The organism is Arthrobacter sp. UYEF36 (assembly GCF_040547025.1).
In the GTDB taxonomy this organism is placed as follows: domain Bacteria; phylum Actinomycetota; class Actinomycetes; order Actinomycetales; family Micrococcaceae; genus Arthrobacter.
On the sequence record NZ_JBEPOX010000009.1, the window covers coordinates 173,014 to 218,116 of the forward strand.

Sequence of the window (45,103 nt, forward strand, 5' to 3'; positions counted from 1 at the left end):
ACGTCGTAGGCGCCGAAGCCGATGCCGCTCGCCGTGGTGGTCACTGCGGTCATGGCGCCCGCGCACATCCGGTCGATGGCGAAGCCCGGCACGGTCCGCGGCAGTCCGGCCAGCAGGGCGGCGGTGCGGCCGATGGTCAGGCCCTGGTCGCCGGTCTGTGTGGTCGCCGCGATGGCCACTTCGTCGATCCGCCCGGCCGGCAGGGACGGGTTGCGGCGCATCAGTTCGCGGATGCATTTGACCACCAGGTCGTCGGCGCGCGTTCCGGCGTAGATGCCCTTCTCTCCGGCGCGGCCGAACGGGGTGCGGACGCCGTCGACAAAGACGACGTCGCGGACGGCGCGGGGATTCACGGCGCGGGGATTCGCGCTGCTGTTTCGTCCGCTGCTGTGATTTCCACTGCTGGGGGGCTGGCTCACGTGTTACTCCTCATCGAGACATGGGTGCCGGCTCCGTGCCCCGGGCGCAAAAGCAGGGGCAGCAGGGACCGGCCGACATCAAACAACATGTTACTCGTCAGTAACATAGCTGGCAAGGAGCCCGGTGGCGCGCCGCCGGGGAGGAGTTCCGTGAGCCGGAGCAGCCGTGCCTAGTGCGCTGTGTCCGGTGCTGCGGCGGCTGCCGTGCCGGAAGATGTGGCTGCGGCAGTTGTTGACGCCACGGATTTGGCTTCCTTGGCGGGCAGCGGCTGCGGGTTCTGGAAGGCCTCGGCGATCAGGGGAGCGACGAGTTCGATCTGCCACTGGCGGGCCCCCAGGTTCGCCAGTTCCTCGGCGATGCCTTCCTCGCTGCACTCGACCGGCGGACGCCAGGAGACGCGGCGGAGGTAATCCGGCGTCAACAGGTTCTCCACCGGCATGTTCAGCTCCTCGGCCCTGGCCTGCAGCAGCGGCCGGGCGGTGGCGAGCCGGGCGGCGGCCTCCGGGTCCCGGTCGGCCCAGACCCGAGGCGGCGGGGGAGCATTGGTGGGCAGGTGCAGGGGAGGCAGATCCTCCAGGGCGCGGGCGGTGCTGATGCAGCGCAGCCACCGCGGCGCCTCGCGCTGGGCCGCGCGGCCGTGGAAGCCCTTGGTGCCCAGCAGCTGGGGCACGGTGCCGGGCATGGCCTTGGCGGCGGCGACGAGGGCGGAATCGGGGATGAGCCGGCCGGGAGCGACGTCGCGCTTCTGCGCCAGCGAGTCGCGCTCGAGCCACAGTTCGCGGACCGCGGCGAGCTGGCGCCGGTCGCGGATCTGGTGCAGTCCGGAAGTCTTGCGCCACGGGTCGACGCGGGGCGGTGCCTGTCCAACCTCGAGGATGGCGGCGAATTCCTGTTCGGCGAAGTCCAGCTTGCCGTCGGCGACGAGGAGCTCAATGAGTTCCTCGCGCAGTTCGGTGAGGACCTCGACGTCGAGCGCGGCGTAGCGCAGCCAGGGTTCCGGCAGCGGCCGGGTGGACCAGTCGGCTGCGGAGTGTTCCTTCGCGAGGCCAAAGCCGAGGAGCTGTTCGATCACGGCGGCGAGTCCCACGCGGGGAAGCCCGGCGAGCCGGGCGGCGAGTTCGGTGTCAAAGAGTTTGTCCGGCCACATGCCGAGTTCGGACAGGCAGGGCAGGTCCTGGCTGGCCGCGTGCAGGATCCATTCGACGCCGCGCAGGGCGTCGTTGACGATGCCCAGGTCCCCGAAGGGTTCGGGATCGATCAGCCAGGTGCCGGACCCTTCCCGGCGGATCTGGACCAGGAAGGCGCGCTGGCCGTACCGGAAGCCGGAAGCACGCTCGGCGTCCACGCCCGCGGGACCGTGGCCTGCGGCGAGTGCCGCGGCGCAGCGTTCCAGGCCGGACTGCGTTTCAATGACGAGCGGCACGCCGTCGCGGGGGGCATCGAGGTCGATGATCTCGGGGACCAGGCTGTCGAAGCCGTCCACCGCGATGTGGGCTGTGGTGTCAGCCGCCTCTGTTGTGCTTTGAACTGTGTTGGCGGCCGCGCCCGCCGTGGTGATTTCCGGAATATGAGGGGTCATGATGACTTCAGTTTACCGACAACACGGTGTTGTAGGCCGCGCCTGCGCCAAAACGAGGCGGGTTCCCCGGGTGTGCGGGTCCCAACTCAGGCCTGTCCGCGGCGCCAGCGCGGCAGCGGCGTGACGCCTTCGGGCAGCGGGGGAAGACCGGCGAAGGTGCAGACCATGTCCGACCAGGCCTCGAGGTGGGAGGTGATGTCGGGCGTGGCCGGAGTCCAGGATGCCCGCAGCTCGATGTCGATCGAATTGGGCCGGTCCGCGAGGGTCCCGAAGCTTTCGGAAAGCACCCGCGTCGCGGTGCCGCCGGCCGAGCGGTACGGTGCCGCGTGGTTTTCGAGGGCTTCGACGAGCCAGGTCCAGGCGACGGAGCCAAGCATTTCGTCGTTGCCCATTTCCGGCTCCAGCTGGGCGCGGATGTAGGTGACGACCCGGAACTCGCCCTCCCAGACCGCGGAGCCGTCGGGATCGTGCAGCAGGATGAAGCGGCCGGTGGCCAGTTCGACGTCGTCACTTCCGGAGGCACGTGCCAGGGCCGCGGCTGCGGGGCCGTGGACGGCGCCGGAGGGTGTCGCTTCACCGGGGGCGACAACTTCGGCCCCGAGGGCGACGGCGAACGGTGCCAGCCGCGCGGGCGCCGGGATTTCCTCCAGGCGCAGCTCACTGCGGGTTCGTGCCTGCCGAAGGGTTCCCAAGGCAAAGCGAAAATCTGCCGGAACCTGGTCGAGTGCGTTCACAATGGAAGATTATGCAAGGGGTGCGCCCAAGCCCGGCAGGCTCGCCGCCGCTGCCCGGTCCGGCTTGCGCCGGGTCGGGCAGCGGCGGCTGTCCTGCCTCGAGGGTCAGCCGGCAGCGAGCTCGCGCCTGATGGCGGCGATGAAGGAATCAACGTCGTCCTCGGTGGTGTCGAAGGAGCACATCCAGCGGACCTCGCGGGCCGCTTCGTTCCAGTCGTAGAAACGGAAGGACTCGCGCAGCCGGTCCGCAACACCGGCCGGCAGGATCGCGAACACACCGTTGGACTCGGTCTTCTGGCTCAGTTCGACGCCGGGGATGGACTCGACGCCGGCCCGCAGCCGGGACGCCATCGCGTTGGCGTGCGAGGCGGAGCGCAGCCACAGGTCGCCCTCGAGCAGGGCAATGAACTGGGCGGACATGAACCGCATCTTGGAGGCCAGCTGCATGTTCATCTTGCGCAGGTAGATCAGCCCCTGGGCTGCGGCCGGGTTCAGTGCCACCACGACCTCGCCGAAAAGCAGGCCGTTCTTGGTGCCGCCGAAGGAGAGGATGTCCACGCCGGCGTCGCGGGTGAAGGCCCGCAGCGGCACGTTCAGGTGGGCGGCGGCGTTGGCAAGCCGGGCGCCGTCCATGTGCAGCGTCATTCCTTTGGAATGGACATGCTCCGCGATGGCGCGGACTTCGTCGGGGGTGTAGCAGGTGCCCAGCTCGGTGGTCTGGGTGATGGACACCGCCAGCGGCTGGGCGCGGTGTTCGTCGCCCCAGCCCCAGGCTTCCTTGTCGATCAGCTCGGGGGTGAGCTTGCCGTCAACGGTGGGGACCTGGAGCAGTTTGATGCCGCCGATCCGCTCCGGGGCGCCGTTCTCGTCCATGTTGATGTGGGCGGTCGACGCGCAGACAACGGCGCCCCAGCGCGGCAGCAAAGACTGCAGCGACAACACGTTGGCGCCGGTGCCGTTGAACACCGGGAAGCATTCGATCCCTTCGCCGAAGTGCTCTTCCATCAGCTGCTGCAGCCGGGCGGTGTAGTCGTCCTCGCCGTAGGAGACCTGGTGGCCCTCGTTGGCGGCGGCCAGGGCCGCCAGCACCTCGGGGTGGACGCCTGAGTAGTTGTCCGAGGCAAAGCCCCGGACCGAGGGATCGTGGAGCCGCACAGCAGTGCTGGCAGGGGCAGTTTCAATTGTGCTTGTCATCTCTTTGCTCACGCTTTCAGTCTAAGGAGGTCCGGACCCCAGGGCTAAGCACAGGGTTCAGGCTCAGGGCCTGGACTCCGGGCTGAGCAGCAGCCGCCGGCCGTTCAGGTCCGCCGCGGGGGAAGTGAAGAGCCCGACGGCGGCAGCCGCCAGTTCCTCCACATCGGTGAATCCGGGAAAGTTGCGTTCCGGGGACTTCGCCCGCATGGCCGCGTCCACGAGGGCCTTCACCACGAAGACCACCGCGGCGCTGCGCTGTTCCACGGGGTCTTGCTTAAGGCCCGCCTGACCGCGGTGGAAGCCGTCGGCGACGGCCAGGGTCCAGGCTTCGGCGGCGGCCTTGGCGGCCGCGTAGCTGGCTCCGCCCGCCGTCGGCGTGCCCGCGGCGGTGGAGGAGACCATGGCGAACCGCCCGGCGGCCGAGGCGGCGAGGTCGTCGTAGAAGACCCGCGTGACGTTCCGCAGCGTCGTGATGGCGCCGCGTTCCAGGAATTCCCAGTCCTCGTCGCTCTGGTCCGTGATGCCCTTGGCGCCGCGCCAGCCGCCGACCAGATGGATGACGCCGTCGACGGAGCCGCCCGTTTCGCCCAGCCGGGCCTGCACGTTGGTGTACAGCGACCGGACCGCCGCGAGGTCCGCAAGGTCGCACACCAGCGGCGTGACGCCGCTGCCGGCTTCCGCGGCGGCCCCCTCAATCCGGGGTTGGTCGGAGCCCACGGTGAAGACCGTGTGCCCGGCGTTGCGCAGGGCGCGGGCGGCGGCGATCCCCGAAGGGCCGCTGCCGCCCGTGACCACAACGTTCAGGGGGCGTCCGGTGCTCATCCGGCGTTCATGACGGTCATTGCCGCGTCGGCTGCTGTGCCGGCTGTGTTTGCCGTGCCGGCGGAACCCGTGTCGGATGTGCCGGTGATGCCGGCCGTGGACTCGATAACGGGGCGCATCTTCTTCTCGAGTGCCTCGTAGAACATCGAGAGCGGGAACTCGTCGTCGAGCACCTGGTCGGTGAGGCCGCGCGGCGGACCTGCCAGCGGCAGCGCGTCCGGACCCTTGGCCCAGACGGAGGCCGGGTTGGGCGTAACGGTGCCGGAGATCAGCTCGTAGGCGGCCAGCCAGTGCGCCATCTTGGGCCGATCGATCGAGCGCCAGTAGAGTTCCTCGATCCTGGCACCGAGTTCAACCACGACGTCGGCGGCCCCGTCCCAGTCGATGCTGAGTTTGCTGTCGGTCCAGTGCAGGACGTGGTGCTGGTGCATCCAGGCGAAGAGCAGCTGGCCGCCGAGGCCGTCGTAGTTGCGGACCCGGCTGCCGGTGATGGCGAAGCGGAAGATCCGGTCGAAGATGACGGCGTACTGGACCAGCTTGGCGTGCCGGCGGGCCTCGGGGTCGGCGTCCTCGTCCTTTTCGATCTTTACGGACTCGCGGAAGGCGGTCAGGTCGCAGCGCAGTTCCTCGAGGGAGTAGAGGAAGTACGGCATGCGCTGCTTGATCATGAACGGATCGAAGGGCAGGTCGCCGCGCATGTGGGTGCGGTCGTGGATGAGGTCCCACATAACGAAGGTTTCCTGGGTCAGCTCCTGGTCCTCGAGCAGGCTGGCGGCGTCTGCCGGCAGCTGCAGCGAGGTGATGTCCGCTGCGGCGCGGAGCACACGGCGGAATCGGGCGGCCTCGCGGTCGGCGAAGATGGCGCCCCAGGTGAAGGTGGGGGTTTCCCGGACGGCGACGGTTTCCGGGAACAGCACCGCGGAGTTGGTGTTGTAGCCGGGGGTGAAGTCGAGGAAGCGGATCGGGACGAAGAGCTTGTTGGAGTATTCGCCCTCCTCCAGGCCGGCGATGAACTCGGGCCAGATGACCTCGATCAGCACGGCCTCGACCAGGCGGTTGCTGCTGCCGTTCTGGGTGTACATCGGGAAGACCACGAGGTGCCGCAGGCCGTTCACCCGGTGCTGCTGCGGCTGGAACGCCTGCAGGGAGTCCCGGAAGTCGGGAACGCCGAAGCCGCCGTCGGCCCAGCGGCTGAAATCCGCCACGAGCAGGGTGAGGTACGCGGCGTCGTGCGGGAAAGCCGGGGCCAGGGCCTCGATGGACGCCGAGATCGTGCGGACATACCCGGCGGCCGCCTCGTGGTTGGCGGTCTCCGGAACGGAGCCGTCCTGAACCTGGAGTGCCTGCAATGCGGTGGCGGCAGCCTTGAGCTGCAGCCATTCCGGGGAGCTGGCCGAGATCGGGGCAGTGGTGGTGATAGCGGTGGTGGTCATCAGCGGGCGCCTTTCTGTGTGCTGGGAGCGTCGCTCGTCAGTGATTAAAACGAGCGTAGCAAGCAAACAGGAACCCTAATGCAAAATCAGCCTGAGCATAAGAAAGTCTGTGGCAAGTGGACTGCGCGGCCCGGGCCAGCTCCAGCGCCGGCAGGGCTGGCCCCCGCAAAGGCAGAGGACCCCCGCCGGCGCCGCTGTTGCGGCTCCAGACGGGGGTCCTCGGGGTCATCCGGCCCGGCGCCGGGCTACTGGCCGGCGTCGTCCGTCGAGACCAGCTTCAGTGAGACGGAATTGATGCAGTAGCGCTGGTCAGTCGGGGTTCCGTAGCCCTCGCCCTCGAAGATGTGGCCCAGATGCGAATCGCAGTTGCCGCAACGGACTTCCACGCGTTCCATCCCCAGGGTGCGGTCGTGGATGTACTTGACCGTGCCTTCCGCGAGCGGGGCCCAGAAGGAGGGCCACCCGCAGTGCGAGTCGAACTTTTCCTGGCTGGTGAACAGCTCCGTGCCGCAGGCGCGGCACTGGTAGACCCCCGCGGTGTGGGTATCCCAGTACTCGCCGGTGTAGGGCCGCTCGGTGCCGGCCTGGCGGAGCACACGGTACTCCTCCGGGGTCAGTTCCTGGCGCCACTGCTCGTCGGTCCTTTCCGCCGGCGAGGTGCCAAGCGGTGCGGTCTGGCGTTCTGTGGCGCCTTCGGCATCGGACCCGGCGGGGGCGGTGACGGGCGTGACTTTTGGCCTGTTACTAAAGATGCTCATAGCCTCAACAACGCTCAGGAGTCCCCGATAAATCCCGATCCGGCGTACAGATGCAGGACCGGCAGGCCCAGCTTGTCCTGGGCCTTGGTGGCCCAGTCAGTATGGAAGGTATCCGCGACGGCATGCGGGCGGGTGATCACCACGGCCTGCCCGGCGCCGAGTTCCTTCACCTTGGCGACCATGCCGTCCACGGCCTTGCCGTCGACGATTTCGCCGGTCACGCCGCCGCCGAGGCCGGCCAGGGCCGCCAGGGAAGCGGCCAGGGTTTCAGCGGCTTCGGCGCGTTCCCCGGCAGGGTCGGAGTGTGACGTCAGTTCACGGAAGGCCTTGGAGATTTCCAGCAGGGACAGGTTCTCCAGGAAATCCACCAGGAGGTGCCGCTCCGTGCTGGCCGGAACCAGGACCACCAGCGGTGCATCACCCCCGGCGAGCAGGGTTTCGATGTTGACGCGGTCGTCCGCGCCCAGGGGCTCTTCTGTCAAGATGACGATTGGATCACTCATGCCCCCAGCCTAGTCGCGCGCCGGTGGGCCCGCACGGATTGGAGCCCGTGTGCCCGCCGCCGGGAGCCCCTGAGGCCCACGGATGCCACTCTGGGCGGTGAGTTCGGTAAGAATGGTGCCATGGCTTCTTCCTCACGCCTCCTGCCGGACCCGCAGCTGATCCCCACCGTCCGTGGAAAAGCTGCCCGCGCCGTCGCGGACTCCACCAGCGAAGTTTCGGTCCCGGGCAGTGCCAAGTGGGCCCTGGGCGGCATCATCGGCGGCAGCGCCGCGGCCGGGCTGCTCGCCGCCGGTTCCTCCGCCCTTGCCCTCTATTTCGCCCGACGCGTGATCACGCCCGCCCGGGTTCGCGAAGAGGACCAGGAGATTCTCGCAGTGATCCGGGGCGGGCACCGGCTGCAGGTCATCCTCGCCGCCACGCCCGAGGCGACGGTCGAGGGCGTCTACGGATTGTTCTTTGACGGCGGCCGGGGACACGCCAGGATCGGCCGGATCGTCTCCTATTCACCGGCAGAGCGCACCGTGCAGCGCGAAGTCGAGGCCGTCTACAGCGGCGACCTCAGCAAGACGCGCCGCGGATACTGGAGCGGAGCCGCCCACCCGGACCCCGCCAGCATCGGCATGCCGTCGGAGGACGTGGACATCGAGGTCGACGGCGGGACCGCCCCGGCGTGGCTGGTCCGGGCACCGCAGGAATCCGGTATCTGGGCGATCATGGTGCACGGCCGCGGCGCGAGCCGGCAGGAATGCCTGCGGGCGGTCCGGACGGCGCGGGAACTGGGCATGTCCAGCCTGCTGATCAGCTACCGCAATGACGGCCTGGCGCCCTCGGCGCAGGATGGACGCTACGGACTGGGCTCCACCGAGTGGCGCGACGTTGAGGCAGCCATCGGCTTTGCCCTGGATCAGGGCGCCCGTGAAGTGGTGCTCTTTGGCTGGTCCATGGGCGGCGCCATCTGCCTCCAGACCGCCGACTTGTCGCGGTATCACCACCTGATCCGGGCCATGGTGCTCGACGCCCCGGTCATCAACTGGGTGAACGTGCTGGCACACCACGCCGAGCTCAACCGGATCCCGTCCGCGGTGGGCCGGTACGGGCAGCTCATGATGAGCCACAGGCTGGGCCGGCGGCTGACCGGCCTCGCCGCCCCGGTGGACCTCAAGGCAATGGACTGGGTGTCCCGTGCGGTGGAACTGCGGACGCCCACGCTGATCATCCACAGCGTGGACGACGAATACGTGCCCTATGGCCCGTCCGCTGCCCTGGCCGAGAAGAACCCCGAGATGGTCACCTTTGAGAGGTTCGACCGCGCAAGGCATACCAAGGAATGGAACGTGGATCCGGAGCGCTGGGAGCGGCTGGTCGCGGCCTGGCTGGGGCAGCAGATTGCGCCCCGCCCGAATCCAGGCCAGCAGGATCCGGAGGCACCTGCCCCGGAGGCGTCTGTCCTCGAGGAACCGGCCCCCGAGGCGCCTGTCCCTCCGAGCTGACACCCCGCGGCAGCGTTCATCGATAGCGTTGCTGTGCGGCATTTCCCGGTGTGTCGGGGACCCGGTTAGTTCCTCACGGTGCCGATCCGCGCCGTGTGCGCCCCGGTGAGCCGGATCAGTTCGGCCGGGCTCAGCTCGATTTCCAGTCCGCGCCGCCCGCCCGACACCAGGATGGTGTCCAGGCCCAGGGCGCTGTCATCCACAACCGTGGGGGAGGGCTGCCGCTGCCCCAGCGGCGAGATGCCGCCCAGCACGTAGCCGGTGCGGCGCTCCGCGGCGGCCGGGTCGGCCATGGTGGCCTTTTTGCCGCCCAGTGCGGCGGCCATCGCCTTGAGGTCAAGGTTCCCGCTCACGGGCACGACGCCGACGGCAAGCCGGCCGTCGACGTCGACCATCAGGGTTTTGAACACCCGGGCCGGATCGACGCCGAGCACCTCTGCGGCTTCCAGTCCGTAGCTGGCGGCCGCGGGGTCATGGCTGTAGGGGTGGGCAACGAAAGGAACCCCGGCGGCCGCCAGTGCTGCGGTGGCCGGGGTTCCCTGTGAAGCTTGTTTGCGTGCCATTCTGCCTGAGTGCCCGGGTGGCTGAGTGCCTGTCAGGGCTGCTGCGGGAGGGCAGCAACCTGGCGCTTGATCCGCCCCAGCATGGCGGTCATCCCGCGCATCCGCAGCGGAGTGATGGCCCGCGTGAGGCCCAGCAGCTCCGGCATGTCGTCCGGAACGGCCAGGATCTCTGCCGGGCTCAGTCCGTCCAGGCCCTCGTGCAGCACGCTCGCGAAGCCGCGCGTGGTGGGAGCTTCGGGCGGTGCCTTGAAATAGAGCCGGACGCTATCGGCAGCGCCGCCGTCGGACTGTTCCGTTTCGATGGTCAGGAACAGCGGCGACTGGCACTCGACCACCTGCTCCATCAGCTCCGGGTGGTCCTTGAGCCGGTCCGGGAGCTCCGGGAGCTCACGGGAGAACTCCAGCAGCAGCTGGAGCCGTTCGGGTTCGGTGACGGCCTGGAAGTCGTCAACAATTTCCGCCAGTGCGGTGGGGAGGGCAGCAGTATTCATCTCTTCCAGCTTACGCACGCGCGGCGATTGTGTCCCGCCCGGGGCCTGGTGGTGGCCGGCGGCCAGGTGTCGAAGGGCCTGGAGGCGGCGGGGCTTACCTGGCGGCCGGGACCGTGCCGCGTTCGGTGCCCTTGACGATCGGTACGCGGACGGCGTTGCCCCATTCGGTCCAGGAGCCGTCGTAGTTGCGGACCGAGTCGAAGCCCAGCAGGTACTTGAGGGCGAACCAGGTGTGGCTGGAACGCTCGCCGATGCGGCAGTAGGCGACGACGTCGTCGCCTGCCTTCAGCCCGGCCTCGCCCAGGTACAGCGCCTCGAGTTCGGGGCGGGTCCGGTAGGTACCGTCCTCGGCGGCCGCCCGGGCCCACGGGATGGAGGCCGCGGTGGGGATGTGTCCGCCGCGCAGGGCGCCTTCCTCGGGGTAGGCGGGCATGTGGGTGCGCTGGCCGGTGTACTCCTCGGTGGAGCGGACATCGATGAGCGGCTTGCCGAAGTGGGCCAGTACGTCTTCCTTGAAGGCGCGGATCGGGGCGTCGTCGCGCTCGACGACGGGGTACTCGCCGGGGCTGACCACGGGCTTGTCCGTGGTGAGGGCGCGGCCTTCCGCGATCCACTTGTCCCGGCCGCCGTCGAGCAGCCGGACGTCCTCATGGCCGAACAGCTCGAAAACCCACAGGGCGTAGGCCGCCCACCAGTTGGATTTGTCACCATAGATGACGACGGTGCTGTCGCGGGAGATCCCCTTGGCCGCGGCGAGGGCGGCAAACGCTGCGCCGTCGACGTAGTCGCGGGTGACCTCGTCATTCAGGTCCGTGTGCCAGTCGATTTTCACGGCGCCCGGGATGTGGCCGATCTCGTAGAGCAGCACGTCCTCGTCGGACTCCACCACCACGAGCTTGCCGTCGGAGAGGGCGCCGGAGTCGATCGCGGCGGCCAGCCAGTCGGTGGACACCAGACGTTCGGGGTGGGCGTAGGTGGCGAACTTCTCGTTCTGCTCAACGGGGTAGGGCATTGTGATGGCCTTTCACTGAAACGGTCAGGAGTCCGGGCCATGGAAGGATCGAGCGCGGCGCCGGGCCTTCTCCAACACTAGCCACGCACCGCCGGGATTGCCCCTCCCGGTTCACACTCGGAAATATGGTCTTCGTCACGTGATGTCCACCCGTCCCACGTGTGCCGACGGGTGGCCCCGCGCATTGCCGGTATTCTTTCTGGGGACAAGAGACCAGCAGAACGGACCACCTTGGTACAGATCGAACAGCTCGCCGCCCGCACCCCGGCAGTTTCAGTGGATGAACTCCTCAACGGGTTTTATCCATCGCCGCGCTTCGGTGAGGTTTCGTTTTCCAGCTACCGGCCGGATCCGGCGCAACCCAGCCAGGCCACTGCGGTCAGGGCGCTGGAGGGATTTGCGGCCAACGTCGGTGCGCGCGACGGCGATGGGCTCTTCAAGCGCCTCTTCGGCAAGAAGGACATGTCCCGCGCCGGGATCTACCTCGACGGCGGCTTCGGCGTCGGCAAGACCCACCTGCTCGCCTCGCTGTGGCACGCCGCCCCCGGGCCCAAGGCATTTGGCACTTTCGTCGAATACACCAACCTTGTCGGGGCGCTGTCCTTCCGCAAGACGGTCGAGGCGCTGAGCCACTACAAGCTGGTCTGCATCGACGAATTCGAGCTCGATGATCCGGGCGACACGGTGCTGATGTCGCGCCTCATGCGCGAACTGGCCGACGCCGGCGTCAAGCTCGCGGCCACCTCCAACACCTTGCCGGGTTCCCTGGGTGATGGCCGCTTTGCCGCCGTCGACTTCGCCCGGGAGATCCAGGTGCTGGCGGACCAGTTCGACGTGGTCCGGATCGACGGCGAGGACTTCCGCCACCGCGGCCTGCCCGCCGCGCCGCAACCGCTGCCGAACGAGCAGCTGACGCACCACATGCAGAACGAGTTCCATGGCAAGACGGTGGCCCGCGACGAGTTCAGTACCCTGATCGACCACCTGGCCGGGGTCCACCCGAGCCGTTACCGCCAGATGCTTGACGGGATCGAGGGTGTGGTCTGGAAGAACGTCCACACCATCACCGAACAGGCCGTGGCGCTGCGTTTCGTGGTGCTCGCGGACCGGCTTTACGACAAAGACGTGCCCATCCTGGCCAGCGGCGTGCCGTTCGACCAGCTCTTCACCGAGGAAATGATGACGGGCGGGTACATGAAGAAGTACTTCCGCGCCGTCTCCAGGCTCACCGCACTGGCCCGCGAAGGCCAGAACCACGAACCTTCCTGACGCCCAACGCAACGCGGGGTCACTCCTGGCCTATCCTGACGTTCCGGATGGACCACGAGTGACCCCGCGTTGCTTCGTTAAGCGCCGTTAAACGCCGGAGGTGCCGGCGCCACCTCTCGGCGGGACCGGCACCTCGCTGACGTATCTGGGTCAGAGGCCAGGCTGGCGGGGTTCCCCGGGAACGGGGGGCTCTCCGGCAACGGGATTCTGCTGGGCAACCGGCGGCGTATTCGGCCGGTCGTTCGCCTTGTCCACGAAGTCGGAAGCGCCTCGCTGCGCGGCATCGATCTTGTCGGCGTGCTTTCCGCCGGTCTTGGAGTCGACGAAATCGCCGGCCTTTACGATGCCGTTCTTGATGGCTTGTTCGTTGCCACCAATCACTTTCTGAGCCTTGCCCTTTAGATCGTCAAGTAAACCCACGGGCACCTCCCTTCGGTCGCGGAGCCAGATCGCTCCTTGCGCTTACTACCCTAGCGGGAGGTACCGGGGGTGCCAAGGGTGTCCGCCCACAGGGTAAAAGATGCCGGGTCAGGTGCACAGGGTATAACGGCTCACAGGGCCGAGGGAGCAGAGCAGGGGTTTGGGGTCCGGGGGCGCAGTGCCTGGCACCAGAGCACAGAAAGAGCAGCCCCGGGGGAGCTGCTCTTGTGGTGGGCGATACTGGGATCGAACCAGTGACCTCTTCCGTGTCAGGGAAGCGCGCTACCGCTGCGCCAATCGCCCGCAACCGGAAGAATCCGGAGTGGAGTTTTTATGAAGAGAGCGGACGACGAGATTCGAACTCGCGACATCCACCTTGGCAAGGTGGTGCTCTACCAGCTGAGCTACGTCCGCATTTTAGTCCATGCCGGCGGGGCCGGTGGTACTGCATCAAGCAAGTTGCCTTGCTCTGGTGGGCGATACTGGGATCGAACCAGTGACCTCTTCCGTGTCAGGGAAGCGCGCTACCGCTGCGCCAATCGCCCCTTGCATCCGACCGAAACCGGAAACCAGGGTTTTCACCGAGGTGGGTACGGGATTCGAACCCGTGTATACGGCTTTGCAGGCCGCTGCCTCGCCTCTCGGCCAACCCACCGTGTAGATAGGATTCCGAAGAACCTTACCGTGACAGTGTCCTGCGAGCGGACGACGAGATTCGAACTCGCGACATCCACCTTGGCAAGGTGGTGCTCTACCAGCTGAGCTACGTCCGCATTATTGTCTGCAATTCCCCGCCGCAATCGGCATTTCCTCGCGTTCCAACGAGTAAGAACTCTATAGGAGGTTCAGGGAACTTACAAATCGAGACGACGACGACGGACGCCGGGACCGCTGCATCCTTGAGTTCTAGCGGATCTTGTGAATTACAGCCCTGTAATTCGTCCGGATTTTCGGGACTCCGTCCGGACGGCCCCGGGCGCCCGCCGCGGCTCCCCGGCGCCTCGGTGGGGGACGCATTCGGTGACATACGCAGACTGCAGGGCTCCGATTTCTGAATTCCGCCGGGGTGGGCTAGCATTCAATGGCATTGGGGCGATTGGCGCAGTGGTAGCGCGCTTCGTTCACACCGAAGAGGTCACTGGTTCGAACCCAGTATCGCCCACCCAAGAAATGGTCCGTTCCGCTCACCGAGCGGGGCGGACCATTGTTGTTAGTGCAGTCGGGCCCGCTGTTTGCCCCACTGTCAGAGCCCCGTGAAAGAGTCTTGTCATGACCGCCCCACTTCTTGCCCACGCCACGGATTATGGCCGGATGTATGCCCGCTCCACCTCGGAGCAGTTCTCCGTACCGTCCATCACCACCGTGATCGGCCAGCAGCCCCACGGCCTGGACGGCTGGTTTGGGTACATGGGCGCCAACAGCCTCGCCCAGGATCCAACACTGCCAGGCATTCTCGGCAGCCCGGCCAAGGTGCGCCAGGCGGTGAGCCGCGCGGCCAAGGCCGCGGAGACCTACCGCGACGACGCCGCGAAGCGCGGGGACCGGGTGCACAACTACTGCGAGCAGGTGGCCCTGCGTGCCCTGGGCCGTCCGCACCAGATGAAGGAAACCCGCGAAGCCCTCGCCGCTAACGGCGAGGAAGCCTTCGCGGCCCGCTTCGACGAGTGGTGGGAACTGTTCCAGGTGGAGCCGATCGCCCCGGAAATTACTGTCTGGAACAAGACCGTCGGCTATGCCGGAACCCTGGACCTTGTTGCCAAGATCAACGGCCGGACCTGCCTCATTGACTACAAGACCAAGGGCACCAGCCGTGACGGCACCGTCAAACCGCTGGATGACAAGGTGGTCATGCAGCTCGTGGCCGGCATGAAGGCCGAGGAAAGCCTCGTGGACCCGGTGGCGGGGGAGTGGGAAGCCTGGCAGCACGGTGAATCGCCGATCCTGCTGGCGGTTGCGATCGGTGAGACGGAAGTCCGCCCCTTGCGTGCCAACCCGGAGGTCTTGAAGCACCACTGGTGGAAGTTCTGCGCCCTGCGGCGCGTCTGGGAAATGTCCGCCGACACCTCTGCTGCCGGAACGGCACTGCTCCCACTCGCACCGCCGCCTGTTACCCGGTAGTCCCGACTGTTACCCGGTAGTCCCGACACAGCGATCCTGCCAGCTGCACACGTCGTGCCGGTGGCGGCGTCAGCGAGTATTTGTGCCGGTGCCAGCATCGGCCAATAGTTGCGCCTTAGTGCAGGCGCTCCATTGGCGGCGTCACTCGCCACCGCAGTTTTGCGGCCGGGCTGGACCCATCAGGCGGCGGTGCCGAGCTCTGCGGGGTGGAAGTAGTAGTTGCGTCGGGGTTTTTGGTGTGGGTCGATGTGGGGTGGCGGGATGAACCAGGGGATGCCGGTACGCATCTGGATGGTCCAGTGTTCTTTGTGGATCAGATGGTGGTGGTGGGAGCAGAGCAGGGTGCCATTCTCGGTGCCGGTGGTTCCGCCGTGGGACCAGTAGCTGATGTGGTGGGCTTCGCACCAGGGCGCCGGGATGGTGCAGCCGGGGAACGCGCAGCCCTGGTCGCGGGCGGTGAGGGCTTTGCGGATGTGCGGCGGGAAGACCCGGGAGGCCCGGCCGATGTCCAGGATCCGGCCTTCGCTGCCGAGGAGGACCGGGATGATGTCCGCATCGCAGGCGATCTTCCGGACGGTGGACGCAGTGACGGGTCCGGTGAACAGCAACGTTCCGGTCTGCCCCATTGCCTGGCCGCTGTCGCCGCTTCCGAGCCGGGCAAGGAGGTCGCGGTAGTCGATGGTGACCATGACCTGAGGGCGGAGCCCTCCCGCGGCGGGGAGAGTGCCGGCGGCGAGGGCGGCCTTGCAGGCGCCGACGAGGCCGTCGAGGTGTTTCTGCGGGCGCGAACGAAGATCCAGCGGGACGTCCACCCCAGCACTTCCGCCGTCATTCCCGCCGTCATTCCCGGCGTCGGCCCAGGGGCTGGCTTCGGTGGAGGCTCCGGCGGAGAGGGTGGCCGCCGCTGCGGCAGGCCCGCCCGCGGACCCCTCACCGGCGGCCGCGGTCCCCGGTGCCTCCGGGGTTCCGGGTGTCTGGGGTGCGCCCGTGCGCGGGTTGGTCGCGGTGTTCATGACGGTGAGGAGGTGTTCGAACTGTTCGGCGGTCGCGAAGATCTCCAGGTGCTGGAGTCCGTGGCGGGGCTTGCGGATGAAGGCGCCCTGGAGCTGGCGCAGGAGTTCCTCGGAGGGCTCGGCGCCGTCCTGGTCCAGCGCATCGGTCCAGCTCCGGGCCACCCGGGCCAGGAAGTCCGGATCGTTCTCGGCCGCGGTCCGGGTCAGGGCGTGCTCCATCCGGGCGGACGCCTCGGCGTCGCAGACGTGCCGGACACGGTCCAGCGCCAGCGTGACGAGGGTCGCGGCCCGGGACGCGACCTCCCCGGCGGCGACGGCGGCACTGAGTTCCCCGTGCACGGGCGGGAGGGGTTCGCCGGTGAATCCCTCCCGCGGCAGGAGGCTCCCGGCCAAGGCGAGCCGGCGGCGGGCCTCGGCGGCGCTGATCCGCAACCGCGCCCGCAGGAACTCCGTGGTGTTCCGGTACCCGTCATCCACAGCCACACGGGAATCAGCGGCGTCCGGGGCACCCGCCGCTCCCGCGGTGACAGCCACCGCACAGGGCGCATCGTCCGGCCCGGGGGCGCCGACATGGGATTCGTCGCGCCAGCCCGTGGCGGATACCGTCTTGCCCTGCACAGCCACCGCACAGGGCGCATCGTCCGGCCCGGCCGTGCCGGGGCCGGAGCTCTCACGCCAACCGGTGGTCCACGAGGTGCTGGCCTTCGAGGGGGCGGCCGTGGCCTGTTTCCGGGTCCGGTCCACGGCTCCGGCCGCCACGAGCTGCAGATACCCCACGACCCGCGCGGCCTCCTCCACCGTGCCGGCAAAATCCGACGCGGCCTGGAAGCCCAGCAGCGCCGCGTCGTCGACCGCCGTCAACCCCACGTTCCGGAGTATGGTGAGGGCCTCTTCCATACCGTCCATGCCGGGCTGTCCGGCCCGGGAGGTACCGCGGCCGGTGCTGTGTTCAGCGTCCCGCGCCGTGTCCTCGTAAGCAATGAAATCCCTGACGGTTTCCATGCATCAAAATTTACCGCCGAGCTCCGACATTTTTGGCAAGACCGGGCAAGGTGCCGCAGATCGGCGGACAGACTTCTTCCTGACACCCGTGCCGCGCCCAACCCGTCGCGGTTTGCCCGCGACTCCGCGCCCACACCCGCCAGCCGGGGCGCTGATCCGCCCCGCCCAGGCCGATTCCTCGAACCCGTCCGGGTCCGGGTCCGGTGTGCAACTAAACTGGACTGGATCCCGTCGCCGCCCACTGTTAGGACAGATTGCACATGGCCATTTTGAATATCCGCATCATCGGGGATCCTGTGCTGCGCACAGTTGCCGATCCTGTGACGGAATTCGGGCCTGAGCTGGCGAAGCTTGTTGCCGACATGACCGAAACCATGGAGGACGTGGACGGGGCGGGCCTGGCCGCACCCCAGGTCGGCGTCAGCCAACGCGTCTTCACCTACCGCATCGGCGGCATCGAGGGACACATCATCAACCCTGTGCTGGAAAACAGTGACGACTTCCAGCCCGACGAGGTCGAGGGTTGCCTTTCCATCCCCGGCCTCGGCTTCCCGGTCCGCCGGCACCGGCACACCCGCGTCACCGGCGTCGACCTGCACGGCAACCCCGTCACGGTGGAGGGCGAAGGCATGCTGGCGCGAGCCTTCCAGCACGAAACCGACCACCTCGACGGCATCCTCTTCACGGACCGGCTGGAAGGTGAGGACCGGAAGACCGCGCTGCGCGCCATCCGGAACGCCAACTACGACTCCATCACCGAACAGACGACGGCGAAGCGCGCCCGGACGGTCGGCACCAGCTTCGGTTCCGGCAGCGCAGGTTCGGGCAGCTTCGGCTCCTTCGGTAACTCCCAGTGAGGGTTCTCTTCGCCGGGACCCCGGCCGTGGCCGTGCCGTCCCTCGACGCGCTCGTCGCGGCAGGATTCGACGTCGTGGCCGTCCTCACCCGCCCGGACGCGCCGCTCGGACGCAAACGCGTGCTGACGCCGTCGCCCGTTGCTGCCCGGGCTGCGGAACTGGGCCTCAAGGTCATCCACGCCTCCAAGGTTGACGCAGCGGTGACGGAGCAGATCGCGGCTGCCGCCCCCGACGTCGCCGCCATCGTGGCCTACGGCGGGCTCATTCCCCGGCCGGCCCTGGACATTCCCCGGCATGGCTGGATCAACCTGCATTTCTCCCTGTTGCCGGCCTGGCGCGGTGCGGCGCCCGTGCAGCGCTCCCTGATCGCCGGGGATGACGTGACCGGGGCCGTCACCTTCCTGCTGGAGGAAGGGCTGGATACCGGCCCGGTGTTCGGCACCCTCACCGAAGCCGTGCGGCCCGATGACACCGCCGGGGCGCTGCTTGAGCGGCTGTCCCATAGCGGCGCCGTGCTGCTGACCCAGACGCTGTCCGCCGTCGACGCCGGCCAGGCCGCCGCGGTGCCGCAGCAGGGCGACGTCAGCCTCGCCCCCAAACTCACCCTCGAGGACGGCCGGCTCGACTGGCAGCAGCCCGCCCTGGCGATCGGACGGCGGGCCCGCGGGGCCACCCCTGAACCCGGCGCGTGGACCACCCTCGGCGGCCAGCGGATCAAGCTGGAACCGGTGATTCTGCGGCCGGGCGATCCGGCGTTGGAACCGGGACACCTGGCCCTGGAAGGCAAGATCGTTCTGGTGGGCACCGGCTCACACCCGGTGGAACTGACCCGGGTCCAGCCGTCGGGCAAGAAAATGATGACCGCCGCTGACTGGGCGCGCGGACAGGCAACACTTGAAAGCGTGGTATTCGAATGAGCGAGTCCGGGACGAGCGGCAGCGGCCGCGGCAACGGCCCCCAGCGTGGCGGATCAGGCGGCCAGCGCGGCACCGGTCAAAGCGGCCAGGGCGGCCAGAGCGGCCGCGGCCGGGACGGCAGCCAGCGGAACGCGCAGGGACGGGAACGCAACCGTGGACCGCAGCGCGGCTTCACCGAGAACGCGCCGTCCCAGCGCACCCGCCGGGCGGACCCGGCCCGGCTCGTGGCCTTCGAAGTACTGCGCGCCGTCGCTGCCGAGGACGCCTACGCCAACCTCGTGCTGCCCGCCCGGATCCGGCACCATGGCCTGGACAAGCGCGACGCAGGCTTCGCCACGGAGCTGAGCTATGGGGCACTGCGCGGCCAGGGCACCTATGACGCGATCCTGGCCCGCTGCGTAGACCGGCCGCTGGACCAGCTGGATCCGGCCATCCTCGATGCGCTCCGGATCGGCGCCCACCAGCTGCTGGCCATGCGCGTCCCGGCCCACGCCGCCCTGGACCAGACCGTGGGCCTGGCCCGCGCCGTCATTGGCGCCGGGCCCTCGGCGCTCATCAACGCCGTGCTGCGCAAGGTATCCGCCCGCACGCTCGAGGAGTGGCTGGACCTGCTGCTCAGCGACGAGACGGACGAAACCAAAAAAGCCGCCATCCGCTACGCCCACCCGGAGTGGATTGTCCGGGCCCTCCGGCAGTCCCTGGTGGCCCACGGGCGTCCGGTCAGCGAAATCAGTGACCTCCTTGAGGCGGACAACGCCGCTCCGGTGGTCAACCTCGTGGCACTGCCCGGGCTCGGCAGCCTGGACGAGGCTCTCGAAGGCGGCGCCACGCCCGGCGAACTCGTCGAAGGCTCGGCACTCTCCAGCGGCGGAGACCTCGGCCGGCTCGCCTCCGTCCGCGAAGGCACCACCCGTGTTCAGGATGTCGGCTCCCAGCTCGTGGCCCGCGCCATGGCCGCCGTCAACCTTGGCGCCAGGGGGACTGCCGGCAACGCCGGCCCCGGCACGGAAAGGACAGCTGAACGCTGGCTGGACATGTGCGCCGGCCCCGGCGGCAAGGCGGCCCTGCTCGGCGCCCTCGCCCGGGAGCAGGGCGCCACCCTGCTCGCCAACGAACCCGCAGCCCACCGCGCCAAACTGGTCCGCCAGGCCCTCGCCGCCGTGCCACATGAGGTCTGGCATGTGCGGACCGGCGACGGCCGCGAGGTGGGCACGGAAATGCCGGAGAGCTTTGACCGGGTACTCGTCGACGCGCCCTGCACTGGACTCGGCGCCCTGCGCCGCCGCCCGGAATCCCGCTGGCGCCGGACGCCCAAGGACCTGACCGACCTCGGCCCGCTGCAGCGCGAGCTGCTCACGTCCGCGCTGGCAGCCGTGAAGCCCGGGGGCGTGGTGGCCTACGTGACATGCTCACCGCACCCGGCCGAGACAACCGCCGTCGTGAGCGATGTGCTGCGCAAACGTGACGACCTTGAACTGCTCGACGCCGGTGCGGTGCTGGACAGCGTCAGCCTGACCGGCCACCTCGACGCCGGCCACGAGCTCACCGCCCAGCTCTGGCCGCATGTGCACCGGACCGACGCCATGTTCCTGGCGCTCATCCACAAAAAGGCCTGACCAACAGGGAATACTGGGGCATTGGAGCCCGCGCCTTCCACAGGACATCTCAGCAGAACGACAAGGAATTCCACATGGCCAAGTGCTGTATCAATCCGAGTATTCTCTCCGCCGACTTCGCCAACCTCGAAGCCGAACTGCGCAAAATCAGCACCGCAGATGCGGTGCACGTGGATGTCATGGACAACCACTTTGTCCCCAACCTCTCGCTGGGGCTGCCGGTGGTGGCACGCCTGCAGGAGGTCAGCCCGGTGCCGCTGGATGCCCACCTGATGATCGAGCACGCGGACCGCTGGGCTCCGGCCTACGCCGACGCGGGAGTCGCCTCCGTGACGTTCCACGCCGAGGCATCGATTGCGCCGATCAAACTGGCGCGGGAGCTGCGGGCCCGCGGGGCCAAGGCAGGGCTGGCGCTCCGGCCGGGCAGCGGTGTGGAACCCTTCCTGGACCTGCTCGGTGAGATCGACGTGCTGCTGATCATGACCGTGGAACCGGGCTTTGGCGGCCAGGAATTCCTCGACCTCACGCTGCCGAAGATCCGCCGGGCCCGCGCGGCGATTGACGCCTCGGGGCTGGACGTGGCGCTGCAGGTCGACGGCGGCATCACCGAGGACACCATCTGGCGTGCTGCGGACGCCGGCGCCAACGTCTTCGTGGCCGGTTCCGCCGTCTACGGTGCCGATGATCCTGCCGAGGCCATCAAACGGCTCCGCGCCTCCGGCCAGCGCTAGCGGCGCCTCCGGCCAGTTTCAGCCCGCCCAGCTCCAGCCAATCCGCCGGCCCGGCCAGCTCCAGCCAAGCCGCCGGCCCGGCCGCCGGTGGCCCGCAGGACGGCCCGCAGGACGGGGCGAAAATGACGCACCCCGTAACATCCTGCGGGCGGGAATAGCTAAAGCTACCCGGCGGTTGTGCCAGAATAGCAAGACACATACGTGCTCCGGGGTCGGTGTAAGTCCGAACCGGCGGTTATAGTCCGCGACCCGCGAGCCGGCGCTTCCTTCGGGAAGGCTGCCGGCAGACGGTTGAACCGGTGGAACTCCGGTACCGACAGTTAAAGTCTGGATGAGAGAAGCACGTACAGCTGTTACTGCGGTGCCCTCGTGGCGCCGTGGAAGTTCGCTGTCGTATACCCCCGGAGCCATCGCGGCTTTTGAGGGAAGGAACGACACACATGCACTCTCTGCGATGGCTCTTCACCACCACTCCGGTCTTCGAAAGCCCGGTGGCAGGATGATGAGCGTCCAACACTTCACACCCGGGACGGCGGACGACTCCGCGGCCCTGGACGTTGCCGGGTTCAGCGCGGCCGAGGTCGCCGCCATGGATGCCGCCCTCGAAGCAGCCCGGCAGGGGCCCCGGGGCGCGAACCCGCTGGTCGGCGCCGTCGTGATCAACGCTGACGGGGCCCGGATAGTCACGGGCTACCACCGCGGAGCCGGCACCGCCCACGCGGAAGCCGACGCGATCGACCAGGCGAAGGCCGCGGGCCTGGACCTCAGCGGCACCACGATGGTGGTCACGCTGGAGCCCTGCAACCACAGCGGACGCACGGGGCCCTGCGCCCAGGCGATCATCGGGGCCGGCATCGCGGACGTCGTCTATGCGATCGACGATCCGCACGACCCCGCCGCCGGCGGCGCAACTACCCTGCGCGCCGCGGGGGTCCGAGTCCGCTCCGGGCTCGGTGCCGAGGCCGCATTGGAGCTGAACCGGCGATGGTTCGACGCCGTGGCCGCCATGCGCCCCTTCGTCACCCTGCACATCGCGCAGACCCTCGACAGCCGCATCGCGGCCAGCGACGGCACCAGCCAGTGGATTTCCAGCCCGGAATCGCTCGCCGACAACCACTCCCTGCGTGGCCGGATCGACGCGATCCTGGTCGGAACCCAGACGGTGCTGGTCGACAACCCTCGGCTCACCGCCCGCGGTGCCGACGGCGAACCGGCCGGCCGCCAGCCGCTGCGGGTCGTGATGGGCTACCGGAGGATTCCCGAGGGCGCCGCAATCAACGGCGACGACGGCAAAGTCCTCCACCTGCCCACCCGTGATCCGCGGGAGGCGCTGGATGAGCTGTTCGCCGCCGGAGTCCGCCACCTCATGGTGGAAGGCGGCTCCCGGATCCTGAGTGCCTTCCTCGCCGCCGGGCTCGTGGACGAACTCATCGTCTACCTGGCCCCGACGCTCCTCGGCTCCGGAACCCCGGCACTGGAGGACCTCGGCATTACCACCCTGGCCGACGCCCAGCAGTGGGAATGGGATCCCGCGTCCGGCGGGGCGGTCCAGCCGCTCGGCCGTGACCTTCGGCTGCACCTGAGGCCAGCCCGCACAATCAGCGCCGGTAAAAACAGTGCCCGCACCAACAACGCGCTGGCGCCCGTGCCGGCCGCCACCAACACTTCAGCCGATTCAACCCCGCTCCGCACAGGCGCGGACACCGCCGCAGGAGGCAACTGATGTTCACCGGAATTATTGCCGAGCAGGGGAAGGTGTTGTCCGTCGACCGCAACGGCGACATCAGCGCCACCGTCCGGCTCCACGCGCCCGGCAGCACCGAGGGACTCGCGCTCGGCGGCTCCATCGCCGTCAACGGCGTCTGCCTCACGGCCACGGAGATCGACGGCAAGGAGTTCAGCGTTGACGTGATGGGCGAAACCCTGACGCGCAGCACCATCGGCGAACTCGCCGCGGGGGACCCCGTCAACCTGGAGCGCTGCGTCCCGGCCGGCGGCCGGCTCGACGGGCACGTCGTCCAGGGCCACGTAGACGGCGTCGGGCAGCTGCTGGAGCGTGAGGCGCTGGGCAACTGGGACCGGCTCCGCTTCGGCGTTCCCGCCGGGCTGGCGCGCTACGTCGCCGAGAAGGGGTCCATCGCCGTCGACGGCGTTTCGCTGACGGTGACCGCCGTGAGCCCGGCCGCTGACTCGGCGCCGTGGTTCGAGGTGGGGCTGATCCCCACCACGCTGGCGGACACCGGACTGGGCGCGAAAGCCCCCGGCAGCCACGTGAACCTCGAAGTGGACGTGCTGGCGAAGTACACTGAGCGTCTGCTCGCCTTTTCAGGTGCGGCAGCCGGGGGAGCAGCAGCACGCGCGGATGGGGGAACACCGTGAACAACGTCAAGGACATCACTGCCCGGCAGCCTCTTCTCACTGAGCCCGCCGACGCCGCCCTTCATGCGGAGCTTGCACCCGTTATCCCGCCGGCCGGACTGGACCTGATCGAGGATGCCATCCGCGCGATGGCCGCCGGACGCCCTGTCCTGGTGGTCGACAATGAGGACCGGGAAAACGAAGGCGACATCATCTTCGCCGCGCAGCACGCCACGCCGGCCCTGATGGGCTGGACCATCCGGTACAGCTCCGGCGTGATTTGCGTACCGCTCGACGCCGGCCGTGCCGACGCACTCGCGCTGCCGCCCATGGTCGAAATCAACGAAGATGCCAAGGGCACCGCCTATACGGTGTCCTGCGACGCGGCCGTGGGCGTCAGCACCGGAATCTCTGCCACGGACCGGGCCCTGACCGCCCGGATCCTGGCCGATCCCGGGAGCCAGCCGGCGGCGCTGACCCGGCCCGGGCATGTTTTTCCGCTCCGAGCCGTTAAGGGGGGAGTGCGGGAGCGTCCCGGTCATACCGAAGCGGCCGTGGAACTGTGCCAGCTGGCCGGACTCGAGCCGGTGGGTGTGATTGCAGAAGTGGTGTACGACAACGGAGAAATGATGAGGCTGGACGGACTTCGGGGCTTCGCCCTTGAGCACGGCTGCCCGCTGGTCTCGATTGCGGACCTGGTGGCTTACCTTGAGGCCCGGCAGCCTGCCGGCCACGCGACGGACCCGGTTTGATGGAGGAGAAACGATGACGACGTCGGAAGCTCAGGAACAGCGGGAAACCGGACGCCAGCCGCATCCGGTCAGCGCCGGTCCGGTCGTCCAGCTGCCCACGGCGTTCGGTGACTTCGTGGCGCAGGCCTGGACCGACCTGGTCACCGGCGCCGAGCACCTGGCGGTCAGCTCGCCGCTGCCGCCGGTCGACGGCACAGCCCCGCTGGTCCGGCTGCATTCGGAGTGCCTCACCGGAGACGTGTTTGGCTCCTACCGCTGCGACTGCGGGGAACAGCTGGCCTATGCCCTGGAGATGATCAACGAGTTCGGCGGAACCCTGCTGTACCTGCGCGGCCAGGAGGGCCGGGGGATCGGCCTCGCGAACAAGATGAAGGCCTACGCCCTGCAGGAAGCCGGCTTCGACACCGTCGAGGCCAACGAACAGCTGGGCCTCCCCGTGGATGCCCGCTGCTACAAGGCCGCGGCCCAGATCCTCGCGAATATGGGCCTGCACGAGGTCCGGCTGCTGAGCAACAACCCGGACAAACAGGACCGGCTGGCCCAGGCCGGCGTCCGCGTCGTGGAGATGGTGCCCACCGAGGTTCCCTCCCGCGAGCAGAACATCCGGTACCTGCAGACCAAGAAGGACCGGATGGACCACCGGCTGGTCCTGGACATGGAGCCGGCCGCGCCGGTTGCCGGTCCGCGCGGCTTCGAGCACGACCAGGACTGAAAGACGCTGCGGCCAGCCCCACTTGCGGCCGCACGACGTTTCGACACGCACACCACCACTGAGCAGAACAAGGATTCCCAGATGAGCGGACACGGCGCACCACAGATTGACCTCAGCACCTTCAAACCGGAGGAAACCTCGCAGTTGAAGCTGGCCATCGTGGCCGCGAGCTGGCACACCCAGATCATGGACGGGTTGCTGGACGGAGCCCTGCGCGCGGCGAAGGACGCCGGCATCGGCGAACCGACCGTGCTCCGCGTCCCCGGCACCTTCGAGCTTCCCGTCGCCGCTGCCAGGCTGGCACCGCACTTCGACGCCGTCGTGGCGCTCGGCGTCGTGATCCGCGGCGGAACCCCGCACTTCGAGTACGTCTGCGAGGCGGCCACGCTCGGCCTGACCGAGGTCTCGGTACGCACCGGCGTCCCGGTTGGCTTCGGCGTGCTGACCTGCGACACGGAACAGCAGGGGATCGACCGGGCCGGGCTGCCGGGCTCCACCGAGGACAAGGGCCACGAGGCCGTCACCGCCGCCCTGGCCACCGCGGTGACCCTCAAGCAGTTCAGCTGATCCGGCAGGCACACGGTCCGGCCGGACCCCGCACGGGGTACGGCCGGACCCAGACAACTGTGTAATCGCTCACATCCCCGCCGTCACGCAAGGGCCCGGCAGGCGCCCCCCGCCCGCGAGCAAGTAGGCTGGAGGGTGTGAAGAATTTCGAATCGCTGTTCGCAGAACTGAGTGAGAAGGCAGCCGCCCGTCCGGAGGGCTCCCGCACCGTCGCCGAACTGGATTCCGGAGTCCACGGCATCGGCAAGAAAGTCGTGGAGGAAGCAGCCGAGGTCTGGATGGCTGCCGAGTACGAATCCGATGAAGCCGCCGCCGAAGAAATCTCGCAGCTGCTCTATCACCTGCAGGTTCTGATGCTCGCCAAAGGACTCAGCCTGGAAGACGTCTACAAGCATCTCTAGCCACGTCCGCTCCGGAAACCGCCAGGCCCCCTGCGATTCCGGCGTCCCGCGTGGCCCGCTGTGCCTGTACTGACTGACCCCGTCCTCACCAAGAAAGACCTCCCCAATGCTGAGAGTTGCCGTCCCGAACAAGGGATCCCTGTCCGAAGCCGCCTCCGCCATGCTCGCCGAGGCCGGCTACCGCCAGCGCCGCGACACCCGCGAGCTGGTCATGGTTGACCCGGACAACGACATTGAATTCTTCTTCCTCCGCCCGCGCGACATCGCCGTCTACGTCGGCCAGGGCACGCTCGACGTCGGCATCACCGGCCGCGATCTCCTCCTCGACGCTGAGGTTGAAGCCGAAGAACTGCTCCCGCTGGGCTTCGCCGCCTCCACCTTCCGCTTCGCTGGCCCGGTCGGCGACTTCGCCACGGTCGAACAGCTCGAAGGAAAGCGCCTCGCCACCAGCTACGACGGACTGCTCCGCGGCTACCTCGCCGAGCGCGGCATCAAGGCCAAGGTTGTCCGCCTCGACGGCGCCGTCGAATCCTCCGTGCGCCTCGGGGTCGCGGACGCCATTGCCGACGTCGTCGAAACCGGCAACACCCTCAAGGCAGCCGGCATGGAGATCTTCGGCCTGCCCATCCTGCACTCCGAAGCCGTCCTGATCGGCCGCAAGGGCGAGCAGAACCCGGCTGCCGACGTGCTCATCCGCCGGTTGCAGGGCGTCCTCGTGGCGCGGCAGTACGTCATGATGGACTACGACATCCGCAAGGAGCTCGTGGAAGAAGCCGCGGCCCTCACGCCCGGCCTGGAATCCCCCACGGTCTCGCCGCTGCGCGATTCGGACTGGGTTGCCGTCCGCTCGATGGTGCCGAAGAAGCAGACCAACCGGATCATGGACGAGCTCTACGACCTGGGCGCCCGCGCCATCCTGGTCAGCACGATCCACGCCTGCCGCATCTGACCCGGCGCCAGCACAACCGTTCGTAAGCGAATACCAGGAGAAGTTATGGCTGTAGCCGTCCGCGTTATCCCGTGCCTGGACGTTGACGCCGGCCGCGTCGTCAAGGGCATCAACTTCGAAGGCCTGCGCGACGCCGGAGACCCGGTGGAGCTGGCGCACCGCTACGACAATGGCGGCGCCGACGAGTTGACGTTCCTTGACGTCACGGCGTCCTCGGGTAACCGGGAGACCACCTTCGACGTCGTGCGGCGCACCGCCGAGGAAGTTTTCATCCCGTTGACCGTCGGCGGCGGCGTGCGGGGCGTGGCCGAAGTGGACAAGCTCCTGCGCTACGGTGCGGACAAAGCGGCGATCAACACCGCCGCCGTCGCCCGTCCCGACGTGATCGACGAGATCACCCGGCACTTCGGGTCCCAGGTCCTGGTGCTGTCCCTCGATGCACGGCGCACCCGTCCGGGGTCGCAGCCCACCGCCTCCGGCTTCGAGGTCACCACGCACGGCGGCCGCCAGGGTACCGGCATCGACGCCATCGCCTGGGCCCGTGAAGCGGCCGACCGCGGGGTAGGGGAAATCCTGCTGAACTCGATCGACGCCGACGGCACCAAGGACGGCTTCGACCTGGAACTGATCCGCCTCGCGCGGGCCGGGGTCAAGGTCCCGCTCATCGCTTCCGGCGGTGCCGGCAAACCGGAGCACTTCCCGCCGGCGGTGGCGGCCGGCGCCGACGCGGTGCTCGCCGCGTCCGTTTTCCACTTCGGCCCGCTGGACATGATCGCCCAGGTCAAGGCCGCGATCCGCGACGCAGGCTTCGAAGTCCGCTAACCGCACCGCTTAAAGCAACGCGGGGTCACTTACCGCCCATCCCGGAGGGGATTATGGGCGGTAAGTGACCCCGCATTGCTTGGCGGTGGGGGCTGTGTTGTGGGGGAGGGTGCTTAGAGCCCGACTTCGGCGGACTGCAGGAGCGCGACGGCGTCCGGCTGGCCTTCGAAGGTGACGAGCGCGTGGCGGGTGCGCCCGTGCGCGTGCATCAGGAGTTCGCCGGGTTCGCCGACGATCGCCACGGACACCGGAGCGCGCTTGGCGACGTGCCGGGGGCCGGAGGGGCGCACCAGCACGATTCCGAGGTCCACACCGCGGTAGAGGATGGCCGCGCGCTTCACCAGCTCGTCCCAGAGGGCGTCCGAATACTCCCCGTCGAGGGCGCGGGGCGCCCAGCGGTCCACGGCGCGGCGGACATCCTCGGTGTGCACGAAGTATTCGATCAGGTTGGCGCTTTCGTCCAGCGCCTTGATCTTCATCGGCGAAAAAGCGGACGGTCCGGCCCGGAAGGAGTTGACCAGCTTGTTGTACTCCTCCGGCGTCGTGAGCTTGGCCGCCAGCGCGGCCGTAGCATGGTCCGACGCCTTGGCCAGGCGTTTGAACAGCAGGCCGAGCCCGACGGCGGCTTTTCGCTCGCGCAGGTACAGGTGGGCAGCGAGGTCCCTGGTGCGCCAGCCCTTACAGAGCGTGGGGGAGTCAGGACCGGCCGCCAGTAAGGTTTCGGCCAGAACTTCTCGGGAGGGATCGACGAAATGCATCACTTGTGAAACTAGCACGAGACGGCGGCGCGTGTGCACCTGCACCGCCGTCGTTTTGGCCGCCCGAAAGCCATTCACACCCTGGTGACGCCGATGTTAAGCACGGCGCCGGGCAACTGGGCGGCGCCCCGCGCCAAGGCACTAGACTTGAGCTGATGTCTGAGCAGCCCGCCCCCGCCCCCGCCACTGGAAATACTGCCAGTGGAAGCGCCGTCACCGGAAGCACCGCCCCCGGCCCGCCCGCGCCCATAAGCCCCCTCCCGGCGGGCCTCGCTGAAGCCCTGAAACGGGACAGTGCCGGGCTCGTCGCAGCGATCGTGCAGCAATACGACACCAACGAGGTGCTGATGCTGGGCTGGATGGACGATGAGGCCCTGCGCCGCACCATGACCAGCGGACGGGTGACGTTTTACTCCCGCTCCCGCCAGGAGTACTGGCGCAAGGGGGACACCTCCGGCCATGTGCAGTGGGTCAAATCCCTCGCCATGGACTGCGACGGCGACGCGTTGCTGGTCCGTGTGGACCAGATCGGCGCGGCCTGCCACACCGGGACCCGGACCTGCTTCGACGGCCGCGGACTCGACGTCGTCACCGGCGACGCCGGCTGACCCAAGCAGCTGACCGCGGCGCACAGCCAAACAGGGCAGCCAAACAGGGCAGCCGCATCGGGGGAACACCCCACACACCCAACCTTCAGGACCACTGAAAGAACAGGCGGAAACCACAGCCATGCAGGACCTAGGAATCATCAGCCCGGGCCTGGAGGAGTTCCGTGAACTCGCAGGCCACAGCCGTGTCATCCCCGTCCGGCTCAAGGTGCTGGCTGACGCCGAAACCCCGATCGGGCTGTACCGCAAACTCGCCCAGGGCCAGCCCGGCACGTTCCTGATGGAATCCGCGGCCGTCGGGGGCTCCTGGTCCCGCTACTCCTTCATCGGTGCCCGCTCCCGGGCCACCCTGACCACCAAGGACGGCCAGGCGCACTGGCTTGGCGAACCGCCCGTCGGCGTTCCGCTGGCCGGCAGCCCGGTGGACGCCATCCGCGACACCGTCGAGGCCCTCCGCACCGACCGTTTCGAGGGCCTGCCGCCGTTCACCTCCGGGCTGGTGGGTTTCCTCGGCTGGGAAACCGTCCGGCACTGGGAAAAGCTCACCAGCCCGCCCGAGGACGACCTGGAACTGCCGGAAATGGCGCTGAACCTCGTCACCGACATGGCGGTCCACGACAACATGGACGGCACCGTGCTGCTGATCGCCAACGCGATCAACTTCGACAACAGCAGCGAGCGGGTCGACGAGGCCTGGCATGACGCCGTCGCGCGGGTCAAGGCCCTGCTGGCGCAGGTCAGCGCCCCCGTCCAGCAGCCGGTCTCCGTCCTCGACCCCGCAGCCCTGGACTTCGCCTCCAGCGTGCAGGAACGCTGGGACGAGACGGACTACCTCGCCGCCCTGGACCGCAGCAAGGAAGCAATAGTCGACGGCGAAGTCTTCCAGGTGGTCATCTCGCGCCGCTTCGAAATGGAATGCGGTGCCGACCCGCTGGACGTTTACCGGGTGCTCCGGAACACCAACCCCAGCCCGTACATGTACATCTTCAGCCTCGAGGACGCCAACGGCCGGCAGTACTCGATCGTCGGTTCCTCCCCGGAAGCGCTCGTGACCGTGACCGGCGAGGAAGTCATCACCCACCCCATCGCCGGTTCCCGGCCGCGCGGCAAGACCGTGGAGGCTGACAAGGCCCTGGCCGAGGAGCTCCTCGCGGACGAAAAGGAACGCGCCGAACACCTGATGCTGGTCGATCTCTCCCGCAACGACCTGTCCAAGGTCTGCGTGGCCGGCACCGTCGACGTCACCCAGTTCATGGAAGTCGAGCGCTTCAGCCACATCATGCACCTGGTCTCCACCGTGGTCGGCAAACTCGCGCCCACCGCCAAGGCCTACGACGTGCTGAAGGCGACCTTTCCGGCCGGAACTCTCTCCGGCGCCCCCAAACCCCGCGCGCTGCGCCTGCTCGACGAACTGGAACCGCACCGCCGCGGGATCTATGGGGGTGTGGTGGGCTACCTCGACTTCGCCGGTGACATGGACATGGCCATCGCCATCCGCTCGGCCCTGCTGCGGGAAGGCCGCGCCTACGTGCAGGCCGGCGGCGGCATTGTGGCCGACTCCGTGAACGCCACCGAAGCCCTCGAAACCGTCAACAAGGCCGCCGCGCCGATGCGTGCGGTCCACACGGCCCGGTCGCTGCGCAACATCACGGCCGACTCCATTCCCGACGCCGGGACGCAGGCATGAGCGGCAGCACGGTCACGAGCACCAGCCCCGTCGTTCCCCGCTGGGCCCGGAAATCCACCCTCGTGCTGGCCATCGCCGCCCTGGCGCTGGCCGTCTTCGGCACCACCACGCAGACCTGGCTCACCGTCCACCTCGACCCGGCCCAGCTCGGCCAGGCCGTCGACAGCCAGGCCGGCCTGCAGGTGCAGGGCAGCAAAGCCGCGACCACGGTGACGGCCCTGGCGCTGGTGGCACTCGCCGGCGGACTCGCCGCGTCGATCGCCGGCCGGATTGCGCGCTGGATCATTACGGCGCTCATCCTGCTCGCCGCCACCGGCATCGTCGGCGCCGCAGCGATCGTCATCGCGGACCCGCTGGCCGCCGCCCAGGGCTCCATCGCCGCCGCCACCGGGATCACCGGCAGCAACGTGCAGGTGGACGTCACGGCGTTCCCGGCCCTCGCCGTCGTCGCCGGCACCCTGCTGGGGCTCAGCGCCCTGCTGGTCATCCCTGCGGGCCGCTACTGGAAGTCACGCACGAAATACGACACCGCAGCAACGGGTGCGGCCGCCGGCGGGTCCGCGGCGCCGGCCGGTCCGGCGGATGAGATCGACAGCTGGGACCGGTTGTCACGCGGCGACGATCCCACCTGAGCCGACGCCGCGGGCGCGCCGAGTAACGCAGCCAGTAACCCGGCCAGTGACGCAGCCAGTAACCCGGCCAACGACACGGCCAAAAAATGGCAGAATGTAAGCAGTATTCACCCTGAGGAGATTTCAATGAGCAAAGCACCAGTTTCCGCCCCCAAGCCCGCCGCCGGAACCGGCTACTCCTACGACGATATCGATCACCGCGAACCGACCGGCCACGGCAACAGCCCGGCAGCCTGGACCACCGTCCTGGTCATGCTCGTCGGAGCCCTCATCATGTCGATCGCCTTTGTCATTGCCAACACCACGATCTTCATCGCGGGCGGCGTTGTGATGCTGCTGGGCCTGGTCATCGGCCTGGTCATGCGCAAGGCCGGTTACGGCGTGGGCGGCAGCAAGCTGAAGAACTCCGGCCACTAAGGGTGACTGTTCTCGATGACATCAACGCCGGTGTCAGGGAGGATATGGAGGCCCGTCAGCGCCTCGTCACGCTCGCCGAACTGAAGGAGCGCGCTGCCGCGGCCGCGCCTGCGCGCGACGCCTGGACCGCCCTGGGCGGTCCCTCGGCCACCCGCGGGCAGCTGAAGGTCATCGCCGAAATCAAGCGCCGCAGCCCCTCCAAGGGTGATCTCGCCAGCATCGCGGACCCCGCCTCGCTCGCCGTTCAGTACGCCGACGGCGGCGCGGCCGCGATCAGCGTGCTGACCGAACAGCGCCGTTTCAACGGCTCGCTCGCCGACTTCGACGCCGTCCGGGCAGCCGTGGACACCCCGCTGCTGCGCAAGGACTTCATGGTCGACGAGTACCAGATCTGGGAGGCCCGGGCACACGGGGCCGACCTGATCCTGCTGATCGTGGCGTCGCTGTCCGATGCGCAGCTGCGCGAGTTCAGCGCCCTCAGCCGCGAACTCGGCATGAACGTGCTCGTCGAGACGCACACGGCCGAGGAAATCGAGCGGGCGGTTGCCGCCGAGGCGCGGATCATCGGCGTCAACGTGCGGAACCTCAAGACGCTCGACGTCGACCGTTCCGTTTTCGCCGGACTCGCCGGAAGTATTCCCGCCGGCGCGCTCGTCATCGCGGAATCGGGCGTGCGCGGCGTCGACGACGTCCGGCACTACGCCGCGAACGGCGCCAACGCGGTCCTCGTCGGCGAGGCCTTGGTCAGCGACGCGACGCCGCGGGAGCGGATCGCGGAATTCATGGCAGCCGGAGCCGAAGCAATCGCCGCACGTTCCTGACCGGGCTCCGGCCGGGCAACGCCTGGCCGGATGCCGTCAGCTCCTCCGTGCAGCACCCCAGATCTAATTAACAGTGGAACAGGATGGTGAGACTGATGGTCGATGCGCCAGCAACCGGCTCAGACGAAAGCGCCGTGGACGCGTTCCTGCAGGGTGGAGAATCCCTGCGGCACGCTCCCGGACCCTACTTCGGCTCCTACGGCGGCCGATGGATGCCCGAGTCACTCATCGCAGCCCTGGATGAGCTTGAGGACACCTTCGAGAAAGCCAAGGCGGACCCCGAGTTCACCGCGCAGATCGCGGAGCTGAATAAGAACTACTCCGGCCGGCCTTCGCTGCTGACCGAGGCCAAGCGCTTCGCCGAGCACGCCGGGGGCGTGCGGATCTTCCTTAAGCGCGAGGACCTCAACCACACCGGCTCGCACAAGATTAACAACGTGCTGGGCCAGGCGCTGCTTGCCAAGCGGATGGGTAAAACCCGTGTCATCGCCGAGACCGGCGCCGGGCAGCACGGCGTCGCCAGCGCCACCGCCGCAGCCCTGATGGGCCTGGAGTGCGTTGTGTACATGGGCGCCGAGGACTGCCGCCGGCAGGCCCTCAACGTGGCCCGGATGGAGCTCCTCGGAGCCACCGTCATCCCGGTGACCAACGGGTCGCAGACGCTCAAGGACGCCATCAACGAGGCGCTCCGCGACTGGGTCGCCAACGTGGACAACACCCACTACCTGCTGGGCACCGCCGCCGGCGCGCACCCCTTCCCGGCCATGGTCCGCTACTTCCACGAGGTCATCGGCGAGGAAGCCCGCGCCCAGATTCTGGAGCAGACCGGCCGCCTGCCCGACGCCGTGTGCGCCTGCATCGGCGGCGGCTCCAACGCGATCGGAATCTTCCACGGCTTCCTGGACGATCCCTCGGTCAAGATCTACGGCTTCGAAGCCGGCGGCGAGGGCGTGGAAACCGGCCGGCATGCCGCCACGATCACGCTCGGCAAGCCCGGCGTGCTGCACGGCGCCCGCTCCTACCTCATGCAGGACGACGACGGACAGACCATCGAATCGCACTCCATCTCGGCGGGTCTGGACTACCCCGGCGTCGGCCCGGAGCACTCCTACCTCGCGGACATCGGACGCGTCAGCTATGAGCCCATCACGGACAGCGAGGCCATGGACGCGTTCCGGCTGCTCTGCCGCACCGAGGGCATCATCCCGGCCATCGAGTCCGCGCATGCCCTGGCCGGTGCCATCAAGGTTGGCCAGCGGCTCGCCGCCGAGGGCAGTGCCGGAGGCGAAATTTCAGAGAAGATCGTGCTCGTGAATCTCTCCGGCCGCGGCGACAAGGACGTGGCAACCGCCGCGGAATGGTTCGACCTGCTGGACAAGGATTCACCCGAACACGAGATCGCCAAAGAGGGGGAGCAGCTGTGAGCACCGTCGAGGACCGGGGCGCCGCCCGGACCGCCAGCAAATCGGCCGCGGCTATCGACCGCGCCAAAGCCCAGGGCCGCGCGGCCCTGATCGGCTACCTCCCCGCCGGCTACCCGAGCGTCGAGGAGACCATCGCGGCCGGCATCGCCCTCGCGGAAAACGGCGCGGACCTGATTGAAATCGGCATCCCGTACTCCGACCCGGTCATGGACGGCCTGGTCATCCAGGCGGCGACCACGGAGGCCCTCGCCAAGGGCTTCCACGTGTCGCAGGTCTTCGATGTCGTCCGCGGCATCACCAGCAAGACCGACGCCGCCGTGCTGGTCATGACCTACTGGAACCCGGTGGTCCGGATGGGCGTGGAGGAATTCTCCCGCCAGCTGGCCGAAGCCGGGGGAGCCGGGCTCATCACCCCGGACCTGATCCCGGACGAGGCGTCGGAGTGGATGGCGGCCTCGGACAAGTACGGCCTGGACCGGGTGTTCCTGGTGGCGCCGTCATCCTCGCCGGAGCGGATGAAGCGCACCGTTGAGGCAAGCCGCGGCTTCGTCTACGCGGTCTCGATCATGGGCGTCACCGGCGCCCGCACCTCGGTCAGTTCCGCGGCCAAGGACGTTGTGGCCGCCGCGCAGGCCGCCGGCGCCGAACGCGTCTGCGTCGGGCTGGGCGTGTCCAACGCGGCCCAGGTCCGGGAGATCGCCGCCTATGCGGACGGCGTGATCGTGGGAACCGCGCTGGTTGTGGCCATCGGCGACGGCGGCGTGGATGCGGTAGCGTCCTTGACGAAAGACCTCAGCACCGGCCTTACCAGGGAAGAAGTTTAAGCAATGCAGTCAGTCCTCTACGCGGCGGCGATGGTCCCCGCGAGTATCCCGAGCCCGGACTGGTCCGGCTTCGACATCCCGCTGCCGTGGGGGTCACTGCGCATCCACGCCTACGCCCTGTGCATTCTGCTCGGCATCATCGTTGGTCTCTGGCTCACCTCCGTGCGCTGGACCAAGCGCGGCGCCCCGGAGGGCAGTGTCTGGGACATCGCCATCTGGGCCATCCCGTTCGGCATCATCGGCGGCCGGCTGTACCACGTTGTGTCCTCACCGGACGCGTACTTCGGCCCCGGCTTCGACGGCACCGGTGATTTGTCCCTGATTCCGCAGCTCCAGCGCGGCGGGCTGGGAATCTGGGGCGCCGTGCTGCTGGGCGCCGTGGGTGCGTGGATCGGCTGCCGCAAGGCTGGCGTCAAGCTGAGCGCTTTCCTCGACGCTGCGGCTCCCGGATTGCTGCTGGCCCAGGCGATCGGTCGCTGGGGCAACTACTTCAACCAGGAACTCTTCGGCGGTCCCACCACACTTCCGTGGGGTCTGCAGATCGACGCCGACAACCCGAACTTCCCGCCCGGCATGGCCGCGGACACGCTCTTCCACCCGACCTTCCTCTACGAATCCCTCTGGAACCTGGCCGGCGTCGGCATTCTGCTGTTGCTGGACCGCAAGTTCCGCTTCCGCCGCGGCCGCCTGTTCTGCCTGTATGCGGTCTACTACACGCTGGGCCGGGTATGGATCGAAGCGATGCGGATCGACGACGCCGAGCAGATCAGCCTCTTCGGCATCACCACGCGGTTGAACGTGTGGACCAGCATCTTCGTCCTGCTGGGCGCCCTGGCTGTGTTCATCATCCTGGGACTGCGCAAGCGCACGGAGCCCGACACGGTCTACCTGCCGGGCCGCGAACCGTCCGGCACGGACACCAGCACCGCCGCTGACGGCGACACTGACGCGGGGGACGACACGGAAAAGAAGGTGCCGGCCACCGTTCCAGCGGACACTGTTCCTGCCTACAGCAGTGTCCGCCATTCGGATTCTGCTGTCTCAGATAGTGAATCGCGTGATAATCTCCCTGATAACCAAAGCGGTCCAGGCCACGTTTCCGCCCCAGCTGAAGCGTCAAAGGAATCCACCGGCGGCACCAAGCCCGCCACCGGAGTACCGGCGGCCGGAGCACCCGGCCACCAGGCCACCGGAACCGCGCCGGAGGCTGAGGGCACCAAATAGCTCAGCCCCGGCAAACCGGGCCGCGGAGTCACCCCTCGCAGAGCCCGTTTCCACAGCGTCGTGGCAGCAGGGAAGGCAGTGGACTGCAGACAGTTGCCGTTCGCGCAAGCCCAGGACTGTGGTTGCGTAACTGTTAGTGCAGGACGCGGCTCTGACCTACAATTCGAGTAAGAAAACACTTTGTTGTGCCCATCACACCGGCGCACCGATGCGGGCCAATGTTGTCCCTCCCATACGCACGATCAGGAGGAAGGACGTCTCCCATGACCCAAACCCTGCACAGCCCCAGTTGGTCCGACCCAAGCGAGCCAGCGGCCGCCATGTCACCGTTCAAGCGCTTCGCGGCGCTTCCCGAAGCTGCCGGGCTCTACAACCCCGAGCAGGAGAAGGACGCCTGCGGCCTCGCCATCATCGCGACCCTGCGGGGGGAGCCGGGTTACGACATCGTTGACGCCGCCCTGACAGCCCTGCGCAACCTTGAGCACCGCGGTGCCGTGGGCGCCGATGAAGGCACCGGCGACGGCGCCGGACTGCTGATGCAGATCCCGGACGAATTCTTCCGTGCAGTCACCGACTTCGAACTCCCGGCACCCGGCCAGTTTGTGGTGGGCACGGCGTTCCTCCCCGCCGAGCAGCGCGAATCCGACGCCGCGAAGGCCGGCATCGAAGGCCTCGCCGCCGATGAGGGCCTCACCGTCCTCGGCTGGCGCGAAGTGCCGATCGTGGCTGACCTGGTCGGCGCGATGGCCCGGGCCTGCATGCCGTACTTCTCCCAGCCGTTCTTTGCCTCCAGCACCGGGGAAGTGCTGGAGCGCAACGAACTCGATTCCCGTGCCTGGCGCATCCGGAAGCGGGCGCAGAACAAGTTCGGCGTGTACTTCCCGTCGCTGTCCTGCCGGACCATTGTCTACAAGGGCATGCTGACCACGGCCCAGCTCGAGCCGTTCTACCCGGACCTCTCGGACAAGCGCTTCAAGACCAAGCTGGCGATCGTCCACTCACGCTTCTCCACCAACACCTTCCCGTCCTGGCCGCTGGCCCAGCCCTTCCGGACCATCGCCCACAACGGCGAAATCAACACGGTCAAGGGAAACCGCAACTGGATGCGTGCCCGCCAGTCGCAACTTGCCAACCCGCTGCTGGGGGATTCACCGGAAGAGCTGTACCCGATCTGCACCCCGGGCGCTTCCGACTCGGCCTCCTTCGACGAGGTCGCGGAACTGCTCTGGCTCTCCGGCCGGCCGATCACACACTCGATCATGATGATGATCCCCGAGGCCTGGGAAAACCACGCCACGATGGATCCGGCCCGCCGTGCCTTCTACGAGTACCACTCCATGCTGATGGAACCGTGGGACGGCCCCGCCGCCGTGTCCTTCACCGACGGCAACCTCGTCGGCGCCACCCTGGACCGCAACGGGCTGCGCCCCGGCCGGTTCTGGATCACCGAGGACGGCCTGATCATCTTCGCCTCCGAGGTCGGCGTGATCGACGTCGAGCCGTCCAAGGTGGTCAAGAAGGGCCGCGTCTCGCCCGGCAAGATGTTCCTCGTGGACACCGACGCCGGCCGGATCATCAGCGACGCCGAGGTCAAAGCCGAGGTGGCGGCCGCCAACCCCTGGGCCGACTGGGTCAGGGAAAACCTGATCGACCTGAAGGACCTGCCCGAGCGCGAGCACGTGGTGCACACGGCGGCCTCGGTCAATATCCGCCAGCGCACCTTCGGCTACACCACCGAGGAACTGAAGATCCTGCTCGGCCCGATGGCCCGCACCGGCGCCGAGCCGCTCGGTGCCATGGGTTCGGACACCCCCGTCGCCGTGCTCTCGAAGCGGCCCCGGCTGCTCTTCGACTACTTTGTGCAGTCCTTCGCGCAGGTCACCAACCCGCCGCTGGACGCCATCCGCGAGGAACTCGTCACCTCGCTGACCTGCGCGATCGGTCCCAACGGCAACCTGCTGGACACCAAACAGGTCCGCCAGCCGCAGGTTTCGCTGCCGTTCCCCGTGATCAACAACGATCAGCTCGCCAAGATCGCGAACATTGAAAACGCCGACGGCGACAAGGTCGCCATGAAGGTCCGCGGCCTCTACCGCCCCGAAGGCGGCGAGAACGCGCTGCGCGCCCGGCTGACCGAAATCTGCGAGCAGGTCTCCGGCGCCATCAACCGCGGCGTCCAGTACGTGGTGCTCTCGGACCGTGACTCGAACGCCCAGTGGGCGCCGATCCCGTCCCTGCTGCTGGTCAGCGCCGTGCACCACCACCTGCTGCGCAGCGCCAACCGCACCAAGACCGCCCTGGTGGTCGAGGCCGGCGACGTCCGCGAAACGCATCACGTGGCCGTGCTGATCGGCTACGGTGCCTCCGCGGTGAACCCGTACCTGGCCATGGAATCGGTGGAGCAGCTCATCTCCACCGGCGACGTCGTCGGGGTCACCCCGCAGGACGGCGTCTACAACCTGATCAAGGGCCTTGGCAAGGGCGTCCTGAAGATCATGTCCAAGATGGGCATCTCCACGGTGGCCTCCTACACCGGCGCCCAGACCTTCGAGGCCCTGGGCCTCGGCCAGGACCTGGTGGACGAATACTTCTCCGGCACGCACTCCCAGCTGGGCGGCGTCGGCCTGGACGTCATTGCGGCCGAGGTCGCGGCACGCCACCGGATGGCGTACCCCGAAAACGGCATCGAGCAGCCCCACCAGGCCCTGATGGGCGGCGGCGAGTACCAGTGGCGCCGCGACGGCGAGCCGCACCTGTTCAACCCGGAGACCGTGTTCCGGCTGCAGCACGCCACGCGTGAGCGCCGCTACGACATCTTCAAGTCCTACACCCGCGGTGTGGACGACCAGTCCGAGAACCTCATGACCCTGCGCGGGCTGCTGAAGTTCAAGGCCGGGCTGCGCCCCGCGGTCCCGCTCGAGGACGTGGAGTCCGTCTCCAGCATCGTTAAACGGTTCTCCACCGGCGCGATGAGCTACGGCTCGATCTCGCAGGAGGCCCACGAAACCCTCGCGATCGCCATGAACCGGCTGGGCGGCAAGTCCAACACCGGTGAAGGCGGCGAGGACGTGGACCGGCTGCTCGATCCGACGCGCCGCTCGGCGGTCAAGCAGATCGCCTCCGGCCGTTTCGGTGTGACGAGCCTGTACCTGACTAACGCCGACGACATCCAGATCAAGATGGCGCAGGGTGCCAAGCCCGGTGAAGGCGGCCAGCTGATGGCGCAGAAGGTCTACCCCTGGGTGGCCCGGACACGGCACTCGACTCCCGGCGTCGGGCTCATCTCCCCGCCCCCGCACCACGACATCTATTCGATCGAGGACCTCGCCCAGCTGATCTACGACGCGAAGCGGGCCAACCCGTCGGCGCGGGTGCACGTCAAGCTGGTCTCCGAGGTCGGGATCGGCACGGTGGCCGCCGGCGTCACCAAGGCCAAGGCCGACGTCGTCCTGGTGTCCGGGCATGACGGCGGTACCGGCGCCTCGCCGCTGAACTCGCTCAAGCATGCCGGCGTGCCGTGGGAGCTGGGTCTCGCCGAGACGCAGCAGACCCTTATGCTCAACGGCCTGCGCGACCGTGTGGTGGTCCAGGTGGACGGCCAGCTCAAGACCGGCCGCGACGTGGTGATCGCCGCGCTGCTCGGCGGCGAGGAGTTCGGGTTCGCCACCGCCCCGCTGGTGGTTTCCGGCTGCATCATGATGCGCGTCTGCCATCTCGACACCTGCCCGGTGGGCGTCGCGACGCAGAACCCGGAGCTGCGCTCCCGCTTCAACGGCAAACCCGAATTCGTGGTCAACTTCTTCGAATTCCTCGCCGAGGAAGTCCGCGAGATCCTTGCCGAGCTTGGTTTCCGGAGCATCGAGGAAGCGATCGGCCACGCCGAAATGCTTGACACCCGCGAGGCGATCAACCACTGGAAGGCCGAAGGGCTGGACCTGGACCCGATCCTGCACGGGCTCGAGTTCGACGACGACGCCCCGCTGCGCAACCTCACCGGCCAGAACCACGAGCTGGACAAGCACTTCGACCAGCGCCTGATGGTGATGGCAGCGGAAGCCCTGAGCGACCGCACACCGGTCAAGATCGCCGTCAACGTCATCAACACGGACCGTTCCGTCGGCACGATGCTGGGCCATGTGGTCACTAAGACCTTCAGCACGGACGTGCTGGCTACGGACACCATCGACATCACGCTGACCGGTACCGCCGGCCAGTCGCTCGGTGCGTTCCTGCCGGCCGGCATCACGCTCCGGATGTTCGGTGACTCCAACGACTACGTCGGCAAGGGCCTCTCCGGCGGGCGCATCATCGTCCGGCCGGACCGGACCAACGTGTTCCCGGCCGAGCGCAATGTGATCGCCGGGAACGTGATCGGCTACGGCGCCACGAGCGGCGAGATGTATTTGCGCGGCCAGGTCGGCGAACGCTTTATGGTCCGCAACTCCGGCGCCACCGCGGTGGTCGAGGGAATCGGCGACCACGGCTGCGAGTACATGACCGGCGGCCAGACGCTCATCATCGGGCGCACCGGCCGCAACTTCGGTGCCGGCATGTCCGGCGGCACCGCCTATGTGCTGGACCTGAAGGCCGAACGCGTCAACAAGCAGGCCCTGGAATCCGGCGAGCTGCAGCTGCGCGAACTGGACGCCGAGGACCGCGAAATTGTCCATGGGCTGCTCCTGAAGCACTCCGAGGAGACCGAGTCGCTGCTCGCGGCACGGCTGCTGGAGAACTTCGACGACACCGCAGCCCGCATCACCAAGGTGCTGCCGCGCGACTACGCGGCTGTCCTGCAAACCCGCCTTGACGCCATCGAAGAGGGCCTTGACCCCGACGGCGAAGAAGTTTGGTCTCGAATCCTGGAGGTTACCGGTGGCTGATCCACGTGGATTTCTGAAAGTACGTCAGCGCGAAACCCAGCCCCGCCGTCCCGTTCCGGTCCGCATCATGGACTGGAAGGAAGTCTATGAGGCCCAGGAAAAGGGTGTCCTGAAGGCGCAGGCCGGCCGCTGCATGGACTGCGGTGTGCCGTTCTGCCACCAGGGCTGCCCGCTGGGCAACCTCATTCCGGAGTGGAACGACCTCATCTGGCGGGACAAGGGCGAGGAAGCGATGGAGCGGCTGCACGCCACCAACAACTTCCCCGAGTTCACCGGCCGGCTCTGCCCGGCCCCCTGCGAGGCGTCCTGTGTGCTGGGCATCAACCAGCCCGCCGTGACGATCAAGCAGGTCGAGGTCTCGATCGTGGACCAGGCGTTCGAGAACGGCTGGGTCAACCCGCTGCCGCCGGCCCGCCTCAGCGGCAAGACGGTCGCCGTCGTTGGCTCGGGCCCTGCCGGGCTCGCCGTCGCGCAGCAGCTGACCCGCGTGGGCCACACCGTCGCGGTGTACGAGCGCGACGACAAGATCGGCGGCCTCCTCCGTTACGGGATCCCCGATTTCAAGATGGAAAAAGAGCACGTTGACCGCCGGCTGGAGCAGATGAAGGCCGAAGGCACCCGCTTCCGGACCGGCGTCGCCGTCGGCACGGACGTGACCTGGGAGCAGCTGCGCCGCCGTTACGACGCCGTTGTGGTCGCCACCGGCGCCACCGTCCCGCGTGACCTGCCGATCCCGGGCCGCGAGCTCGAGGGCGTGCACTTCGCGATGGACTACCTCGTCCCGGCCAACCGTGTGGTGGCGGGGGAGACGGTCGAGAACCAGATCAACGCGGCCGGCAAGCACGTTGTCATCCTTGGCGGCGGCGACACCGGCGCGGACTGCCTCGGCACCGCGCACCGGCACCAGGCCGCGTCCGTCACGACCCTGGCGATCGGCAAGCAGCCCCCGGCGGAGCGTGCGGGCCACCAGCCGTGGCCGACGTTCCCGACCCTGTTCGAAGTTGCCAGCGCCCACGAGGAAGGCGGCGAACGCACGTACCTCGCCTCCACCGTCGAGTTTGTCGGCGAGAACGGCAAACTGACCGGCGTGAAGGTGGCCGAAACCGAATTCGTCGGGGGCTTGCGCCTGCCGAAGGCCGGCACCGAGCGGATCATCCCGGCGGACCTGGTCTTCCTGTCCCTGGGCTTCACCGGTCCGGAACCGGCCGGGATCACCGAGCAGGTCAGCGCCGAGTTCGACGGCCGCGGCAACGTGGCCCGCGACGGCTACTACATGACCAATACGGAAGGCATCTTCGTCGCCGGAGACGCCGGCCGCGGACAGTCGCTGATTGTCTGGGCCATTGCCGAGGGGCGCGCCTGCGCCGCCGCGGTGGACAAATTCCTGATGGGCAGCACCATCCTTCCGGCGCCCGTGGCACCGACCGACCGGGCCATGGCCGTTTTGTAGGCGGCAGCGCCCTGCCGGTGGCCGGCGACGGTCACATTCCACCAACAACTTCATCCATGCAATCGACTACTAGGGTAGGTATATGAGACGCGCTAAAATAGTGGCCACCTTCGGACCGGCAATTGCGAGCTTCGAGAACACTCTCGCCGTGCTGGAAGCCGGCGTCGACGTGGCCCGCATGAACATGAGCCATGGCGACTACGCCGTACACGACACCACGTACGAGAACGTCCGCAAGGCTGCCGGGCAGCTCGGCAAGCCGGTCGCCATCATGGCCGACCTGCAGGGGCCGAAGATCCGCCTGGGCCGGTTCGTGGACGGGCCGCACCTGCTGGCCGTCGGCGACACCTTCACCATCACCACCGACGACGTCCCGGGCACCAAGGACATCTGCTCCACCACGCTCAAGAGCCTCACCGAGGACGTCAAGCCCGGCGACGCGCTCCTGATCGACGACGGCAAGGTCGCCCTCCGCGCGATCGACGTCGACGACGTCAAGGTCGTCGCCCAGGTCATCGTCGGCGGCTACGTCTCGAACAACAAGGGCATCAACCTGCCCGGCGTTGCCGTCAACGTGCCGGCGCTGAGCGTAAAGGACGAGGACGATCTCCGCTGGGCCATGCGCCGCGGCGTGGACATGGTGGCCCTCTCCTTCGTCCGCGATGCCTCGGACATCAAGCGCGTCCACGAGATCATGGACGAAGAAGGCCGCCGCGTGCCGGTCATCGCCAAGATCGAGAAGCCGCAGGCCGTCGAGCAGCTCCCCGAGATCATCGACGCCTTCGACGCCATCATGGTGGCCCGTGGCGACCTCGGCGTGGAACTCCCGCTCGAGGAAGTGCCGATCGTCCAGAAGCGCGCCGTTGAACTGGCCCGCCGCTGGGCCAAGCCGGTCATCGTGGCAACCCAGGTGCTGGAATCCATGATCGACAACCCGCGCCCGACCCGCGCCGAGGCCTCCGACTGCGCCAACGCCGTGCTCGACGGCGCCGATGCGGTCATGCTTTCGGGCGAGACCAGCGTGGGCAAGTTCCCGATCGAGACCGTCAAGACCATGGCCCGGATCATCGAATCCACCGAGGTCCACGGCCTGGAGCGCGTCCCCCCGCTGGGCACCAAGCCCAAGACCCGGGGCGGCGCCATCACCCGCGCCGCCGTCGAAATCGCGGACCAGCTGGATGCGAAGTACATCTGTGCCTTCACCCAGTCCGGCGACTCCGCCCGGCGACTGTCGCGGCTGCGTCCGATCCGCCCGGTCTTTGCCTTCACCCCGGTGGAGCATGTCTGGAACCAGCTCGCGCTGACCTGGGGCATCCAGCCGGTCCTGGTTCCGATGGTGGGCCACACCGATGAGATGACCGCCCAGGTTGACCGCAGCCTGCTGAACATGGATGTCGTCGAGGACGGCGACATGGTGGTTATCGCCGCCGGTTCGCCTCCCGGAAAGGCCGGTTCCACGAACATGCTCAAGGTGCACAGGGTCGGCGACCTGGCCGACGCCGGCCTCGGCGAAGCAGAGGTAGCCAAGGACAAGCTCGGCCCCTGGCCGGAAAAGAAGAAGCGGAATAACAAGGTCTAGTTCCGCGCTTCAGTTTCAAAGGGAGGGCTCCCGCCGTTCAACACGGCGAGGGCTCTCCCTTTTTGCGCGCTTGTGACGCGATACCCCCGGGGGTATAGAATTTGAGCATGGCAAGCAGTGAGATCACACCCAACCCTGTACGAACCGTCGCAACGGAAGAACTCGCCGGCGTCTGGCCCGGCGCCGCCGTGGTCGACGTCCGCAGCCGGGAGGAGTATGCGGTCGCCTGCATTCCGGGAAGTATCAACATTCCGCTGGATGAGCTCCCGTCCCGCCTGAAGGACGTGCCGAACACCACGGTCTACGTGCTATGCGGGTCGGGAAAGCGCAGCAGCCAGGCGGCCGCGGTGCTTTCCGCCAGGGGCTACGACGTCGTAAACGTCGCCGGCGGCATCACCGAGTGGTACCGCAACGGCCACCCGGTGACCTATGCCCCGGCTCCGGTGGACAGCCGCCGGCCAGGCCGCTGGCGCTCCCTCGCGGACCGGCTGACCGGGCGCGGTCCAGGGGTGTCGTGAGTGCCGGCGCCACCCACTTGCAAGATACCCCCGGGGGTATTATTGTTGTTAGTAGTCGACGGGGGAGACCCCACCTCTTTACGAAGGAGAGAATATGCTTCTGGAACGCATTTATGATGAGGATCTTGCCCAGGCCAGCTACCTGATCGGCTGCCAGGCCAAGGGTGAGGCGGTGGTGGTGGACGGCCGCCGTGACATCGCGGTGTACCAGGCGTTGGCGGCGAAGAACGGGATGAGGATCGTGGCGGTCACCGAGACCCACATCCACGCCGATTACCTCTCCGGGACCCGGGAACTTGCTGCGGCGACGGGTGCGAAGATTTACCTCTCGGGTGAGGGCGGGCCGGACTGGCAGTACGGGTTTGAGGGGGAGCGGTTGTTCGATGGTGACACGATCACCCTGGGCAACATCAGCATCAAGGCCCTGCATACCCCGGGCCACACCCCGGAGCACCTGTCCTTCCTGGTCACCGACGGCGCGTTCAGCGAGAAGGCCGGGTACCTGCTCTCCGGTGACTTCGTGTTCTCCGGGGACCTGGGCCGCCCGGACCTGTTGGATGAGGCCGCCGGCGGGGTTGACACCCGTTTCCTGGGCGCGAAGCAGCTCTTCGCGAGCCTGCGGGATAAGTTCCTGACCCTCCCGGATTATGTCCAGGTCCACCCGGCGCACGGTGCCGGCAGCGCCTGCGGCAAGGCCCTGGGCTCGATCCCGTCCTCCACGGTCGGCTACGAGCGGCTCTACGCCTGGTGGGGCCCGTACCTGGCCGCCAACGACGA

Annotated in this window: 42 protein-coding genes, 6 tRNA genes and 1 riboswitch (1 of these 49 cut by a window edge); of the genes, 29 read left to right on the top strand and 19 right to left on the bottom strand. The window is 68.1% G+C overall.

The window, feature by feature from the left end; genetic code table 11:
• The 8 genes from ABIB29_RS14400 to ABIB29_RS14435 all read right to left on the bottom strand — a co-directional run.
• On the bottom strand, positions 1-353 hold the beginning of the coding sequence (locus tag ABIB29_RS14400; RefSeq protein WP_354173534.1) for a thiolase family protein. 889 nt of this gene lie to the left of the window's left edge; 353 of the gene's 1,242 nt are visible here — the first part of the coding sequence; it begins with the start codon at positions 351-353; its stop codon lies off the left edge, out of view.
• Between the two features lie 236 nt (positions 354-589).
• A complete protein-coding gene (locus ABIB29_RS14405; protein ID WP_354173485.1) occupies positions 590-1,999 on the bottom strand; it encodes an HRDC domain-containing protein in 1,410 nt (469 codons plus the stop codon).
• 86 nt (positions 2,000-2,085) lie between these two features.
• Positions 2,086-2,736 carry a DUF3000 domain-containing protein gene (locus tag ABIB29_RS14410; RefSeq protein ID WP_354173535.1) on the bottom strand — a complete coding sequence of 217 codons (651 nt, stop codon included), beginning with the start codon at positions 2,734-2,736 and terminating at the stop codon, positions 2,086-2,088.
• Between the two features lie 102 nt (positions 2,737-2,838).
• A complete protein-coding gene (locus ABIB29_RS14415) occupies positions 2,839-3,927 on the bottom strand; it encodes a threonine aldolase family protein (protein ID WP_354173536.1) in 1,089 nt (362 codons plus the stop codon).
• Positions 3,928-3,990: 63 nt separating this feature from the next.
• The gene (locus tag ABIB29_RS14420; RefSeq protein WP_354173486.1) at positions 3,991-4,749 is read right to left on the bottom strand and encodes an SDR family oxidoreductase; all 759 of its coding nucleotides are present in this window, start codon (positions 4,747-4,749) and stop codon (positions 3,991-3,993) included.
• Positions 4,746-6,182 carry a DUF6421 family protein gene (locus ABIB29_RS14425; protein WP_354173487.1) on the bottom strand — a complete coding sequence of 479 codons (1,437 nt, stop codon included), beginning with the start codon at positions 6,180-6,182 and terminating at the stop codon, positions 4,746-4,748. The genes ABIB29_RS14420 and ABIB29_RS14425 overlap by 4 nt, the downstream gene beginning before the upstream one ends.
• A 245-nt stretch (positions 6,183-6,427) precedes the next feature.
• Positions 6,428-6,940, bottom strand: a complete 513-nt coding sequence (gene msrB, locus ABIB29_RS14430) for a peptide-methionine (R)-S-oxide reductase MsrB (protein WP_354173488.1) — start codon at positions 6,938-6,940, stop codon at positions 6,428-6,430.
• A 14-nt stretch (positions 6,941-6,954) separates the two neighbouring features.
• Entirely contained in the window at positions 6,955-7,443 is a 489-nt protein-coding gene (locus ABIB29_RS14435) for a hypothetical protein (protein ID WP_354173489.1), read from the bottom strand.
• A gap of 120 nt (positions 7,444-7,563) precedes the next feature.
• Between ABIB29_RS14435 and ABIB29_RS14440 the strand changes: the two genes are divergently transcribed.
• On the top strand, positions 7,564-8,934 hold the full coding sequence (locus ABIB29_RS14440) for an alpha/beta hydrolase family protein (protein ID WP_354173490.1): 1,371 nt from the start codon (positions 7,564-7,566) through the stop codon (positions 8,932-8,934).
• 65 nt (positions 8,935-8,999) lie between these two features.
• Here the strand turns inward: ABIB29_RS14440 and ybaK are convergent, their stop codons facing one another.
• The 3 genes from ybaK to ABIB29_RS14455 form a co-directional block, all read right to left on the bottom strand.
• Positions 9,000-9,497: a Cys-tRNA(Pro) deacylase gene (gene ybaK / locus ABIB29_RS14445; protein WP_354173491.1), complete on the bottom strand. Its 498-nt coding sequence runs from the start codon at positions 9,495-9,497 to the stop codon at positions 9,000-9,002.
• Positions 9,498-9,529: 32 nt separating this feature from the next.
• The gene (locus tag ABIB29_RS14450) at positions 9,530-9,988 is read right to left on the bottom strand and encodes a SufE family protein (protein ID WP_354173492.1); all 459 of its coding nucleotides are present in this window, start codon (positions 9,986-9,988) and stop codon (positions 9,530-9,532) included.
• Positions 9,989-10,082: 94 nt separating this feature from the next.
• On the bottom strand, positions 10,083-11,000 hold the full coding sequence (locus tag ABIB29_RS14455) for a sulfurtransferase (RefSeq protein WP_354173493.1): 918 nt from the start codon (positions 10,998-11,000) through the stop codon (positions 10,083-10,085).
• 231 nt (positions 11,001-11,231) lie between these two features.
• Between ABIB29_RS14455 and zapE the strand changes: the two genes are divergently transcribed.
• Entirely contained in the window at positions 11,232-12,269 is a 1,038-nt protein-coding gene (gene zapE / locus ABIB29_RS14460) for a cell division protein ZapE (RefSeq protein WP_354173494.1), read from the top strand.
• Between the two features lie 150 nt (positions 12,270-12,419).
• Here the strand turns inward: zapE and ABIB29_RS14465 are convergent, their stop codons facing one another.
• From ABIB29_RS14465 to ABIB29_RS14490, 6 genes are all read right to left on the bottom strand, one after another.
• Positions 12,420-12,689 (bottom strand): antitoxin, encoded by a 270-nt coding sequence (locus tag ABIB29_RS14465; protein ID WP_354173495.1) that lies wholly within the window; start codon positions 12,687-12,689, stop codon positions 12,420-12,422.
• A gap of 228 nt (positions 12,690-12,917) precedes the next feature.
• Positions 12,918-12,992: transfer RNA gene (locus tag ABIB29_RS14470), tRNA-Val, on the bottom strand.
• Between the two features lie 38 nt (positions 12,993-13,030).
• Positions 13,031-13,103: transfer RNA gene (locus ABIB29_RS14475), tRNA-Gly, on the bottom strand.
• A gap of 56 nt (positions 13,104-13,159) precedes the next feature.
• A tRNA-Val gene (locus tag ABIB29_RS14480) sits at positions 13,160-13,234 on the bottom strand.
• A gap of 39 nt (positions 13,235-13,273) precedes the next feature.
• Positions 13,274-13,344 (bottom strand) — tRNA-Cys (locus ABIB29_RS14485).
• Positions 13,345-13,389: 45 nt separating this feature from the next.
• Positions 13,390-13,462 (bottom strand) — tRNA-Gly (locus ABIB29_RS14490).
• Between the two features lie 317 nt (positions 13,463-13,779).
• Here ABIB29_RS14490 and ABIB29_RS14495 point away from each other — a divergent pair.
• Together ABIB29_RS14495 and ABIB29_RS14500 are read left to right on the top strand one after the other, a co-directional pair.
• Positions 13,780-13,851 (top strand) — tRNA-Val (locus ABIB29_RS14495).
• Between the two features lie 107 nt (positions 13,852-13,958).
• Positions 13,959-14,807, top strand: coding sequence for a cytochrome (locus ABIB29_RS14500; protein WP_354173496.1), 849 nt, complete (start codon positions 13,959-13,961; stop codon positions 14,805-14,807).
• A 179-nt stretch (positions 14,808-14,986) separates the two neighbouring features.
• Here the strand turns inward: ABIB29_RS14500 and ABIB29_RS14505 are convergent, their stop codons facing one another.
• Positions 14,987-16,822 (bottom strand): HNH endonuclease signature motif containing protein, encoded by a 1,836-nt coding sequence (locus ABIB29_RS14505; protein WP_354173497.1) that lies wholly within the window; start codon positions 16,820-16,822, stop codon positions 14,987-14,989.
• 260 nt (positions 16,823-17,082) lie between these two features.
• Here ABIB29_RS14505 and def point away from each other — a divergent pair, with 260 nt between their 5' ends.
• The 12 genes from def to hisF all read left to right on the top strand — a co-directional run bounded on the left by def (position 17,083) and on the right by hisF (position 27,504).
• Positions 17,083-17,679, top strand: a complete 597-nt coding sequence (def, locus tag ABIB29_RS14510; protein ID WP_354173498.1) for a peptide deformylase — start codon at positions 17,083-17,085, stop codon at positions 17,677-17,679.
• Positions 17,676-18,596, top strand: coding sequence for a methionyl-tRNA formyltransferase (gene fmt, locus ABIB29_RS14515; protein WP_354173499.1), 921 nt, complete (start codon positions 17,676-17,678; stop codon positions 18,594-18,596). Before def ends, fmt begins: the two co-directional genes overlap by 4 nt.
• Entirely contained in the window at positions 18,593-20,212 is a 1,620-nt protein-coding gene (locus ABIB29_RS14520) for an RsmB/NOP family class I SAM-dependent RNA methyltransferase (RefSeq protein WP_354173500.1), read from the top strand. Before fmt ends, ABIB29_RS14520 begins: the two co-directional genes overlap by 4 nt.
• Before the next feature lie 74 nt (positions 20,213-20,286).
• Entirely contained in the window at positions 20,287-20,943 is a 657-nt protein-coding gene (rpe, locus tag ABIB29_RS14525; RefSeq protein WP_354173501.1) for a ribulose-phosphate 3-epimerase, read from the top strand.
• A 197-nt stretch (positions 20,944-21,140) separates the two neighbouring features.
• Positions 21,141-21,291, top strand: a riboswitch (FMN riboswitch).
• 154 nt (positions 21,292-21,445) lie between these two features.
• Positions 21,446-22,666, top strand: a complete 1,221-nt coding sequence (gene ribD / locus ABIB29_RS14530) for a bifunctional diaminohydroxyphosphoribosylaminopyrimidine deaminase/5-amino-6-(5-phosphoribosylamino)uracil reductase RibD (RefSeq protein WP_354173502.1) — start codon at positions 21,446-21,448, stop codon at positions 22,664-22,666.
• Complete coding sequence (locus ABIB29_RS14535; protein ID WP_354173503.1) at positions 22,666-23,322, top strand: riboflavin synthase; 657 nt, start codon at positions 22,666-22,668, stop codon at positions 23,320-23,322. Before ribD ends, ABIB29_RS14535 begins: the two co-directional genes overlap by 1 nt.
• Positions 23,323-23,450: 128 nt before the next feature.
• Positions 23,451-24,053 (top strand): 3,4-dihydroxy-2-butanone-4-phosphate synthase, encoded by a 603-nt coding sequence (gene ribB / locus ABIB29_RS14540; protein WP_354173537.1) that lies wholly within the window; start codon positions 23,451-23,453, stop codon positions 24,051-24,053.
• Between the two features lie 13 nt (positions 24,054-24,066).
• Positions 24,067-24,765: a GTP cyclohydrolase II gene (ribA, locus tag ABIB29_RS14545; RefSeq protein WP_354173504.1), complete on the top strand. Its 699-nt coding sequence runs from the start codon at positions 24,067-24,069 to the stop codon at positions 24,763-24,765.
• Positions 24,766-24,846: 81 nt separating this feature from the next.
• Entirely contained in the window at positions 24,847-25,332 is a 486-nt protein-coding gene (gene ribH, locus ABIB29_RS14550) for a 6,7-dimethyl-8-ribityllumazine synthase (protein WP_354173505.1), read from the top strand.
• Positions 25,333-25,469: 137 nt separating this feature from the next.
• Positions 25,470-25,733 (top strand): phosphoribosyl-ATP diphosphatase, encoded by a 264-nt coding sequence (locus tag ABIB29_RS14555; RefSeq protein ID WP_123254457.1) that lies wholly within the window; start codon positions 25,470-25,472, stop codon positions 25,731-25,733.
• A 106-nt stretch (positions 25,734-25,839) separates the two neighbouring features.
• The gene (hisG, locus tag ABIB29_RS14560) at positions 25,840-26,682 is read left to right on the top strand and encodes an ATP phosphoribosyltransferase (RefSeq protein ID WP_354173506.1); all 843 of its coding nucleotides are present in this window, start codon (positions 25,840-25,842) and stop codon (positions 26,680-26,682) included.
• Between the two features lie 45 nt (positions 26,683-26,727).
• On the top strand, positions 26,728-27,504 hold the full coding sequence (hisF, locus tag ABIB29_RS14565) for an imidazole glycerol phosphate synthase subunit HisF (protein WP_354173507.1): 777 nt from the start codon (positions 26,728-26,730) through the stop codon (positions 27,502-27,504).
• A gap of 113 nt (positions 27,505-27,617) precedes the next feature.
• Here the strand turns inward: hisF and ABIB29_RS14570 are convergent, their stop codons facing one another.
• Positions 27,618-28,262, bottom strand: a complete 645-nt coding sequence (locus ABIB29_RS14570) for a TIGR03085 family metal-binding protein (RefSeq protein ID WP_354173508.1) — start codon at positions 28,260-28,262, stop codon at positions 27,618-27,620.
• A gap of 155 nt (positions 28,263-28,417) precedes the next feature.
• Between ABIB29_RS14570 and hisI the strand changes: the two genes are divergently transcribed.
• The 13 genes from hisI to ABIB29_RS14635 all read left to right on the top strand — a co-directional run.
• Positions 28,418-28,870: a phosphoribosyl-AMP cyclohydrolase gene (gene hisI, locus ABIB29_RS14575; RefSeq protein ID WP_354173509.1), complete on the top strand. Its 453-nt coding sequence runs from the start codon at positions 28,418-28,420 to the stop codon at positions 28,868-28,870.
• Positions 28,871-28,991: 121 nt separating this feature from the next.
• On the top strand, positions 28,992-30,557 hold the full coding sequence (locus ABIB29_RS14580; protein WP_354173510.1) for an anthranilate synthase component I: 1,566 nt from the start codon (positions 28,992-28,994) through the stop codon (positions 30,555-30,557).
• The gene (locus ABIB29_RS14585) at positions 30,554-31,189 is read left to right on the top strand and encodes a Trp biosynthesis-associated membrane protein (protein WP_354173511.1); all 636 of its coding nucleotides are present in this window, start codon (positions 30,554-30,556) and stop codon (positions 31,187-31,189) included. The genes ABIB29_RS14580 and ABIB29_RS14585 overlap by 4 nt, the downstream gene beginning before the upstream one ends.
• Positions 31,190-31,315: 126 nt before the next feature.
• On the top strand, positions 31,316-31,606 hold the full coding sequence (locus ABIB29_RS14590; RefSeq protein WP_354173512.1) for an HGxxPAAW family protein: 291 nt from the start codon (positions 31,316-31,318) through the stop codon (positions 31,604-31,606).
• Between the two features lie 2 nt (positions 31,607-31,608).
• Positions 31,609-32,427: an indole-3-glycerol phosphate synthase TrpC gene (trpC, locus tag ABIB29_RS14595; protein WP_354173513.1), complete on the top strand. Its 819-nt coding sequence runs from the start codon at positions 31,609-31,611 to the stop codon at positions 32,425-32,427.
• A 95-nt stretch (positions 32,428-32,522) separates the two neighbouring features.
• Positions 32,523-33,851, top strand: a complete 1,329-nt coding sequence (gene trpB / locus ABIB29_RS14600; RefSeq protein WP_354173514.1) for a tryptophan synthase subunit beta — start codon at positions 32,523-32,525, stop codon at positions 33,849-33,851.
• Positions 33,848-34,675, top strand: a complete 828-nt coding sequence (trpA, locus tag ABIB29_RS14605; protein ID WP_354173515.1) for a tryptophan synthase subunit alpha — start codon at positions 33,848-33,850, stop codon at positions 34,673-34,675. The genes trpB and trpA overlap by 4 nt, the downstream gene beginning before the upstream one ends.
• Positions 34,676-34,678: 3 nt before the next feature.
• Entirely contained in the window at positions 34,679-35,899 is a 1,221-nt protein-coding gene (gene lgt, locus ABIB29_RS14610; protein WP_354173516.1) for a prolipoprotein diacylglyceryl transferase, read from the top strand.
• Positions 35,900-36,162: 263 nt separating this feature from the next.
• Positions 36,163-40,779: a glutamate synthase large subunit gene (gltB, locus tag ABIB29_RS14615; protein ID WP_354173517.1), complete on the top strand. Its 4,617-nt coding sequence runs from the start codon at positions 36,163-36,165 to the stop codon at positions 40,777-40,779.
• Positions 40,772-42,229, top strand: a complete 1,458-nt coding sequence (locus ABIB29_RS14620) for a glutamate synthase subunit beta (RefSeq protein WP_354173518.1) — start codon at positions 40,772-40,774, stop codon at positions 42,227-42,229. The genes gltB and ABIB29_RS14620 overlap by 8 nt, the downstream gene beginning before the upstream one ends.
• An 82-nt stretch (positions 42,230-42,311) precedes the next feature.
• Positions 42,312-43,808: a pyruvate kinase gene (gene pyk, locus ABIB29_RS14625; RefSeq protein WP_354173519.1), complete on the top strand. Its 1,497-nt coding sequence runs from the start codon at positions 42,312-42,314 to the stop codon at positions 43,806-43,808.
• A gap of 107 nt (positions 43,809-43,915) precedes the next feature.
• Complete coding sequence (locus ABIB29_RS14630; RefSeq protein ID WP_354173520.1) at positions 43,916-44,326, top strand: rhodanese-like domain-containing protein; 411 nt, start codon at positions 43,916-43,918, stop codon at positions 44,324-44,326.
• 94 nt (positions 44,327-44,420) lie between these two features.
• Positions 44,421-45,103 (top strand): MBL fold metallo-hydrolase (locus tag ABIB29_RS14635; RefSeq protein WP_354173521.1); only part of this gene is annotated, 683 nt, incomplete at its 3' end.

Excerpts from the sequence above, each read along its gene's own strand:
- ABIB29_RS14405 (WP_354173485.1), bottom strand. The coding sequence starts at position 1,999 with ATGACCCCTCATATTCCGGAAATCACCACGGCGGGCGCGGCCGCCAAC.
- ABIB29_RS14415 (WP_354173536.1), bottom strand. The coding sequence starts at position 3,927 with ATGACAAGCACAATTGAAACTGCCCCTGCCAGCACTGCTGTGCGGCTC.
- ABIB29_RS14420 (WP_354173486.1), bottom strand. The coding sequence starts at position 4,749 with ATGAGCACCGGACGCCCCCTGAACGTTGTGGTCACGGGCGGCAGCGGC.
- ABIB29_RS14425 (WP_354173487.1), bottom strand. The coding sequence starts at position 6,182 with ATGACCACCACCGCTATCACCACCACTGCCCCGATCTCGGCCAGCTCC.
- msrB (WP_354173488.1), bottom strand. The coding sequence starts at position 6,940 with ATGAGCATCTTTAGTAACAGGCCAAAAGTCACGCCCGTCACCGCCCCC.
- ABIB29_RS14435 (WP_354173489.1), bottom strand. The coding sequence starts at position 7,443 with ATGAGTGATCCAATCGTCATCTTGACAGAAGAGCCCCTGGGCGCGGAC.
- ABIB29_RS14440 (WP_354173490.1), top strand. The coding sequence starts at position 7,564 with ATGGCTTCTTCCTCACGCCTCCTGCCGGACCCGCAGCTGATCCCCACC.
- ybaK (WP_354173491.1), bottom strand. The coding sequence starts at position 9,497 with ATGGCACGCAAACAAGCTTCACAGGGAACCCCGGCCACCGCAGCACTG.
- ABIB29_RS14450 (WP_354173492.1), bottom strand. The coding sequence starts at position 9,988 with ATGAATACTGCTGCCCTCCCCACCGCACTGGCGGAAATTGTTGACGAC.
- ABIB29_RS14455 (WP_354173493.1), bottom strand. The coding sequence starts at position 11,000 with ATGCCCTACCCCGTTGAGCAGAACGAGAAGTTCGCCACCTACGCCCAC.
- ABIB29_RS14500 (WP_354173496.1), top strand. The coding sequence starts at position 13,959 with ATGACCGCCCCACTTCTTGCCCACGCCACGGATTATGGCCGGATGTAT.
- ABIB29_RS14505 (WP_354173497.1), bottom strand. The coding sequence starts at position 16,822 with ATGGAAACCGTCAGGGATTTCATTGCTTACGAGGACACGGCGCGGGAC.
- def (WP_354173498.1), top strand. The coding sequence starts at position 17,083 with ATGGCCATTTTGAATATCCGCATCATCGGGGATCCTGTGCTGCGCACA.
- ABIB29_RS14520 (WP_354173500.1), top strand. The coding sequence starts at position 18,593 with ATGAGCGAGTCCGGGACGAGCGGCAGCGGCCGCGGCAACGGCCCCCAG.
- rpe (WP_354173501.1), top strand. The coding sequence starts at position 20,287 with ATGGCCAAGTGCTGTATCAATCCGAGTATTCTCTCCGCCGACTTCGCC.
- ribD (WP_354173502.1), top strand. The coding sequence starts at position 21,446 with ATGAGCGTCCAACACTTCACACCCGGGACGGCGGACGACTCCGCGGCC.
- ABIB29_RS14535 (WP_354173503.1), top strand. The coding sequence starts at position 22,666 with ATGTTCACCGGAATTATTGCCGAGCAGGGGAAGGTGTTGTCCGTCGAC.
- ribB (WP_354173537.1), top strand. The coding sequence starts at position 23,451 with ATGGCCGCCGGACGCCCTGTCCTGGTGGTCGACAATGAGGACCGGGAA.
- ribA (WP_354173504.1), top strand. The coding sequence starts at position 24,067 with ATGACGACGTCGGAAGCTCAGGAACAGCGGGAAACCGGACGCCAGCCG.
- ribH (WP_354173505.1), top strand. The coding sequence starts at position 24,847 with ATGAGCGGACACGGCGCACCACAGATTGACCTCAGCACCTTCAAACCG.
- hisG (WP_354173506.1), top strand. The coding sequence starts at position 25,840 with ATGCTGAGAGTTGCCGTCCCGAACAAGGGATCCCTGTCCGAAGCCGCC.
- hisF (WP_354173507.1), top strand. The coding sequence starts at position 26,728 with ATGGCTGTAGCCGTCCGCGTTATCCCGTGCCTGGACGTTGACGCCGGC.
- ABIB29_RS14570 (WP_354173508.1), bottom strand. The coding sequence starts at position 28,262 with ATGCATTTCGTCGATCCCTCCCGAGAAGTTCTGGCCGAAACCTTACTG.
- hisI (WP_354173509.1), top strand. The coding sequence starts at position 28,418 with ATGTCTGAGCAGCCCGCCCCCGCCCCCGCCACTGGAAATACTGCCAGT.
- ABIB29_RS14580 (WP_354173510.1), top strand. The coding sequence starts at position 28,992 with ATGCAGGACCTAGGAATCATCAGCCCGGGCCTGGAGGAGTTCCGTGAA.
- ABIB29_RS14585 (WP_354173511.1), top strand. The coding sequence starts at position 30,554 with ATGAGCGGCAGCACGGTCACGAGCACCAGCCCCGTCGTTCCCCGCTGG.
- ABIB29_RS14590 (WP_354173512.1), top strand. The coding sequence starts at position 31,316 with ATGAGCAAAGCACCAGTTTCCGCCCCCAAGCCCGCCGCCGGAACCGGC.
- trpB (WP_354173514.1), top strand. The coding sequence starts at position 32,523 with ATGGTCGATGCGCCAGCAACCGGCTCAGACGAAAGCGCCGTGGACGCG.
- lgt (WP_354173516.1), top strand. The coding sequence starts at position 34,679 with ATGCAGTCAGTCCTCTACGCGGCGGCGATGGTCCCCGCGAGTATCCCG.
- gltB (WP_354173517.1), top strand. The coding sequence starts at position 36,163 with ATGACCCAAACCCTGCACAGCCCCAGTTGGTCCGACCCAAGCGAGCCA.
- pyk (WP_354173519.1), top strand. The coding sequence starts at position 42,312 with ATGAGACGCGCTAAAATAGTGGCCACCTTCGGACCGGCAATTGCGAGC.
- ABIB29_RS14630 (WP_354173520.1), top strand. The coding sequence starts at position 43,916 with ATGGCAAGCAGTGAGATCACACCCAACCCTGTACGAACCGTCGCAACG.